The sequence below is a fragment of the Candidatus Uhrbacteria bacterium genome (genome assembly GCA_016699205.1).
GTDB lineage: Bacteria > Patescibacteriota > Patescibacteriia > 2-12-FULL-60-25 > 2-12-FULL-60-25 > CAIXDN01.
The window spans coordinates 1-55,924 of sequence record CP064964.1; the positions used below are offsets into that span (position 1 = coordinate 1).

Below are 55,924 nucleotides of genomic sequence, written 5' to 3' on the forward strand. Positions count from 1 at the left end.
GTAAGGGCTCTTTTTTTATGTATTGAAATTTCAGCTTTTCGTCCTTGGGAAATCCCTGGACTCATCAGTGCCGATTGTATCGACAGAAGCTGGGGATGCGGTAAGGCATTCCCATTGAAGTGATAACCCTGCTTACCCAGGGTGGCGATATCGTCGCCGGTCAGTAGGCGAAGTCGTACCCCGGGTGCTCGTTGCCGAGCACGCGGGTGGCGACACGCCAGAGCGTCGTTGCGGCTCCGCAGTATCCGTCCGAGAAGCGCGAGGTGCGTCCGTAGACGAATGCGCGCTTCAGCGTCTGGAAGTATGCTCCGAAGAACGCCTTCTCGCTGACGCCGTCGTTGTTCACCGTGTCGATGATCGAGCTCGCGGCCTTGTTGAGGTCGAAGAACTCGATCAGACTCGTGCGGCCACCGTCGGTCGCGATTTTCCATCCGAGCGCAGTCCGTAGATCCGGAGCCGACTCGTAGTCGAAGTCGCCGTCGCAGTCGATGACCCCGATGCTGGCGCCGTCCTTCTCGACGATGACCATGAGGGCCATGTCTGTCATGGCGACGCCCAGCCGCTTGGCCAAGCCTCGGTATCGGAGACCGCAGAGGTCGGTCAGGAGCATCTGCTCCTGACCGAGCCTGGTCTTGCGATCGTTGCCGACGAGAACGCCGGTGACCTCGATGTCCTCGAGATTGAGGCGCTCGAGGTTGGCGCGGATCACGTGCGGCGTCAGCGCGTCTGCCTCCCAGTAGAGGGAATGCGCCTCGGTCTCGAGGGCCTTGTAGTCGGGGTGCTTCTGAGCGTCCCCGAGGTTGATGCCGTGCTCACGCGCGATCTGGTCGCGCATGGCGTACGCGCGATCGGATGCGATCTTGGCAGCCGACTGCTTCTCGAAGAACTTTTCGACGGTCATGGCAACTCCTTGTAGTTGGTTGTTATGGAGCTTGTCATCCAGTGCTTTTGAGTACCAAATGCACTGAATTAACATCAGAATATAGCATAAAATATCGGTTTTGTCAAGATTTCGTAGCATTATTTATTTTTCGCTACCAATCCGTGTATTATGCCGGAATGCCATCAACTCATGCTACGTTTGTTCAATACGTTGCAGAAGATGTTTTGTCGGAATTGGAAGTGAAAACCAAGCGTATGTTTGGTGGGCACGGCTTTTATCATGCTGGCAAGATGTTTGGACTTGAAGCAAATGGAAAGATCTATTTTAAAGTCGATGATGATACGAGACCGGATTACGAAGCGATGGAAAGCCAACCGTTTCAGTATTCGGCAAAAGATCGCAAAGCGGTAACGATGTCGTATTGGATGGTTCCGGAGGAAGTGTTGGAGGATCGCGAGAAATCCGTGGCTTGGGCGAGAAAGGCGATTGGTGTCGCCGAGAAGGCAAAAACAAAAAAGCCCCGACGCACCGCAGAGCGGGGCCAGGGCTAGAGTCAGCGTTGCGCGCACCATGCCTTGTACATGGTCCAGGCTCCGAGCGCCTCAAAGGTCGTACGACCCGAGAGGATGATCTCATTCCATTCGGAGATGTCGATCCAGTGATGCGTCAGACCATGCTCGCTCGTTTCGAGATCGGGTTTACCGGTGTCGATCGGATCGTGGCAGGTGAAGACATGGTCGTAGGTGCAGCCGAGAACCCAGGCTTTGCCGACATACTCGACCGTTTCTGCTGCGTGGCCCGTTTCCTCACGCAGCTCGCGAATCGCAGCTTGTGCGTGGGTTTCTCCGGCGTTGAGCGTGCCTGCGGGGAATTCGACCAGACGCACATCGGCTCTGTGGCGATCCTGCTTGACGACGAGGAGCTTGCGGTCGCGTTCGCAGATGACGATAGCGCCATCGGGGCGTTCGCGTGCATAGTAGTCGATCTCGGAACCGTTGGGGAGGCGGACGCGATCGTGCAGGACACGAAAGAACGGATTTTGATGGATGATCTTACTAGAAAGAATTACGGATTTCATTCCAAAACCTCCGCGTCTGAAATTAGCAGGGTTTGGCCTAATCGGCAACGGTACTGATAGACTGTGCGCATGAAGAAGATTTTGATGGTTTCCGGTCTCGCGTTGGCGCTTCTTGGGGCTGGATGTTCTACTGAGTCGCCTGCGTTTTTGGATCAAACCCAGTATGGCGTCAGTTTGACTCCCGAGGCTTTTGACGGAACTTCTTTTGAACGATTCATGGCGATGGTTCCGGAGGCTGGCGGCGTACTTAGCTGGGCAGGCGAGGGGACAGAGTTGGCGGCGGAGAAAAATGCTGGAGCGGTTGTGCTTGGTTTGGCGAGACAGAGAGCATGGTTCCCGGTGATTGTAACGGGTGCGAAAACATCGATCGTGAATGATGCCCAGAAACTCGCTGCGCTTCAGAAGACGCTTGTTGATTTTGCCAAACGTGAACAGCCGCCGTATCTCGCGATTGGAAATGAGATTAATTTTTCTTATCAGGGCGATAAAGAGCGTGATGCGATGGTGAATTTTTTTAAGGATACGTATCGCAAAGTGAAACAGGTGAGTCCGCAGACGCGCGTATTTCCCATATTCCAACTTGAATGGATGAAAGGTTTGAAAGGAGGATTGTTTGGCGGAAAGGATGATGCGGCCTCCGCTGAATGGGATTTGCTCAACCGATTCCCGGATGCGGATCTTGTCGCGTTTACTTCTTATCCGAGTTTAGCGTTCAAGAGTCCGGCTGATGTACCGGCGGATTATTATTCGGAAATCGCTAAACATACCAATAAGCGTGTTGCGTTTACAGAAATCGGTTGGTTTCGAGTGGGACCGCAAGCAGCTGGATGGGAGAGTTCGCCAGAGGAGCAGGCGGAGTTTGTGCGACGTGTGCCGGCATTGATTGAATCGGCCAATCCGATCTTTGTGATTTGGCCATTTCTTTTTGATCAAATGATCGGTCCGCCGTTTGAGCATATGGGTTTATTGCCGCCGACTTCATCGACAACGCCTGGTTGGGAAGCGTGGAAAGAGATCGCTGCGCCGAGCCTCGACAACTTGGACGAGCAACGGTAAAGTTCAGCCAGCCTTCCGGGGCCGATTTTTCTGTCTATGCAAGATAAAATAGTGATTCGCGGAGCACGCGAACATAACCTCAAAAACATTTCGTTGGAGCTGCCTCGCAACAAAATGATCGTGTTTACAGGCTTGTCCGGTTCCGGCAAGTCGTCCTTGGCTTTTGATACGATTTTTGCAGAAGGCCAGCGCCGATATGTGGAGTCGCTTTCATCGTATGCGCGACAATTTTTGGGACAGATGGATAAACCGGATGTGGATGAAATCGAGGGATTGAGCCCGGCGATTTCTATCGATCAAAAGGCGCACTCGGCCAACCCGCGCTCTACGGTCGCCACGATTACGGAGATTTACGACTATCTGCGTGTTTTGTATGCGCGTGTCGGTAAGCCGCATTGTCCTATTTGCCGCAAGCCGATCCGTAAGATGACCATTGATGAAATGGTTGATCGTGTTTTGAAGCGCACGGATGAAATTCATCGCACAACGCCGGTTGGAGGAAAGGCTCCCAAGTTTACCAATGAGGTGACGGTGATGGCGCCAGTTGTTCGCGGACGCAAGGGTGAATATAGCCAGTTGATGCAGGATTTGTTTGAAGCCGGATTTATCGATGTACGCGTGAATGGCAAGATGTATAGCTTGCGCGATCGTATTCCGTTGTCACGTTACAAACAGCACAATATTGAAGTGGTGATCGACCGCGTGCCGATTGCTTGGCCAGTAGAAGGAAATAAACAGTTACAGTCGCGTTTGAATGAAGCGATCGAGATGGCGATTGATCGATCTGAAGATAACGTGATGGTTATTTTGGATGATGGATCGGAATTGCTCATGTCCGCACGTTTTTCTTGTCCGGATGACGGTTTTGCGTTTCCGGAGATCGAGCCGCGTTTGTTTTCGTTCAACTCGCCGTATGGCGCTTGTCCGACGTGTAATGGTTTAGGAACCAAGGATCTTTGGTCGGAGGAAACATGCGAGGCTTGTCACGGAAATCGTTTGCGAACGGAATCGTTGTTTGTTTGGTTGGGAGATAACAAGAATATCGTCGATGTTTCCGCGATGCCGATTACGGATGCGGCGGATTTCTTTTTGGGACTGCCGATTAACAAAACGGAAGAAAAGATCGCCTAGCCGATTATGCGCGAGATTGTAGCGCGACTTTCTTTTTTGCTTGATGTTGGACTTGAATATCTGACATTGAATAGAACGGCAGGAACATTGTCCGGTGGTGAAGCACAGCGCATTCGATTGGCTTCGCAAATCGGTTCGCGTCTTGTCGGTGCTTTGTATGTGCTCGATGAACCGACGATTGGATTGCATCAGCGCGATAACCAGCGATTGGTTGATACGCTGACGAAGCTTCGTGATATCGGAAATACGATTATCGTTGTCGAACATGATGAAGATACGATTCGCGCTTCCGATTATTTGGTCGACATTGGTCCGGGGGCCGGAAAGCATGGTGGTCATATTGTTGCGGAGGGACCGATGCCAAAGGTTTTGCAGAATAAGGATAGCGTCACTTGTGCCTATTTGCGCGGCGACAAAGTGATCCCGATGCCAAATAAGCGTCGTGAGCCAGCCAAGGAACACATCACGATTCACGGAGCAACGGAAAATAATTTGAAAGACGTAACAGTGAAGATTCCGCTGCGTCGTTTTGTGTGTGTGACGGGAGTTTCAGGCTCGGGTAAGTCGACACTGACTATCGATGTTTTGTATCGCGAGTTAGCGCGCAAGCTGAATGGATCGACGGTGAAAGCGGGAAAGCATGGCGGTGTTGATGGTATTGATTGGCTGGATAAGGTTGTTGACGTTGACCAGAGCGCGATCGGTCGTACGCCGCGTTCTAACCCGGCAACATATACAGGAATCTGGAATCATGTTCGTGAGATTTTTACATTGACACCGGAAGCTCGTGTGCGCGGCTACAAGGTCGGACGATTCTCGTTTAACGTTCCTGGCGGTCGATGCGAACATTGTGAAGGAAATGGCCAACTCGCCATTGAGATGCACTTTTTGCCGACGGTGTATGTGCCTTGTGATATTTGTAAGGGACGACGTTTCAATCGTGAAACGCTTGAGGTGAAATACAAGGATAAGAATATTCACCAGATTCTCTCGATGACGGTTGAGGAAGGCGCGAAATTCTTCCGCGATGTTCCGCCGATTTATGATCGTTTGAAGATTATGGAGGAGGTTGGTTTGGCGTATATCACGCTTGGACAATCAGCGACGACATTGTCCGGTGGTGAGGCGCAGCGTATTAAATTATCGACGGAACTCGCCAAGCGCGATACGGGAAAGACATTCTATTTGTTGGATGAGCCGACCACGGGTCTTCACTTTGAGGATATTCGAAAATTACTGGAGGTGTTACATCGTCTTGTGGCGCGTGGAAATACGGTGATGGTGATCGAGCACAACCTCGACGTGATCAAGAATGCGGATTGGATTATTGATATGGGACCGGAAGGCGGTGATAAGGGAGGTAAAGTCATTGCGCAGGGAACGCCGGAGGATGTGGCCAAGTCGCCGAAGAGTTTTACGGGGAAGTATTTGAAGGAGGTTTTGAAAAAGAGATGATCCCAACCCAAATCAAAATCAAGAATGGCGAGTTGCCATCAAATCCGGGCGTTTACATCATGAAGAACGCCAAGGGAACGGTTTTGTATGTGGGAAAGGCGGTTTCACTTAAGCGTCGGGTGCAGCAGCATTTTGATCGACCGCATGGTCCGCAGATTCCGGAGATGACCAAGCAGGTTACGGAGATTGATTATATCGAAAAACCGACGGCGCTTGAGGCGCTTGTGCTTGAGGCGAACCTGATCAAGCATTTTTGGCCTAAGTACAACGTGATGCAGAAAGATAATAAGTCTTTCATGTATTTGGGAATTACGGATGAGGATTTTCCGCGGCCGCTTCTTGTGCGCGGAACAGATCTCGATGATGAGACGGCAAAGAAATATAAAGTGGTGTTTGGACCGTATACGTCGTCACGCTCGTTGAAGGCGGCGATGGATTTGGTACGCAAGGCTTTTCCGTGGTCGACTTGTATTCCAGGACAGAAGCGAGCGTGTTTTTATCATCATTTGAAATTGTGTCCGGGAGTTTGTGTTGATGCGGTTGATAAAAAAGTTTATCAGAAGACGATTCGGGATTTGATCCGCTTCTTTGAAGGTAAGAAGGAAGATATTTTGAAAGATTATAAGAAACAGATGACGAAGCTTGCGAAAGAAAAGAGATTCGAGGAGGCTGCGGAAATTCGTAATAAAGTCTATTTCCTCGAACACATTCAAGATGTGGCGGTATTGCGGCGAGATGATGAGCAAGTCGATCGCATCAAGCCGGGTGAGGGGATGGCGGTGAATTTGTTTGGACGTATCGAGGGATATGATATTTCAAATATTTCTGGTACATCGCAAGTTGCCTCGATGGTCGTGTTTGAAAATGGCGCGCCTGCAAAAGCGGAATATCGAAAGTTTAAGATTAAATCAGTGGAAGGGCCGAATGATGTCGCATCGATGAGGGAGACGTTGATGCGTCGATTCAAGCATGACGAGTGGCGCATGCCGGATTTGATTTTGATCGACGGGGGTTTGCCTCAGGTGCACGCCGCCGAAGAAGTGATGCATCATTTGAATATCCAGATACCGGTCGTCGGTATCGCCAAAGGAGCGCAACGAAAGAGGAACGATATTATTTGTTCGCAAGTCTCAATCGAGCTATGCGAGTTGTGTCGTAAGTATGTCGATTTGTTGGCGCAGGTGAGGGATGAGGCGCATCGATTTGCGATTACGTTCCATAAATCTGTCCGTAGCAGAGCCTTTTTAGGTAAAACAGGGAAACGAACTGGTAAATAGGTTGGCTGGCGCTGGAGGGGTTGACAAGAATCATTGAATTTGAGCCAAAAGAGCCTAAACTGTCAGGGCCCCATTTTTTGGGTTCTGAAAGGTTTTTACTCATGCAGACACAGGCTCATCCCTCCAACGGTCACTCCTCTCCTATGTCCGATTCCCCGTCCCTCAACCCCCAGATGCTGATGCTGAAGCACCTCGCGGCGCTCGATCAGCGAACCCGCCACGAGCTTCTCCAGAAGCGCACCTCGTCCAACTTCACGCTGGGCATGGCGGTCATCAGCGGCACGCTGAACCTCGACTCCGGAGTCGGCGCCTACGCCGGCGACGCCGAGGCGTACGACATGTTCGAGCCGTTCTTCGGCCCGCTCATCGCCGAGTATCACGGGTTCTCGGGGAACCACGTGACGGATTTCGACGTGACCAAGATCCCGACCGATCCGGTCGATCCGACGGGGGAGGCCATCGTCTCGACGCGCATCCGCGTGGGCCGCAACCTCAAGAACTACCCGCTCGCGCCGATGATCTCCAAGGAGCAGCGCCTCGAGATCATGGAGCGCGCCGCGGCGACGTTCAAGGAGAAGTTCACGGGCGACCTCGCCGGCGACTTCTACCCGCTCGAGGGCATGGACGAGAACGTCCGTCAGCAGCTCGTGAACGATCACTTCCTGTTCAAGCAGGGTGACCGCTTCCTCGAGGTCGTCGGTGCGAACCACGACTGGCCGTCCGGTCGCGGCATCTTCCACAACGCCGACAAGACGGCGCTCGTGTGGACCAACGAGGAGGACCAGTTCCGCATCATCTCGATGCAGAAGGGCGGAGACATCCGCCAGGTCTTCGATCGTCTCGCCCGCATGGTGGCGATCCTGAACGATGCCCTGCCCTTTGCGTACCACGAGAAGTACGGCGCGATCACCTCGTGTCCGACCAACCTCGGCACCGCGATGCGCGCGTCGGTCCACGTGAAGCTCCCGTTCGTGAGCGCACGTCCCGACTTCAAGCAGCTCGCCCAGGACCTCAAGCTCTCGATCCGTGGCATCCACGGCGAGCACTCCGAGTCCGAGGGCGGTGTCTACGACATCTCCAACAAGCGCCGCTTGGGCGTCTCGGAGGTCGAGGCCGTGCTCACGATGTACGAGGGTATCAAGCGCCTGCTCGAGATCGAGCGCGAGATGTCGGCCAAGGCGGCTGCCTAGATCGCATGAGAGAGACCTTCCGGTCTCTGCCGAGCCCTTCCTGCGAAAGCGGGGAGGGCTCTTTCGTTTTTTAGAGACGTTCGTACAGAGCTTTGAAGATGTGTTTGATGAACTTTGCAAAAGCCGGGTTTTGAATTTCTAGAACTGATTCAGAATTGTAATCCAAAAAAAGCGTTGTATCGCCGTAGATGTAAGCGTTCACGTTGTGATCAAAGGGATCTTTTCCACCCAGAATTTTTACAGCTCGCTCAAGTTTAGGTGTGTATGTCGGTGCTAAAGCTGCATTCGTGATAACAAAATGCTCCGGCTTAATTTGTGCATCGGCTTTTAAGTATTTCTCGGTTAAATACTTTTTCCAATCAGATTTTGGGTTGCGTGAAGAGAAGCGGTAATAGATGTCGCCCTTCTTGAGGCTCGTGATAAATCGGTCTAAGGCATCTCTTACCGCAGGACGACCATGGTTGATTCGGATATCAGGACGGGTTGATTGGGTGGCTGACATGGATTCAAGTTCTGGCAGGATTTCTTGAAGCGTGCGAGTGCGTTGCTCGGTGATATTGCTCAATACACTTGGATCGCTAGCGACAAAGAGTTTGCGTTTACCTTTACGGGATTCTTGAAGAAGTCCCGCTGATACCAAAGAGGGGATGGCTTTATAGATATTTACGCGATGCAAGCCTGTGCGTCGGGAAATTTCCGCGATTGCGGCTGGGCCATCAGCTAACAAAGCGAGATAGATCTCGGCCTGTTCTTTGGGCAAACCGATCTCGATGAGTTTATTTAACATAATTGTCAATATATATGACACTTTTTATTATGTCAATTTTGCCAATGTTTATAGTATTAATAGGCGTATATTTATCTATAAACATGACACAAATGATCATTATTTATACATAAAATTAAGTATTTGCGTTAGGTTGTTGGTGCGAGCACATAACGTTCGCAAGGAGTATGAACATGATCCAGAATCTCATTGCTTTGCCTGTAGCGCGCGACTGGCGCGAACTGCTTTCTGTTTGCAAGTTTGCAGAGGTCGATCCGTACTTGGAGGCTCTCTGTTTGCGCGTAGCTACGGCGGCGGCTGCGAGTCAGGTCGGCTCGTATCGTTCGCGGGGAGTCATGACGCTCGCGGAAGTCGTCATCGAGATTCGCGCGAGTGGTTGGAACGCGGGAGGTATCCTGGAGCTGTTGGCCGTATGTTCTGTCGATGAGAATCTCTCGGAAGTCATCGCGCCTGATTCTGTGTTCGAACACGCCGAGTATGGTCCGCTGATTCCGTATGTGACCAAGCGTCGTGGCCAGCGCGTGCTGGTTCTCGAGCCGCTTACGGCGCAGATCTCGGATTCGATCCAGGTCTTGGTCATTCAGTAGGTTCTGCGAGCCCTTCCTGTGAAAGCGGGGAGGGCTTCTTTGTTTTTTTAATTAACAAAAACACCCCCGATGTCGGGGGTGTTTTTGTTTGGTGGCTTGGCGCTTAGGAATTGACACTCCGTAAATTCAAGATAATATTCCCTGCTTTGTTCGTCAAGCCTTCTCATGCGCGCCGGCGAGGGGGATTCGAACCCCTTCGTCATGGAGTGTCAATTCCTGACGAGCACCTCGCCACCGGCACGCTTTATACTCCGTTCACTTTTTTGAAGGATTTGTCAAGGGTGGATATCGCGAAAAGACAAGTTTCGGGGGGGGGGTGATATAATGCGGCGTATATGAATGAAACGTTTACGCAAAAGGTTATTGTAGCGCTGCTTATTATTTTAGTGGCGTTATCGGGTGTGAGCATGTATGTCATGAATGCGCAGCTTAGATCCATAACGCAATTACTCCAGACATCCTCTAGTTCAAGTTTGCAGCAAGCCTGTGTTACATCTGGCGGAGAATTACAAAATGGTACTTGTGTTTGTGAGAGAGATTACGTTCTTGAGAACGGCATGTGTATGGGTCAGGATGGAATGACGCAAAAGGAGTTGAATGAAGTGAAGATTGGGCAGGAGAAGTTGATGAAACAAACGGCTTGTTTGGACTCGGGTGGAAGTTTTACAAACGGAAGTTGTGATTGTGGAGATGAGTATACTCTTGAGAATGGGGAGTGTGTTGGAGCTATTGGTGGGACGAAAAAAGAAATCGAAGAAAGTAAGGTTAATCAGGAACGTTTGTTAAATAGTCGTTAAGTGGGAAACAGAGTTACCCACATAGGAACGTAAAACGAACAAAAAATGCGCTGTAACAAGCGCATTTTTTAGTTGTTCACTAACTTTGACCAATGTTGCTTTGTGGCATAGAATGGATTGCAGTGGGATGAAGTGGAAAATTCTCTTCACCCGCAATCCGTTCCTATGTTCATCGGTGAGTATCATCACACGCTTGATGAAAAAGGCCGGATGAGTGTTCCGGTCAAGTTTCGTGCATCCCTGGCGGAAGGTGCCGTGGTTACACGCGGACTTGATCGATCGTTGTTCCTTTATCCCAAGAGCGAGTGGCAAACACTTGCCGAAAAGCTGGCGTCCTTGCCGTTTGGCCAGGCTGACACCCGCGCTTTTGCCCGCTTAATGCTGGCTGGCGCGATGGAAGTCGAGGTCGACAAATCCGGACGCGTGCTTCTTCCGGAATACCTGCGTGAATACGCCGCCCTCGACAAGTCTGTCGTGGTCGCGGGTCTGTATAACCGTTTGGAAATTTGGGATGAGGCTACGTGGAAGGAGTACTCGGCTAAAACCGAGTCCGAGGGCAATGCTATCGCCGAACGTCTTCAAAACCTCGGCGTATGAACCAGACTGTCCACATTCCCGTGATGCTCGAGGAAACCATGCTTGGTCTCGAGGTACGGCCGGGCGGTATCTGGGTCGATGGTACGCTCGGCGGCGGTTCGCATACGCGGGCCCTGCTCGAACGCTCTGCTCCAGATGGCATCGTGTATTCATTCGACGTCGATCCCAAGGCGCTGGAACGCGCCAAGGAATCGCTCAAGTCGTTTGGAGATCGATTCCAGCCGGTGGAAGCCAACTTTCGTCATCTCGACGATCGATTGGCGGAGCGCGGCGTCATGAGTGTTGATGGAATCCTGCTTGATCTCGGCGTCTCCTCCGACGAGATCGCAGATCCTTCCAAAGGACTTTCGTTCATGACAGAAGGTCCGCTCGATATGCGACTCGGTCCCAAGGCGAATGAAGACGGTCTCACGGCCGCCGACATCGTCAACACATGGAAGCCTAACGAGATCGAACAGCTGATCAGAGAATTTGGAGAGGAGAAGTTTGCCAAGCGTATCGTCGACGCGATTGTGTCAGCGCGAAAATCGCATCGCATCACGCGCACGACGGAGCTGGCGGGAATCATCAAGCAGGCGGTACCGGCAGGGTATGAGCGCGGTCGGATTCATCCGGCTACGCGAACATTCCAAGCCTTACGCATCGCCGTGAATGATGAGATCGAGGCGCTTAAAGAAGCGATCGATGGAAGTCATCGGATACTCGCGGCAGGCGGAAGTCTCGCGATCATCTCCTTTCACTCGTTGGAAGACCGCATCGTTAAAACGGCTTTCAAGGACAAGGAACGCTGGGAACCGCTCACGAAGAGACCGCAGGAAGCAACAGAGGCAGAGATTAGTAAGAATCCAAGATCGCGCAGTGCAAAAGTTCGTGTCGCAAAAAAGAAATAAAAAACATGGCCCGCTCAAACATCACCACGCTTAGACAACCGCATCTTGCGCTGGGTTTGTCATTGGCTCCTGGACGCAAACTTGAAAAAGCTGCTCGTAATGCTTGGGTTGGCGTTTTCCTCGTTTTGTCTTTTTTGACCATGGCTGTGCACGTGTATCAGATGAACAAGTCCGCAACGAAGGGTTATACGTTGCGTGAGCAGGAACAGCGTCTGGAGAAATTGAAAGCGACGGTTGCCCAGCTGGAAGATAATGCCGCAAAGAATCAGGCTTTGCGTACGATTGAGGAACGTGTGAAAGGATTGGGCTATGTCCCGGTCGATCGCATGGAATTTCTTGACGTGTCGCGAGGTTCTTACGCCGTGCGTTAGCGCCTCGAGCCGCGATTCCAAAAATCATTTGGAAGCGCAGCCCGGTGCGGTTCGCTTGTCCCCGTTGCCGGCTAAAAGTGATCCTCCCCACTCGCGTGCAGGGAGGATCTCTTGTTTGCTATACTTTTCCCATGTCGATGCCCGTGGTTGGCTTGATCCGCTTGTTCCTGTCCGAAACGCTCGGAAGCCTGATTCGTTTTCCATTTTGGTGGTATACGGAGGGTTTGATGGAAGCAGCGCGCTGGTGTGCTCGAGGCCTTCACTATCGATGGGAAAGCGCGGGGCTGGTTGTCTGGATGCGTAACTTTTTTGTTCCGATGTATGGCCAGCATGATTTGGCTGGGCGATTGGTGAGCGTGGTGATGCGTTTTGTGGTGCTGATCGGCAGGTTAATTGGCTTGCTGGTCGAGGCGATCGGATATGGTCTTCTTTTATTTGTTTGGGTTTTGCTGCCGGCCGTGTCCTTGATCCTGCTTATTGATGCTTTGTTCCGTAATGTGATTGGTAGCTGATATGGAACAATATACTCCGAGTCTTTGTCCGGTTTGCGGCGGCGATGCGCGTGCATCGGTTGGCTGCAAAGCTTGTCGTGGAGCTGGCGTGAGTTTATCGACGGAACGCGGGCAGTTGGTTTGGCTTGAAAAAGTCGATAGCGGAACTTTTGCCGTGCGAACGGCGCGACGGACTGCGCATGGAATTTTGCATGCGATTATCGGCATCGCGATTTTGGCTTGTTTTGTTTGGTTTGGAATCGGTATTTGGCAGGCTGGTGATGTGATGGCGCTGACTACGGTTGAATTTTGGTTTGGAGGCAGCTTGGCGCCGATCGGATTGTGGCTTGGATTGTTTTTGCTTTCATTTTTGGTTTTTCGTCTGCGCGTTTATAACGATACGGCCCGCATTCTTCCGAATTGGGGAAAGCCAACTCACGCGACACGCGACACGCGACATGCTTCATTGGGCGACGCGAGAAGCGTGTCGCATGAGGCGAGAGAAGTTTCTCCGTATTTCACGGAAGCGGCATGGGAGCTTTTGCAGAGAGCGTATGATTTGTCGCAGAAGATTGGAAAGTCGGAGATTCGTGCCGTGCATCTTTTCGCGGCAGCTCTCGGAACAACGGCCGGCGGTATTTTTCTTACAAGACTTGGACTTGATTTTGATAAAATTCGCGATGGACTGGCGCAGCTTGTAAATGAAGGGCCGACTGGTGCGCCGCCTGCGTTGACCTTGGAAGCCAAGAGTGTGTTGTTAGAAGCGGCGGCTGATGCAGAGGCTTCTGGTAGAAAACATGTTGGTACGATCGAGATTTTTTTGCGAGCCTTTGAAATCGACGCAAGAATTCAGAATGTGCTGGATGCAGCCGGTTATCCGCCGCGCCATGTACGTCATGTCGCGGAGTGGATTGGTACGCAGGAGTCGCTTAAGGAAGAACATGATCGATTTGTAATGTTGGCCTCACTGAAGCCGGCTGGCGTGATGAATCGTGCAATGACAGCTCAGCAGACGCCTTATTTGGATCGATTTAGCGAGGATCTGACGCAACTGGCACGCCAAGGTTATGTTGCGCCTTTGGTTGGGCGTGAGCGCGAGATGCAGGAGTTGCTGCGTGGAATCGAGAGCGGTCGACGTTCGGTGGCTTTGGTTGGAGAAGCGGGGAGCGGTAAAGGTGCTTTGATCGATGGTTTGGCAAGAAGAATGGTGGAGGAGGATGTGCCGCCGGAATTATTTGATCGACGTCTGGTATCGATCCATGTGTCGCAGGTTTTGGCGGCAGGTGATCCATCTTTGGCTCCGCAGCGATTGCTATCGATGTTGAATGAGGTCGCGATTTCCGGAAATATTATTTTGGTCATGCATGGCATCGAGGCTTTGGTTGGAGCGGGGAGCGGAAATATGGATTTAGCGGAAACGCTCGCATCGGAAATTGATAAGGGCTATTGCTTGGTGATCGCGACAACGACTCCGCAAGCTTGGACATCGTATTTGGAGCGTCGATCGTTGGGGCAGAAGCTGATCAAGGTAGAGGTGCCGGAGCTGGATCAGGATAATGCGATACGCGTGTTGATGGCGAAAGGCGGTTATGTGGAATATCAGAATAAGGTTTTCTTTACGTATGCGGCATTGGAGAAAGCCGTTTCTCTTGCCGGAAGATATTTGCGCGAGGTGAAGCTGCCTGAGTCAGCGTTGAATGTTTTGACCGAGTCGGCAGTGCTTGCAAGACGTGAGCGTGGTGAAGGAGCGATGGTTTCTGCGGAAGATGTGGCGCGGGTTATTCAGGATAAGGCGCATGTGCCGGTTGAGGCGGTGACGCGTGATGAAGGGGATAAGCTGCTTCAGCTTGAGGAACATTTACATACGCGCGTTGTCGGCCAAGAAGAGGCGGTGAAAGCTGTTTCACAGGCGATGCGTCGTGCGCGTGCGGATATGCGCTCCGGAAATCGTCCGATCGCGAACTTTTTGTTTCTTGGACCGACGGGTGTTGGAAAGACGGAACTCGCCAAAGCTTTGGCTGGTGAATATTTTGGTAGCGAGTCGATGATGATTCGACTGGACATGTCCGAGTATCAGACGCCTTCATCGATTGCGAGAATTATTGGCGAGCCGGGGGATAATCGGGGAGGATTGTTGACGGAAGCAGTGAGAAAGCAGCCGTTTTCTATTGTGTTGCTGGATGAATTGGAAAAAGCGCATCCGGATATCCTGACATTGTTTTTGCAGGTAATGGATGATGGGCGTTTGACGGATGGTGTTGGTCGTACGGTTGATTTTACGAATGTCGTCTTGATCGCTACTTCAAATGCTGGAACGGAATTCATTCAGACGGAGGTGCAGAACAAGACGCCAATCGAACGTATTAAGACGGCGCTTCTTGAGCGCGAGTTGAAAGGTATTTTTCGTCCAGAGTTTCTTAACCGTTTTGATGACGTGATTGTCTTTAAGCCGTTGACACTGGATGATGTAACGCAGATCGCTTGGCTGTTGTTGAATGGCGTGGGCAAGCGTTTGCAAGAAAAGGGTATTAACTTCCGTGCGGAAGATGGGGCTGTTGAAGAGCTTGCAAGAACAGGATTTGATCCGATTTTTGGAGCCAGACCATTGCGTCGTGTGATTCAAGAACGTGTAGAAAATCAATTGGCAGATTTACTTCTTCGCAATGCCGTGAAGCGCACGCAGACCGTTGTATTGAAAGCGGATGGGAGTTTGGGGGTTGAATAAAACAAACACCCCGACCGCGTAAGCAATCAGGGGGTTAGTCAGAGTCGATGTTGATGCAGCCAGGTTTGAGTTGTTTGCGTGCCGCCTCATCGAGCAGGTGATCGGCTTCGCTGAAATTGTACCCGGTAAATGCACCGACAGCTCCGTATTCAACAAAGATGGAGAGATCCATTTCCGTCGGCGCCGTTACATGGATAATGATCGGCGTCCCTTTTGCAAAGTAACGCTCGATTTCCTGGAAAAGGGCATCAAGATCGCAGAATTCGTCGACGCCGACGATGAGCGTATTTACGATGACTCCGCGAATGTGCTCGTTGAGCTTTTCGTAGACGGTCGTATCGAGGCTGAGACCAGCGTAGGCTCGGTCTTTGCGGCCGGCATCAGATCGGCGCAGCGTGTCTTCAACGCGTTTGTGTAGATGCGTTGCGACGGCGCGAGCGATAGCGAGACTGTTGGGGTAATAGAGCTGCACCACGAATCGCGGGTCGATTGGCGGGTGCACTCCCGAGCTTTTAGGGCCGCTCGGTGGCCGGACGGTCGAGCGATCGTCGTTGGCCATAGTGACCTCCAGAAAAATTGCACCACCCACGCATTTATTTGTCAATCGAGTTCTAACATGAAATCATGCAGTTAATGAGCTTGGTTGAGCTGATTTTTATTGGATTTGGCTTTGGGGCGATTAGCCTCATTGCAACGTTTGTTGTTCGTTATTTTGCGCTGAAAATTGGTATCGTTGATCATCCAAAAGGAGGTAGAAAAATTCATGAGAGACCAATTGCTTTGTGGGGCGGGCTTGGGATCGCGGTTTCGATCATAGCTGGAGCGCTTTTCTTTCTGCCGCAGACCATGCCGATCTTTGGTTTTGTGGGCGGGATAGTAATTCTGTTAATCGGAGGAATGCTCGATGATAAATATGACTTGCACCCGCGATTACAAATTTTGTTTCCCATTGCTGCATCCATTCTTGTTGTCGTAACGGGAACCCGGATTACACATGTCACAAATTGGGCGGATGGAAGTGCCTTTTATCTACCATGGACAGCTTTGCCGACCATCGCTTGGATGTTGATCGTGACATATGCAACAAAATTGATGGATGGCGTTGATGGATTGGTTACGGGTCAGGTCGTGATTGGGAGTTTTTTGATCGCGAGTTTGGCGACCGGAAAGTTTTTCCAACCGGAAGTGGCGTTGCTCGCGGTTATTGTCGGAGGTGCATATCTTGGTTTTTTGCCTTTCAATTTTCATCCGGCGAAACAATTTCTAGGTGAGTCGGGAAGTACGATTGCGGGATTTTGTCTTGGATTTTTGTCGATTGTCGGAAGTGCTAAGTTGGCGACAGGTTTGATGGCGCTTGGTTTGCCATTGGTGGATGCGTCGCTGGTGATTACGGGACGCATGTTGCGCGGCGTATCGCCGTTTAGGGGAGATAAGACGCATTTGCATTTCAAACTGCTGGATGCGGGATTATCGCAGCGGCAAGTGGTGATGGTGATGTGGGGGCTTTCACTATTGTGCGGTTTGCTGGCATTATCGTTACAGACGCGTGGAAAAGTGGCAGTTTTTTTCTTTCTTGTCGTAGCAACGGGAGGGCTTTCATTCATTGCGGGGAAATACGCGCGTAAATCATCGAACTAACCTATATGGGTTCATGGAGTTTTAATCTCTGGAAAGTGATCATCATCTTGTTTTGTATCGGGGCTTTTGTTGTATCGGTAATCGGTTTTTCTTTTAAAGATTTTTTTATCAATGCTCTGCAAGAGGGCCGTCATTTTGTAGAGAATGATTATACGGTTTCGTATCGTTACAATGAGGAGGAGGGAAGCCGCTGGACGTTTTTGAAGAAGATCGAGCTTAACGGGATGGAATTGCGATATGAGACGGTTGATGATGAAACCGGGATTCAGCAGGGTTTGTCTGGGCGTTTATCGATGGCGGATGATGAAGGTTTGTTGTTCAAGATGCCCACGGAAGATATTCACGTGTTTTGGATGTATCGGATGAATTTTCCAATCGACATGATTTGGCTCCGGGATGGGGTTGTTGTTGAAATCGCGGCAGACATGCCACCGCCTTCGGAAACAGGAGGAATTCCCAAAGTTCATACGCCTGCAGAGTCGGCGGATATGGTTTTGGAGCTTACGGCTGGGGGAGCTAGGAGATATGGGTTGAGGGTGGGGGATAAGGTCGATTTTTAGCCAAAAAATGGTAAGTCCGATGGGTTGACAGGTTATCGAGACTCCGCTAAGCTACGCCCATTCTCAAATACTATGAATGCTGTAATCAAAGCCGGTGGCAAGCAGTATATCGTCAAAGAAGGCGATATCTTGAGCATCGAGAAGTTGGAAGCCCAGCCGGGTGAGACCGTTTCTTTTGAAGCGTTGCTTACTTTTGAGGGCGATAAAGTGAATGTCGGCACCCCGACGATTGCCGGCAAGGTTTCTGGCGAAGTTGTCGCTCATGGCCGCTCGCAGAAGATCAGTGTCGTGAAGTACAAGGCTAAGAGCCGCTACACGCGCCGCACCGGACACCGTCAGCATTTCACCAAGGTAAAGATCACAAAAATCGCCTAACGGCGATTTTTTAGTGCATCGGAGAGGGTGTGGGCATCGGCGTATTCTAGGGCGGCGCCGGTTGGGAGGCCTCGGGCGAGGCGGGTTACTTTGATTTGAAGCGGTTCAAGCTGTTTTCCTATGTAGAGACATGTGACATCGCCTGGGACGTCGGCATCGAGGGCGAGAATGACTTCTGTGATCGTAGGTGTCGATTTGAGACGCGAGACAAGCTGGGTGATGGTGAGGGTATCTGGCGTGCGGCCTTCAATTGGATCGAGCGTGCCACCGAGGACATGATATCGACCTTTGAAGACGCCGGTCTCTTCTACGGATTGGACATCCGGTGAAGTAGCGACGACGCAGATAATGGATTGATCACGAGACGGATCGGAGCAAACGGAGCATGGGGAGCGATCTGACCATTGGCCGCAAGTCTCGCATGTGCGGATGCGGTCCGCGAGACTTTGGAGGGAGCGCGCAAAGCGTTCCACGACTTCTCGCGGCTGCGTTACGAGAAAGTAGGCATAACGCAAAGCCGCCCGGGGTCCGACACCGGGAAGGCTGTCGAACGCCGCGGCGGCGTTCTGGATTGGGTCAGGAAGCTGCGCCATCGGTTTTATTTCATGAGGTCGCCCATCTCGTTGGCCAAGTCGAGGCCGCCGGTTTCTTTGAGCTTCTTGGCCATGACGGTCTGAATCTTTTTGACGGCGTCGTTGGTGGCATCGCGGAGCAGCTCTTGGAGTTTCTCGCGATTATCCATGAGGGATGGGTCGATCGTGACATTCAGAACTTGCTGATTGCCGTTCATTTTTACCTTTACCTTGCCCCAACCGGCTTCACCTTCTGCCGACTCTTTGCCGAGCATGTCCTGAATAACCTTGGCTTTATCTTTGAGATCCTTGAATTGTTTGAGTTTGGAGAACATAGGAGTTTGGATAGTTTAGAACGGAACGCCGGAGCCGACCATGGGGGAGCCTGGCGGGAGCTGTCCTCCGCTTGGGGCGGCGGCGAGCGGAGCGCCAGTTGGCGGCGGGGGGAGCGGAGCGCCGCCCATGTTGGCGCGTGAGAGGTTGCGGAAGCTGGCACGCGGACCGTCAAAGAAGAGTTTGACCAAGCCGGTCGGGCCATTACGATGTTTGGCGATGTGAATTTCTGCGAGGTTCTGTTCTTCTGGAGAGATTTCTTCCGGGCGGTAGTTTTTGTCGGCGGCTTTACGGTAAATAAACATGACGACGTCGGCGTCCTGCTCAATGGAGCCTGATTCACGCAAGTGGGCGAGACGCGGGATAGCTGGTTTCTGTAATTCTACGGAACGGGCGAGCTGAGACAGGGCGAGGACGGGAATATTTAATTCACGAGCAATGGTTTTGAGACCACGTGTGATTTCTGCAACTTCCTGCACGCGGTTGGAGTCGGCGGACTTGGAGCGGCTTTCCATGAGCTGCAAGTAGTCGATCACGAGCATACCAAGGCCGTGTTCCATCTGGAGTCGGCGGGCCTTGGTGCGGATTTCCATGATGTTGGCCGAGGCGGAGTCGTCGATAAAAATTGGCGCTTCGGAAAGAACGCCCAGAGCGTGGCCAATGCGTTCAAAGTCGCTGTGCTCGCCGCCTTCATTGAGTTTTCCGGTACGCATACGGCCCAAATCGACGTTGGCCTCGGAACAGATCATACGATCGACAAGCTGTTCCTTGGACATTTCCAAAGAGAAGATGCCGACAGGAATGCGCGCTTTTGTGGCGGCTAAGCGGGCGATATCGAGAGCGAAAGCGGTTTTTCCACAAGAAGGACGCGCGGCCAAGATGACCAAGTCGCTTCTTTGCAGGCCGCCGAGGATGGCGTCCAGGTCGGTATAGCCGGTGGCGATGCCGCGGAGTTTGCCTTTCTCGCGGTGTAATTCATCGATGCGTTCAAAGGCGTCGGAGAGAACGTCGCGGATCGGGGTAAAGGAACGTTTTAAGAATTTCTGCGAAACATTGAAAAGTTTGCTTTCGGCTTGGTCGAGCAAAACAGCAACGTCTTCCGCCTGATCGTATCCGAGCGCGGTGATTTCTCCGGCGGCCTGAAGCAGGCGACGCATGGTCGCTTTCTTTTGGATGATTTCTCCGTAGTGAACGACGTGGCTGGCGGTTGGAACGGCGTTGGCGAGGCTGATGAGTTCTGCGCGGCCGCCAATCTGCTCGAGTTCACCCTTTTCCTGAAGACGGTTTCCGAGCGAGAGAAGATCGATCGGATCGGACTTGCGGTACAGGTCGATCATCGCCTCGTAGATGCGGCGATGCTTGTCGTTATAAAAATCGTCCGGCTGCAACATGTCCGCCACCTTGATGATGGCGTCTTTGTCGAGAAGCAGGGAGCCTAAAAATGACTGTTCCGCCTCCAGGTTTTGCGGGGTTAGTCGCTCAAGCTGGGACATATCGGGGTTACCTTACGGCCTGCTCGACGTGTACGCAAGATAAGAAAAAGTGCCGAGTATACTGGTGTTTTACGACGCAAGATAAGGGTTTAAAGGGAATCGGCAAAAATCATGTATAATATCGATTAATGAACAGTCGTGCTCGTTTTATATTGATGGCGGTGCTGACCATGGTCGGAACGATCATTGGCGCTGGAATTTTTGCGCTGCCTGCGGCCTTTGCGGCTGTTGGTTTTTGGCCGGGAACGGCGTTGTTTTGGATTTTGGCATTGGCGAGCGGTATTACGCATGTGTTGTTTGCCGGTTTGCTTCTGCATGAACGTCAACGCATGCGGTTGACGGGTTTGGTTGCGCGGCGTTTGGACCCGTTTTTTCATACAGTGGCCCAGATAACGTATCCGCTGCAGCTCATTGCCTCTATCTTTGCGTATGTCGTTCTAGGCGGAGAGTTTTTTTCTGTTTTAGCGCGTGCGGCAGGATTGAATATCCCGGTTGGTTTTTGGCAGATGGTTTTTTGGGTTGGCGGGGGAGTCACGATTCTTTTTGGATTGAAAGCCGTCGCCCGGATCAATACAATCGCGACAAGTGCAAAAATGGCAGCGTTGCTTTTGGCGGTCGTGATCGCTTGGCCTTTGGTTGATGCTGGTTTTGTTCGAGCGGGAAGCTGGGTAGGATGGTTTTTGCCTTTTGGTATTTTTCTTTACGCCCTTTCGGGATTGTCATCGGTGGGGGAGGCGGTTGAGATTGTTCGACGCAACAAAAAAGATGCATTTTGGGCCGTGGCGATCGGTTCCGGTGTGTCGGCACTGCTTTCTTGGTTGTTTGGCGTATCGATTTTCTTGGCGGCTCGCGGATATCCGCTGAGAACGATTCCCGATATTGTTTCTGTTTTGCCGAGCGGCTGGGCGCTTTTGATTCCGTTCCTTGGGCTACTTTCTGTTATGACTGCCTATTTGAATATGGCAGAGGATTTGAAGGAGACATTGGACTTGGACTTCAAGTTGAATGCGAGGCAGGCAACTGCGATCGCGCTCGGTCTCCCGCTTTTAATGCTTTTGGTGTTCTCGCGGGATTTCTTGGGAACGATCGGGTTTATCGGATCGGTATTTGTCGGTTTGAACGGATTGATGGTGTGTGCGATGGCGTTTAAGGCGTATGAAAAAGAACGGCGCGCATCGACGCGGCTTCTGGGCTTATTTATTATCGTTTTGCTTACGGGGACCTATCTCTTTGGTATGATTCAGCGTATTCTATTTCGTGAAACGCTATGAACAAACATATTTTGATGCGGTCATTGTTCTGGCTCATTCCGCGCCACATGGTTCTGACGGTATTGCTTTATTTTATTCCGTGGATCGAGTGGACGCCGTTACCGGACCTTTCTGTCGGCTTATCGTATGTTTACCATGTTAGTATTACCTATCTTTTTGCGCGATGGACATTTGGGCGTCATGTGCCTCGTTGGATTGATGCGGCTGCCGTAAGCGCGGTGTTTATCGTGTTTGGGACTCTGCTCGAGATCGCGATTGTTGCGTGGAGAACGGGTGCAAATCTTAAAATCGTCGGCCTCAGCTATAACTGGCATAGCTTGGCGATTTTGGGCGTGTATATTTTGGCTGTTTTTGCCGCGGCTTGGCGCGTACGCCACAAGCAGAAAAAAGAGATTAACGAAGTTTTGCCAATCGAAGGACGTTCTTCAGTAACAACGCCACCGTCATCGGACCAACTCCCCCCGGCACAGGCGTAAGCCAGCAATCGGTATTGCGGATGGATTCGATATCAAAGTCGCCGTAGGTTTTTCCATTTTCACGCGTTGTTCCAACATCGATCAAAACGGCGCCGTTCTTTAGGAGTGCGGCAGGAAGAAAAAGCGGACGTCCAATCGCCGAGATAACAAGCTCGGCTTCTTCCAATAGCGTTTTGTTGATGTCGTCCGGGCGCATGATATCGACGGAGACGCCGCCAATCGTCAGGAGTTTTTCTAGCGGTTTGGCAAAGATGTCCGAGTTGGCGATGATCACGCCTTGGCTGCCCGGAAGTTTAAGCGGCGTCTCATTGATCAAGAGCAAAATACCTTCATGTAAAGGTGAGACGAGATTTGGATTGTTGGGATGGAAGCCGTCCGCGTCTTTCTCGATGGCGATATGCTTGATTAAGGCATCGGTATCAAAGCCGGATGGGAGGGGGAGCTGGATGAGGATGCCGTCGACGGCATCGTCGGCGTTCCAGGCGTCGATCAATGCCTCGAGTTCTAATTGGGTGGAGTCGATACCGCGCTGATCGACGATCACGTCTACGCCAGCTTCTTTGCCGGCCGTTTGTTTGAGATCGACGTAGAGGCGTGAAGCAGCGTCATCGCCGACGAGAAGCACATTTAAGCGTGGGTGCCGGCCAAAGGCAGACACTTCTTGCGCGATTTCTTGACGGATTTTGACCGCGAGAGCTTTGCCATCAATGAGATGCATGGGGCGCAGAATAAACGAAATTCCCCGCCTCGTCGAGTGGAGGCGGGGAATGAGGGTCAGGGGGCTAGGGCCTTTGCGACCAAGGGTGCGAATCCGCCCTTTGGGGCGTGGATGATTGTGCCTTGGAGGGCGTGCATGGTGACGATGGAACGGCGTCGTTTGGATCGGCGACAGCCGTAACTGCGAGACAAGACGTGGATGGTGTCGACCTGTGCCGGATCAAAGAGCCGGAACAGGGAGACGAGGCGTTGGTTGGGATCACGGTTCCACGTCGTCCAGCCGAGGAGATTCTCTTCTCGGTCGACGAGGTAGATCACCTCTTTGCGAACCATGATAGGACCGCATTGGCGCTTGATATCCGGCAGGAGGCTGAAGATGCTTGGGATTGTGCGCAGCAGAATCATGTGGTCGGCGTACCAGACTTGGTAGCTTTCTGCGATGGAGATCGCGCGATCGGTCGGGGCGCTCCAGTAGAACTCAAAGGCTTCGCGCTCAAGGAACGAGTAGCGTGCGCGAACCCGATGGTACGGGGGATGCGGCATGTTTCCTCCTTGGCGATTCTAGACTGACAGAATCGAGCTTGCGGGACAAGTTGACGAGTCGTTTTCTTTTGGCTATTCTTGGCCATTATGTCCCAAACAGAACTGGCTGGTCCGAGACATCTTGCGATGATCATGGATGGCAATCGCCGATGGGCCAAGGAAAAGGGCTTGCCGAGCGTCGAGGGGCACCGTGCCGGGTACGAAACAATGAAGAAAGTCGGGGATTGGTGCTTGGAACGAAGCGTCGAGATTTTGACGGTCTATGCATTCTCGACCGAGAACTGGAAGCGTAGTGAAACGGAAGTCGGATTTTTGATGACGCTGCTTGAGCACGCCCTCGACAAAGAGTTGGATTATTTTATTTCGCGTAAAATCAAGCTGCGGATTTTGGGACGCCGCGAGGGATTCAAACCGCGTATTCTTGAGTTGATCGACAAGGCGCAGGAAGCGACCAAAGATTTTGATGCAATGACGTTTGCGATCTGTTTGAACTATGGCGGACGCACGGAATTGGTTGATGCGGTGAAGGAAATCGTGGCGGAAGGCATGCAACCTGAAGCGATCGATGAATTATCGATTTCAAAACGTTTGTACTGGCCCAACATGCCTGATCCGGACATGATTGTGCGTACGAGTGGCGAGGAACGTTTGAGTGGATTCCTTTTGTGGCAGAGCGCGTATAGTGAGTTTTACTGGCTGAAAAAGAATTGGCCCGCGATTGACGAGAAAGATATCGACGTGATCATCGAGGAATACAAGACGAGACAGAGACGGTACGGAAAATAAAAATGCGAAAGCCCCGCGCCAGATCGACGCGAGGCTTTGTTTCAGAGAAAGATGACGAGAACGCTGGCTTTGCCGTCTTTGTCGATGAACTCCAGCTTGCCGTTGTTGCTCTTGTGTTCTTTTGCCAGCGTAAGAGCGAGATTGATCGCTCGACGCACGGTTTCGGCGGTGGAGGCGGAATCGATGAGCGCTCCGAGCTCTTCTATCTGTGCGATGACCTTTGGGGATGCTTCAATCTGCAAACGCTTCCGGGATTTCTCGGTCATCACGAACCATCCTTGAAGATGCGTTCAGTGCGTTCGAAGATCTGGATCCCGAATACTATGATGGGCGTTACGACCTCTAGATATTTCCCAGCTCGCCTCGCATTGAGTAGCCACTCGTAGACACGTAGTGCGTCTTCGATGAGCTGCGCGTTCGTCTCCTGTCCGCCAAGAGCGCGGATTTCGTCGAGACGCCTCTTTGCTTCTTCTGAGAAGTCGAGGCGGACTCGTACATACTTACGCGGCGGGGTTCGGTACGTTTGATCCACGAGGCGGAGATGGTTGCGGCGAACGGGTGTTCGATTTTTGCGACGCATTTTTCCTCCTGCGTTGTATTTGCTATCAAATTTTGTTCGCTTTGTCAACAGTGCTCGGTATCTCCCTTGACCCATCTTTTGGTTTGGATGCATGAGGTGTATTCTGAAATATCGTATGCCAAAGCGACGCACATTTGTTTTCATTGCCGGAGGCGTTATGTCCGGTGTCGGTAAAGGAGTCGCGTCCGCATCGTTGGGCGCGATTTTAAAAGCCAGAGGGTTGAAGGTGATGGCGGTGAAGATCGATCCGTACATTAATGTCGATGCGGGAACAATGAATCCTGTTGAACATGGCGAGGTCTTTGTGACGCGCGATGGCGATGAGACAGATCAGGATATTGGAAATTATGAACGCTTTCTTGATGAAGACATCTTGAAGGTGAATTACATGACAACGGGCCGAGTATATTTGTCGGTTATTCAGCGGGAACGTGCGCTCGGATACGGTGGAAAGACGGTCGAAGTTGTGCCGCATGTGCCGCAGGAAGTTATTGGTCGAATTCAAGCTGCGGCCAAGCATCATGATGCGGATGTCACGATTATCGAGATTGGCGGGACGGTGGGCGAGTACCAGAACGTTTTGTTTCTTGAAGCGGCGCGCATGATGCAGATTGCGACACCGAATGATGTTTTGGTTGGTTTGGTGAGCTATTTTCCAGTTCCAGGCGCATTAGGAGAGATGAAAACCAAGCCGACGCAATACGCGGTGCGTACGCTTAACTCTGCTGGTATTCAGCCGGATTTCATCATCGGACGATCAACGCATCCGATCGATGAACCTCGCAAAAAGAAATTGGCGATTCAATGCTCTGTTGGACCTGATGATATTTTTAGCGCGCCTGATGTTAGGTCGGTTTATGAAGTGCCACAGGTTATGGAGCGAGAGGGGTTGGGCATGCAAGTTGTGAAGAAGCTGAAGCTGCGCGCCAAGAAGCCGGATTTGCGGTATTGGAAAAAATTGGTTGCGAGCATTGAGCAATCCCAGAAGCCGGTGCGTATCGGCATTGTGGGTAAGTATGCGGCGAGCGGGGAGTTTAATTTGAGCGATGCCTATATCTCCGTGCTTGAGTCGGTGAAGCATGCGGCATGGTCGATAGGACGGAAGCCGGAGATTGTTTGGTTGGATGCAGGGGATTTGGAAAATGGGAAGCGGAAAATCGAGGGGATTAAGCAGCTCAAGAAACTCGATGGAATTCTTGTTCCAGGCGGATTTGGGAGTCGTGGAGTCGAAGGAAAGATTTTTGCCGCGCAGTATGCACGTGAACATAAGATTCCGTATTTGGGATTGTGTTACGGGATGCAATTGGCTTGCGTCGAGTTTGCTCGACATGTGCTGCATCATAAGGGTGCGAATACGACGGAGATCGATCCGCAGACGACGCACCCGGTTATCCATCTCATGAATGAGCAGGAGGAGAAGATGAAGAATAAGTCTTATGGCGGATCGATGCGTTTGGGATCTTATCTTTGTCGACTGAAGGCGGGATCGATGGCAAGGAAGCTTTATGGAGAGTCCGCGATCGAGGAGCGACATCGCCATCGATATGAGTTTAATTCGGATTATCGCAAATCATTTGAAGCAAAGGGAATGATGATTAGCGGAGAATCGCCGGACGGAACGCTTGCGGAGATTGTCGAATTGAAGAAGCATCCGTTTTTTATGGGGACGCAGGCGCATCCGGAATTCCTGTCGCGGCCGTTTAAGCCGCATCCGTTGTTTCTCGGGTTTGTGAAAGCGGCAAGTAAGAAATAAAAAAACTCCCCGACGAGCGGGGAGATTTTTTATTTGGCTTCTGCTTTGGCTTCGGCCGGGATCACGTTGGCAAACTTGGCGAGTTTGAAGTGTCCGGTGTAGCGGCGCATGCGCTTGTTGGTAAATTTGACGATACCAGGAGCGGCGGCGAAAAGGGTGTCATCCTTGCCCTTCATAACGTTCAAGCCGGCGCGAATAACGCTGCCACGCTGGCGAACGATAATATTACCGGTTTTTACATATTCACCGGCGTACTTCTTAACACCCAGGCGCTGACCCTGGGAATCGCGGCCGTAACTTGTAGAACCGCCAGCCTTTTTATGTGCCATAAATCAAAATTGGGAGATGGGCGCTAGGTTACGCGAAGTCTGGTGACTTGTCAAGCGGGTGATTATGCGTTAAATTCTGCTTTATATGGGCAAAAATCGCGAGGAAATGAAGTCGGAGATCGAGGAGGTCTTGAATGTGGTGCGCGGCAGCCTTGCGATGCATGGAGGCAATGTGGAGTTGATCGACGCGGATCCGGAGACGGGAAAAGTACAGGTTCGGTTCCAGGGGGCGTGTGTCGGATGCCCTATGTCGGAAATGACGTTTAAAGCCGGTATTGAAGAGACCTTGCTTGAGATGCTTCCGGACGTAAAAGAGGTCGAGCAGGTCGTCTAACCCTTGTCATGACATTCAGCGCATGGCTCTTTTCCGCTAAACTTGCCTGGGGCAAGCCGTGGATGCGTTGGCTTTCCCTCGGAGCTATTGCGTTACCGATCTTGGTCGGAACGGCTTACATCTTGCAGGTGCTGCCATCGGCCCAGAGCCGCGGAAGTCTTGTTTACCATTATAATATTTATCTTGGTATCGATGACGTACGCACTTGGGTCTGGGCGCTTGTTCTGCCGATTGTCTGGCTTCTCTTTACGCTCGCCGATATTCTTGTCGCTTACGGAATGTACCGTACCGACTCGCATGTCTCGGCAGCTCTTGTTTCTTTTGCCCTCGCCTGGAGTCTTCCCTGGGCCGGTGCTCTTTTCTATCTTTCATTGTTTAACGTATGATCGCTGATTTGATACAGGTTGCGCGTCCGCTCGGCATGACGGCATTGGCATTTGCGATTTCCGCGATCGCGATGCCTGGCCTTATTCGCTTGCTCAAACATTTCAAGATGGGCAAGCAAATCCGCGACGCGGCATCGGCTCCTGTCATGGCTGCCAAGCACGCCGCAAAAGCCGGAACGCCGACCATGGGTGGAATCGTGATTTGGGCGACGGTTTTGTTGATCGTTTTTGCTTTTGCTTTTGGATGCAAGCTGTTTCCCGGAACATGGCTATGTGATGCGAACTTTCTTTCACGTGGACAAACTTGGTTGCCGCTTGGCTTGATGGCGTTAGCTGCGATTGTCGGTTTGGTTGATGATTACCTTAATATTCGCCGACTAGGTGGTGGAAAAGGCGGCGGTTTGCGCATGCGCTATCGCATTTTGTCGTATGCGCTTGTGGCAGTGCTTGGAGCCTGGTGGTTTTACACGCGCTTGGGTTGGGATCAACTTCACGTTCCATTTGTCGGAACGTATGACATCGGTTTGTGGTATGTGCCGTTTTTTATCCTTGTTGTTGTATCGACCTCATTTTCTGTTAATGAAATTGATGGACTTGATGGATTGGCCGGGGGAACGTTGTTTGCGTCTTTTGGAGCCTATGCCGTGATCGCTTGGTCTCAGGGTCGTTTTGATCTTGCGACCTTGTGTGCGGCTATTATCGGCGCGTTGATCGGATTCCTTTGGTTCAATATCAATCCGGCTGATGTGTTTATGGGCGATACGGGCGCGATGTCGCTTGGAACCGTGCTCGCTGTTGTTGCATTGATGACCAATCAGCCGCTGCTGCTGCTTGTGATTGGTTTGCCCTTTGTGATCGAGAGCTTGTCTGTGATCATTCAGATTACGAGCAAGAAATTGCGCGGTAAGAAAGTCTTTTTGTCGGCACCGATTCATCATCACTTGGAAGCGATTGGATGGAGCGAGCCGAGAATCGTGATGCGTTTTTGGATGATTTCGTTTGTGCTGGCCGGACTTGGAATCGTGCTTGCGCTTATCGATTCTATCTAAAATCATGAAGTACACGCTCCGACAACGCCTGCTCGCCCTCGACCCGGTTCTTGTCGGACTGGTTTTGGGTTTGACGGTGCTCGGGCTTGCGGTGCTTATGTCAGCGACGGGGCCTGTGGCGTTTCAGCGCTACGATGACTCGTTGTTTTTTGTGAAGCGCCAGATTCTTCAAGGCGTGCTTCCGGGAATGACATTGTTCTTGCTGTTTGCCTTTATCGATTATCGTATTTGGAAGCGTTTGGCATTTCCGGCATTGGTTGCGTCATTTGGCTTACTGCTTTTGCCATATGTTCCCGGAATTGGTGTCGAGGTTGGAGGTTCGCATAGCTGGGCGACGATAGCCGGTTTGCGTTTTCAGCCGTCGGAAATCGTGAAATTTTCATTCCTGATTTATTTGGCAGCGTGGTTTGCAGGGCGTACGCCGGAACGGATGCGCGATTGGCATGAGCTTGTGCCATTTGCCGGAGCGCTTGGCGGCGTTTGTCTGATGTTGGTAGCGCAGCCAGATACGGGAACGACGGCTGTTATCGCGGTGATGTCATTGTTCATGTATGTGTACTCCGGTGCTCCGATGGTTTGGTTTATCGGTATGTCGGCTGCAGGCGCTGCAGTGATTACGATGTTGATCAAGCTTTCTCCTTATCGTGCAGCGCGTTTCATGACGTTTTTGCATCCGGAGCTGGATCCAAAAGGTATTGGCTATCATATCAACCAAGCTATTTTGGCGGTTGGCTCCGGGGGATTTCTTGGTTTGGGTTTTGGAAAGTCGCGTCAAAAATTTTTGTACCTGCCAGAAGTCGAGGCTGACTCGATCTTTGCCGTGATGGCTGAGGAGCTTGGATTCTTTCTTACATTGCTCGTGCTCATGCTATTTGTCGCTTTTGTGTGGCGATGTTTTGTGATCTCTCGTAAATCAAGAGATCGCTTTGGTTCCTTGCTTGCTGCCGGATTTGGATGTTGGATTGGGATACAGGCTTGGATGAATATCGCTTCCATGATCGGGCTTATGCCGATTACGGGTGTTACATTGCCATTTATTTCACATGGAGGTACTTCTTTAACGATTTTGCTTGCCGCTGCCGGGTTGGTTGCTGGGATTCCGCGTGCTGAACGTGAACTATAATTATGAAAACGATTGCTTTTGCCGGAGGAGGAACGCTTGGACCTGTCACGCCGCTTTTGGCCGTGGCGAAGGCGATCAGGATTGCTTCGTCACGGACTCCTCGCAATGACACCTTCGAATTTGTCTGGTTTGGAACGCCGGATGGACCAGAGCGTGCGGTGGTTGAAGCGGAGGGAATGCGTTTTATCCCGATTACGGTTGCCAAGCTGCCGCGACATGTTGATATTCGGTTATTTACGTTCCCATTTGATTCGATGAAGGCACATCGTGAGGCAAAAGAGGCGCTTCAATCGATTAAGCCTTCTGTGGTGGTGACGGCTGGAGGGTTTACCGGCGTTCCGGTGGTGAGAGAAGCAGCGAAGCTCGGTATTCCGTGCGTGATGCATCAATTGGATGTTGTTCCGGGTTTGTCGAATCGTGCCGTGGCTAAATTATGCCAATCGATCACGACTTCATTTGAGTACGATAAATTGCCTTTTGGAGTCGAATCAAAGCGGATTGCGACGCCTTCACGTTTTTTATCGGAAGTGATGCCGACGAAGCAAGAGGCGCGTCAGCATTTTGGTTTTGATGATACAAAGCCCGTGGTTTTGATTGTTGGCGGAGGGACGGGTGCATCGGCATTAAATCACGCGATTGATCATGAACTGGAAGGATGGTTGGGATTTGCTCAGGTTTTGCATGTCACAGGAAAAGGAAAGATGGAGTCCCGGAATAATCGCCAAGGATATGTTGTACGAGAGTTTTTAAATGCTGAAGAGATGAAGTATGCGTATGCCGCGGCTGATTTGGTGGTGACGCGCGCTGGCATTGGGGCTCTGTCAGAAGTTGCTGCTCTCTCTAAGCCTGCCGTTATTGTGCCGATTTCCGGGAATCAGCAGGAGGAGAATGCCAAGGCTTTTCATCGCGCCAAGGCTGGGTTGTATGTGAAACAGGATCAGGAGGATTTTTCCAGCATTCTTGTGAAGTTGGCAAAGCATATTTTGTCTGATGCGCGAGAACTTGAGCGCATGGGAAACGCAGCGCATGAATTTTTTGCTACGGATAATGGAACGGAGTTGGGAGAGTTGGTTCTCAAGATTGCTTCGCTGTCGGACTCCTCGCAATGACATATATAAACGCCTCGCACGGAGTTGTGCGAGGCGTACTAGTTAAGGAAGAGGATGGTGCGGCTACTCCGCCCACACGAGCGCGCTCTCGAGGTCCTGGAGCATGAGCTCGATTTTGTGCCATCCGCTGAGGGTGATGGTGGCCGTCTGGTAGCCGCTCCGGGGCCCCTTGCGCATCGGACCGCTCGCACCTTCGCGCTCGACGTGATCGGCGCAGGTGATGGGGACCTCGATCGTGAACAGCTGTGCTTTGTTGCGCGCGTGCTCTTTCTGCAGCTCGTTGATGAGCTTCAGGAGCTCGGGCTTGGAGCAATAGCCGAGCTCGCCGGTCCACAGGTGGTCGCCCTGCTGTCCGAGGTTGGCAGTCAGCGAGGCGATGTAGAGGCCGTTGTCGGAGCGATGGAACGACATCTCGCGGATGCGGCCGTCGGGCAGATTTTGGGAGAAGGCGCGAATCAGTGTCAGCATCGAGAAGTCTCCGGTTGAATGAGCTGATGTAGCGAATCAGGGATTGGTCATTTTGTCAACCGTGGGTTAGTATACTCGTTAATTGAATTATGGAGATACAGGCTTTTAAGAAGCGGTTTGATCCGGTTTTGGAGCAGTTGCTCAAGAAAATCTTAGGTTCTTATCAAGGTCTGACAAAGGATGTCTTTATCAGAGAGACGATCGATTATAGCCGCGAGCTTTTAATGGCTGGCGGCAAACGCGTTCGACCTTATATGGCATGGCTTACCTATAAGGCTTCTGGTGGACGCGATGATAAGCGTGTGCTTGAAGTTTTTGCCGGGCTAGAATTGTTTCACGCTTTTGCGCTTGTCCATGATGACATCATGGACCATGGAACCGAACGACATGGCATCAAAACGGCGCATCAGCACATTGCTTCACGTTTGAAGCAACTGAAACGCCATGGCGACCATAAGCATTTCGGGGAGGCTCAAGCGATTTTAATTGGCGATTTGCTTTTTGCCTGGTCGGTTGGTCAGGTGGCAGGTACAAAGGGTTGGCCGGCATTCCAGATGATGATCGATGAGGTGATGGTTGGGCAGATGATCGATGTTGATGTGATGACGAGACGCTCTGTTGATGATGCATTGCTGGCGGATAAGATGCGTTTGAAAACGGCGAGCTATACGTTTGTCAGACCCATGCAGGTTGGTGCTGCGATTGCCGGAGCGAATGGAAAGACAGCGCGCTTTTGTGAAGCATACGGGCTGCCTCTCGGTACGGCATTTCAGATCCAGGATGATTTGCTCGATTTAACAACGCCATCGAGTAAGACTGGAAAGACCGCATTCTCTGATTTACGAGAGGGGAATCATACGGTATTTACGCAATTTATCCGTATGCGCGGTACAGCAAAGCAGAAACGTGAGTTGGAGCTGATGGTTGGAGCGGAGCTGACGGAGAAGGACCGCCCTCGCGTGATGGCATTGTTTCTTGAATCGGGTGCGTTTGAGCATGGCATGGCGCTGATCGATGGATATTTTGAAGAGGCGCTTGATGCCGTTGATGCAGCGAAACTTAAGCCGGTTCATGCCAAGCCATTCCGCCAGCTTGTCGAGTATATTCGAGCTCGAGCCACTTGATCATGACGACAGAACTTGAGAGCGCTTATGACGTTTGCCGAACGATCCAGGCTCAGCATGGAAAGAGTTATTATTTTGCCACGCGTTTTTTCCCCAAGGATTTACGTTTAGCAACGTTTGCGCTTTATGCGTTTTTTCGTCTACCGGATGAGATCGTCGATAATCCGAAGACGAATGATGTTAAGGGTGAGCTGGAGCGCTATCGCGAAGAGTGGAGGTCGGGAGAAAGCCGCCAACCGGTCTTGATGGCGGCTCGTGATACATTTCAACGTTTTCAAATCCCGTTTGAATACTCGGAGTCGTTTTTGGATGCGATGATACAGGATACCTGGAAAAATCGTTACGCAACCTATGAGGAGTTGGAGCAGTATATGTATGGATCTGCCGCTGTGGTAGGACTCATGATGTCGCATGTCATCGGCTTTCAAGGCGAGGCTCTCGTTTATGCCAAGAAGCTTGGATATGCGATGCAACTCACAAATTTTTTACGCGATATCCGCGAGGATCTGGAGACCCGTGACCGTATCTATCTTCCGCAGGATGAGCTCGCGCGATATGGGATCACGGAAGAAGATTTGCGTTCGCATCAAATGACGGCTGCGTTTGAATCGTTCATGAAATTTCAAATTGCCAGAGCGGACCGACTCTATGAAGAGGCGAATAAGGGCATCCATCTCTTACATCGACGAGGCCGTTTTGCCGTTCGTTCTGCGAGCGATTTATACCGGGCGATCTTACGCAAGATCGAGCAGCAGGCATATCATATTTTTCTGAAGCGCGTTTCTACAAGCGCATTGGAAAAAATCCGTATAACGATTCAATCTCGATTTAACGTATGAAAAAAGCTGTGATTATCGGTTCCGGATTTGGCGGATTGGGTACAGCCTGTTTCCTTGCCAAAGCCGGTTATGAGGTCGTCGTGTTTGAAAAAAATGAACAGCCGGGCGGAAGGGCATCGGTGTTTTCTGAGAAAGGGTACACGTTTGACATGGGACCGTCCTGGTACCTGATGCCGGATATTTTTGAGCATTTTTTTCAATTGATGGGAGAGCGTGTTGAGGACTATCTCGACTTGAAAAAGCTTCAACCTTCTTACCGGATTTTTTTTAAGGATGAGAATCGCGTCGTGGATATTCATTCTGATTTGGAAAAAGATCTTCCGACACTGGAAGCCTTAGAACCCGGCAGCACGCCGCAGGTCCGCGAATATTTGAAGCGCTCGGGGTATCAGTATGAAGTCGCTAAGAATCACTTCTTGTTCAAGAATTACGATTCGATTCTGGATTTTTTCAATTGGAAAACGATGATCGAGGGTAGCCGTCTCTCGGTATTTACCAAGATGGATCGATATGTAAAGCGCTTCTTTAAAAGCGATGCTTTGCAAAAGATCATGCAATATACGCTGGTATTTCTTGGGAGCTCGCCCTATAACACCCCTGCGCTCTACAACATCATGAGCCACATCGATTTTTCGATGGGTGTCTTTTATCCGCAGGGTGGCATCTACAAGATTGTCGAGGCTTTCGTTGCTATGGCAAAGAAAAATGGTGCAACGATCGAGATAGAGAAAGAAGTGAAGCGCATTCTTGTGGATCAAGGGAAAGCACATGGTGTGGAGCTCATGGATGGATCGGTTGTTCAAGCCGATCTCGTGATCTCAAATGCGGATATTGCTTTTACGGACATGGTTTTGACACCGGAAGGATCGCGAATGCATGACGACACGTATTGGAAATCGCGTACGCTCGCACCGTCTGCGTTTATTATGTATTTGGGCGTTGATGGACGTATTCCTGAATTAACGCATCATAATCTTATTTTCTCAAAAAATTGGGAAAAGAATTTTGCAGAGATTTTTGATCGTCCGCAGTGGCCGAGCGATCCATCGCTCTATGTTTGCGCGCCATCTGTTACGGATCCGAGCGTTGCTCCCTCCGGAAAGGAAAACCTTTTTGTTTTGGTTCCGATCGCATCCGGGCTTGAATACACTCAAGGGCAATTGGAGCAGTACGGCGACAAAATTCTCGGCATGATGGAATCAGAGATGAAGATTCCAAATTTACAAAAGCGCATTGAGTACAAAAAATTTTTTAGCGTGAAAGATTTTGGCGAGCGCTATCATAGCTTGGGAGGTTCGGCGCTAGGACTTGCTCACACGATGGGACAGACGGCGATTTTTAGGCCAAATAATATTAATCGCAAGGTTGAGAATCTTTTGTATGTTGGAGCTGGAACCAATCCGGGTATCGGAATGCCGATTTGCTTGGTTTCGGCCGAGCTGGCTTATAAGCGTATCGTTGGTGATTCGAGCGATGGACCATTAGCCGGCGTAATTCAACGCGAAGAGAAATAAGATGAAGCCGGCGAGCGCGTTGATGCGCGGGAACCATGTATAGTATTTAAAGAGAGCTTCATCGGAGCGGGCTTGTAATGAACGTGCCATTAATGCGACGTAGATCGTGCCAAGAACATAGGCTAGCCAGCCAAGGCTTTGGATCGTGAGAAGTGCTGAGGAAGCGTAGAGACAAAGACAGAGCCAGAGGGTTCGGTTTCTTCCCAGAAATGTTGCGATCGTGCGCAGATTAGCGCCGCGGTCCGCATGGATGTCTGGTACCGCAGAGTAGGCGTGCATGGCCATGCACCATAAGCCTGCTGCGATCACGAGGGGAATTTGAACGTTCGTTGGATCGTTATAGATGAGGAAGCCAAAGAGGCCTGGAAGCAGGTACAGAATATTGAAGGCGCTATCAAAAAAGGGAATGGCTTTGGCGCGGATCGGGGGAGCGGAATAGAATATTCCAAAAAACAAAAACCCAGCCAAAGCGAGGAAGGATGCAGGCCATAAGACACCTGCCATGATTGCCGGAATCAAGAAAGGAAGATTTGTGATCGCGATGATTGTCCAGAGCTGTTGTCGATTGGCAGGACGGAGCGTCGTTTCATATCCTTCCTTTTTCTTGTTCAGGATATCGGTTTGATAGTCAAAAATATCGTTCACTCCGTAAATAAGCAGGTTGGCAGGGAGTGTGAAATAGAGGGCAAATATGCCAAGCGGGGCTACGGAAACGATAAGCGTACCAGGACTAATGCTCGTGATAAGCGATGGAATTGACTGCAGAAAACCGTTGGCAGCTAGACCAGTCAAAAACGGACCTAAGAGATAGATCCAGAATCTTGGTCGGCTGATTTTGAGAAAGGTCTTTGCTTCCATAAAGTCGATAACGGTATACTAGCCTAGTCTTGTATGAACGGAAACGTTTTCTTTGGATCCGGAATTGCGGCAGCGGGAGGAATTGGTTTCTTGGCAGCTCAGCAAGGATTCGGATCCGTTCATCCGATGGTTTCCGTTGTAGCGATTCTTTTGATTTCTTTACCAAGTTTTCATGGGTTGATTAGAACTGTTGGTTGGAGAAAGGGTCTTGCTGCCTTATCGGGCTTGGGTGTTTTTGCATTGTTGGTTGAGGCATTGGGAACGTGGAGCGGATTTCCATACGGTGCATTCCAATATACGGGGGATCTTGGTTGGAGGGTTTTTGGGCTTGTGCCTTGGACGGTTCCTTTTGCGTGGATTCCACTTTTGCTTGGAGCGGTTACTATAGCGGGAGCCCGTTTCAGCGGTTCCGTTCAACGCGGGATCTATGCAGCTGTTTTGTTGACGGCGATGGATTTTGTGCTGGACCCGGGTGCCGTCTCTGTCGGTCTATGGCGTTACTCAAATCCGGGACTTTATTACGAGGTACCATGGACAAATTTCGCGGGCTGGATGTTGACCGGGACCTTTGCTGCGATTTGTTTGTCGAAGTTGTTGAACGGAAAGCATCTTCCTTCCGGCATTCTTGTGAGCGCGGCTTGGATGGTGGCATTTTGGACGGGTGTTGCCGGAGCGCGTTTGCTCGTTTTGCCGCTACTGATCGGCGGCGTGCTTTTGGGTTACATCGTTTATCGGAAGAGTCGATCTTGACGCATAATATAATCTTTGTTATTAATAGCCCCCTCTGGAGACAGAGGGTCTTTTTGTCCACTGATGGTCAGAAGATCATGTTCCTGCACAATTGAAGAGAGAGGTCCTTAATGGACATCGTCAGCGCTCGTTCCGGTTCCATCCAGCAGATCAACAAGCACGGTATCCTCCTCGAGATCGGCGTGAAGCCGGAGAAGAAGATGGGCGACCGGCACCTGATGCTCGTCATCGACTGCTCGGGCTCCATGAGCTCGGTCATCGACGACGTGCGCAAGGACACGGAGAAGTTCGTCGCCGAGCTCGGCAAGGACGACTTCGCCTCCGTGATCATCTTCAGCGGCCACGGCCGCGCGAAGGCGATCGCGGGACCGACGCGCTGCGACGAGAAGGGTCGGAAGATGGTCATCAAGGCCATCAAGGAGGAGGTCCGCATCCTCGACACGACGGTCTTCTCCGAGCCGCTCGAGCTCGCGCTCAAGACGATCCAGAAGGTCGCCAACGACGCGGACAACATCGCGATCCTCTTCACGGACGGCTGCGCTGTGCCCACCAAGTGGGACGTGAAGAAGGAGCAGACCAAGGCCGAGACGGCCGCCAAGGCGATCGCCGACGCGGGCGCCGGTCTCTCGGTGATCGGCTACGGCAACTGGTACGACGCGAAGTTCCTCGCGTCGCTCATGAGCGAGTCGGGCCAGAACGGCCTGTATCGCCACGTGAGCGAGATCGAGGACTTCAGCGCGGTGCTGAACGGGATCCGCGACACCTTCGAGAAGACGGTGCGCGGCTCGGTCGACGTGGCCTTCAAGCCCAACGCGGGCGAGATCACGGGCTTCGTGCGCGTGACCCCGCAGGTGAGCCTCATCAAGGGGAGTCACCTCACGTCCAGCGCGTTCTTCGAGGGCAAGGCGACGCTCTTCCTCGAGACGACGAAGAGCGTGAAGTCGATCAAGATCGACGGGCGCGTGAACGGCAAGACGTTCAGCAAGGAGATCACGCTCGACGAGATGAAGGAGGCCGACAAGGCCTCGTTCATCCGCGCGTACGCCGCACAGGCGGTGCTCTCCGGGCAGAACGCGACGGCCGCCGAGTACCTCGAGATCACCGGCGACGCCGGGCTCGCGGAGAAGGTGGGCAACGCCTTCACCGACCGCGAGGCCCGCGAGACGCAGGACACGATGCGGCGCGTCTTCACCGACGGCAAGCGCTTCATCGGCACCGGCCTCAAGGCCGTGGGTCCGAACCACTCGATCCTGAACGTGCTCCGCCTCCTCATCGAGGACAAGGGTTCGGTCCTGTACATCCCCAAAGGCGCCTACAAGCGCGGCGGGGAGCTGCAGACCGATCCGGCGGTGCTCCAGGGCAACGGCGATCGCACGCTCGAGGTGCTCGACCTCATCAGCAACGACGAGCGCTTCAACTTCTCGCTGCGCACGATCAAGGACGTGAAGGTCCTGCCGCGCAACGAGAAGGGTGAGATCATCGAGAGCGCCAAGCCGGAGGACAAGAAGGTCTTCCGGACCTACAACGTCATCCGTGACGGCAACCTCGTGCTCCCCGAGCTCGAGGCGCGTCTCTCGGAGGCGTCGTTCACCCAGCTCGTCGAGGCGGGCGTCATCAAGGCCGGTACCAAGTACGAGGCCGCGAAGACGTACAGCCTCGACCTGCGGAGCCTCAAGATGATCAGCCCGGCGTGGGCCAAGCCCGCGACGCTCGGTCTCGTCGGCCTCATGCGTCACGAGGCGGATCTCGAGGAGCAGCAGAAGGCGCTGAACGCGCGCAAGAAGGCGATCGTCGCGGGCGGCTTCACGCCCCTCGTCGACACCGACTCGCAGTTCTACCGCGAGCAGGCCAAGAAGGACGAGGAGCGCGAGAGCGACACCTACCAGGCGACGACCGTCGAGTACCGGATGATGGGCTACAAGCCCAAGTCCTACGACGCGTCCAAGCTCAACTGGGAGGAGGCGGACCAGCTCGTCAAGGAGACCCGCCGCGAGCTCTCGATCGCGCGCTTCAAGATCCGGGCCACCGTCTTCGCGATGGAGCGGTGCAACCAGACGTCGATCAAGTGGGGCAACCCCAAGACGACGGCCAAGGGCACCGAGGAGCGGCTCGCCGACTTCGACGGCGCCAAGCTCAAGCGCGCCGCGCGGGTGCAGACCTTCGTCTGCAGCTGACCTCTCTCCGACACTCTGTGGGGCCCGGTCGACATCTGTCGATCGGGCCCCTTCGTTATCCTCTTGATTTTTGGCTAGGATTTAGTATTATTCTGTCACTTTAATGGGACTGTAGCTCAGCTGGTAGAGCAGTGGCCTTTTAAGCCAACGGTCGCGGGTTCAATCCCCGCCGGTCCCACCATTGAAAAACACTCGCAAGACGAGTGTTTTTTCGTTATGCTAGCGACATTCATGCGCGTCCACATGATTGGTGCCAAAGGCATTCCGTCCGACTCTGTCCCAGGAGCCGGCGGTGTTGAGCGACATGTGGAACAAATAGCGACGCGTTTGGCGGAGCACGGCCATCGCGTCAGTGTTTATATCCGTAAGTATTCGGATTATAAAAAACATACATGGAATAGCGTACGCCTGATTCGCATCCCTTCCTTTCGATCCAAAAATTTGGATACGATTTCTCACGTTTTTTTATCGACCTTGCATGTGTTGTTTCAGGAGACCGATATCATCCACTATCATGGCGTCGGACCATCGACGATGGCGTGGATTCCTCGCGTCTTCAAGCCAAAGGTAAAAGTTGTTTGTACATTTCACAGTCGTGATTGGTTTGATTCCAAATGGGGTTGGTTCGCAAAGAGTTATTTGAAATTTGGCGAATGGGCAGCGGTGCATTTTCCGCATCGCACGATCGTGATCTCGCACACGCTGCAGGTTTGGTGCAGAAATAAATGGAAGAAGCAGACGGATTATATTCCGAATGGTGCCGATCTTCTTGGACCGCAGGGCGCATCGGAGCTGCAGCGTTTTGGATTGGTGCCAGGCCAATATTTTTTGGGCGTTGGCCGATTGGTTCCTAATAAAGCATATGAAGTGGCGATTGAAGCGTATCGTCACGTGAAGAGCGATTTTCCTTTGGTGATTGTTGGTGAGTCATTCCACTCGACCGAGTATGATCATCGGCTTCGGAATTTAGCCGAGCGCGATTTACGCGTGCGTCTGATCGGTTATCAGAGCGGGACGGTGCTGCGTCAGCTATTTGCTAATTGCTATGCGTTTATTCATCCATCGCGAGCAGAAGGTTTGTCGGTGACGATTATCGAGGCGATGGCGGCAGGCAAGGTTGTTATCATGTCCGATATTAAGGAGAACCTCGAGCTGATCGATCACAGCGGTATTTCCTTCAAGACCGATGATCGGGATGAGCTAAAGACGGCAATCGAGCTTGTTTTGGAAGATCCGGTAATGGTTGAGGAGCGTGGTAAGCGCGGCCGAGAAATGGTGAAGAAAGAGTATTCTTGGGCAAGGGTCGTCGACAAATTGGAGAAATTGTATAAGGATGTGCGACAATGAATGTTTTGATTCTCGGATTGGGACAATATCCTAAGGGAAGCGGCGTGGCCGCTGCCTTGCATTTCGCGAAGGCGGGAGATCAGGTGATTGCGACAGATCTCAAGACCAAGTCGCAGCTCGCAGATAATGTGAAGCAGCTTTCACGTTTCAAGAATGTTCGATTCAAGCTGGGAAAGCATGATCCTAAGGATATTGAATGGGCGCATTTGATCGTGCGCGGACCGAGTGTGCGGGATTCATCGAAAGAGATGAAGTTGGCGCGTAAGCTGGGTAAATCGGTAACGAGCGATTTGGCTTTGTTTTTGGAGGCTTGTCCTTGTCCGGTGATCGGTATTACGGGAACGCGCGGTAAGAGCACGACGACCGCGATGATTCACGAAGTATTGTGGTCGTCCAAGAAATGGCGAGAGGTTTGGTTAGGAGGAAATATTTTAGTATCGCCACTGACGTTTTTGTCTCAGGTAAAGCCTAATGATTTGGTTGTGTTGGAGATGAGCAGCTTCCAGTTGGAAGGAACGGGCGATGCTGGCATTTCTCCGCATATTGCTGTTTGGACCAATTTGATGCGGGACCATTTGAATATGTACCCTTCGATGGTCGAGTATGCGGAGGCCAAGGCGCAGATTTTCCGGCATCAAGACGCGGATGATCTTGTCTTTTTTCCGACAGATACATCTTTTGATGAATATGCAAAAGAAGCTGCCGGAAATGTTGTACGCGTAAAGAAGGAGAAATTCGCGTTATCGATTCCGGGAGAGCATAACCAGATGAATGCGAGTTTTGCGGCTGCGGTTGCCAAGAAATTGGGTGTTTCGTCGAGCGTTATCAAGACTTCATTGAAGAAGTTTAAAGGTTTGCCTAATCGCATCGAAACGATTGGTATCAAGGGAGGCGTGACTTTTGTGAATGACACGACGGCGACGACGCCGGATGGAACGATGGCGGCTTTGAATGCGTATCCTGCAACAAAAGATCGATTGGTGCATTTGATTTTTGGCGGTGCTGATAAGGAACTAGATTTTGAAGAAGTCACCAAGCTTTTGAAGAAGCGCTACGACGTTGGTGTATATCTTTTGGCAGGCACGGCGCATAAAAAGATCGAGAAACTCTTTAAGAAGCATGATATTTGTTCTATCGATTGTGCTGATATGGATGCCGTGTTTGTCGAATTAAAAAAATATACCGAGAAAGGGGATTTGGTTTTACTTTCTCCTGGCTGTGCGAGTTTCGGATTGTTTAAGAATGAGTATGATCGCGGAGAAGAGTTTGTGAAACGCGTGAAAAAATGGAAATGATTTGTCATTGCGAGGAACGAAGCAATCTTGATCCGGGCCTGAGGGCTCAGGATTGCTTCGTCGTCGGACTCCTCGCAATGACAATAAATGTATGAGATCTATTTTTGGCGTGCCGATTGAAGGCTGGACCATGCCGACGGCCGTTGAGTATATCGAACAAGCTGGAAAATCGGTTTGGGTGGTGACGGCGAATCCGGAGATTTTACTAGAAGCGCGACGTGATCGATCTTATGGGGATGTACTGCGTAAAGCGGATGTCCGATTGGTTGATGGATTTGGATTGTGGCTTGCGACGTTTTGCCGGACGAAGCGTGTGACAGGCGTCGAGTTCGCTGAACGACTGTTACAGCTTGCGCATGACAAGAAGTGGCGCGTTGGTTTGTTTGGCGGAATGGATGGAGAGGCGGAAGCATCTTTACCCGATATCAAGCGCGCCTATCCGGATCTATCGATTATGGCTGAGCAAGGCGGCAGCGTATCGACGACAGGTGAAGAGGACGATGCGACGGAAGAGGCGCGCGGACGGATGATCCAGTTTAGTCCGCAGGTTTTATTGGTTGCGATGGGGCATCCGCGTCAAGAGACTTGGATCGCTCAGCATCAAAACGATTTTCCTGAGTTGAAAGCTGTTGTCGGTGTTGGCGGGACATTGATGTTTTGGAGCGGGAAATCCAAGCGCGCCCCCCATGTGATGCGCTCTTTTGGGCTGGAGTGGCTCTGGAGATTGATTGTTGAGCCATATCGCTGGAAGCGCATCTTCCGTGCTGTGATCGTTTTTCCGATATTGGCTGCCGTCGACAAACTGCGGAAGCTGGGCTAGGCTTAGCAAAACTATGGCTTCTCCTGTACGCGTCCGTTTTGCCCCAAGTCCGACCGGGTATTTGCATATCGGCGGCTTGCGATCGGCACTCTATAACTGGTTGTTTGCGCGCCGACATGGCGGGACATTTATTTTGCGCGTCGAGGATACGGATCGCTCTCGTTATGTTGAGGGTGCGATCGAGAATTTGTACCGATCGCTTGCGGCTTGCGGATTGACTCCGGACGAAGGCGTCGCTGTTGAGGGTGCGAATATTGTCGACAAGGGAATGTATGGACCGTATTTGCAATCAGCGCGTCGTGAGAAGCATTTGGCTTACGCATATGAGCTGATAGAGAAAGATGCTGCCTATTATTGTTTTTGTACGGCGGAGCGTCTTGATGAGGTGCGTAAGCAGCAGCAATTGTTGAAACAACCGATCATGTATGACCGTCATTGCCGATCGCTGTCCAAGGTTGAGGCGGAGAATCGTGCGGCTGTTGGTGATGAGCATGTTATCCGATTGAAAGTTCCGACGGAGGGCGCGATCAAGATGCATGACTTGATTCGTGGTGATGTTGAGATTCCTTGGGCTCAGGTCGATGATCAGGTCATCATCAAGTCTGATGGATTTCCGACGTATCATTTAGCGGCAACTTGTGATGATCATGATATGGAAATCACCCATGTCATTCGTGGCGAGGAGTGGCTTTCCAGTTTGCCAAAGCATTTGTTTATTTTTGAGACCATGGGTTGGAAGTCTCCGGAATATTCGCATTTGCCTTTGCTTTTGAATGCCGATCGATCCAAGTTGTCCAAACGACAAGGTGATGTGGCGGTTGAAGATTATCTTTCCAAGGGTTATTTGCCGGAAGCGCTGATCAACTTTGTGGCTTTACTTGGTTGGAATCCGACATCGGATCGTGAAGTGTATGAAAAGGAAGAGTTGGCTACGCTTTTTGAGATTTCCAAGGTGAATAAGAGCGGTGCTGTGTTCAATACGGAGAAACTTGATTGGTTGAACGCCCACTATATTAAAGCATTGCCTGTCGAGGATTATCTTGAGCGATTGCGTAAGGGCGGGTTTTTGCCGGAAGGAATTTTGGCGGAACGCGCTGCACATATCGTACGCGATCGTTTGGCGAAATTATCGGATGCTCCAGAGGCGATTCGCGAGACGATCGAATTAGGACCGTATACATCGCCAATGCTGGTTTGGAAGAAATCCAACCCGGAAGAAGCAAAAGAGCGATTGGTAGCGATGCGCGAGTATCTTTTGTCCAAAGATGAGGCTTGGTTTGGTGATGTGGCCAAGATGGAAGAGGAGACGCGTGCTTGGATCGCAGAAAAAGGCTGGGGGAATGGCGATACGTTGTGGCCGCTGCGTGTCGCTTTGTCTGGACGCGAGAAATCGCCGAGCCCGTTTGAATTGCTGTTTGTTACCGGAAAAGACATGGGTTTGGTACGTCTCGACGCGGGTTTGCAAAAAATGGCATAATAGCTGGCGTGAAGTTTCGTCATCTTGTCGCCGGATTGAATATCGTGGCACTGCTTGTGCCGGGACTTGCTATTGCGCAGGAGGATGGAACGATTAAAACGGAGATTGATGCGCTGAATTCCCAGGTTAAACAGAAGGAGAGACGTATTAAGGAAATTGACGGCGTGATCGGAAAATATCGATCCCGTATCGAGGAGCAGAATGCGGCACAGTCGTCTTTGCAAAATCAACTCGCGCTTTTGGAAAATCGTATTCTTGAGAAGGAGCTGGCTATTGAACGTACGCGTAGTCAGATCGATTTGGCCACGCTTGAATTGCAGCGTTTGAAAGTCCAGATTACATCCGAGGAACAGCGTTTGCAGCGACGACGCGATGCTCTCGCCGGAGTTATCGCGGAAATGCAGGATGCGCAGAGCGTTGGATTGCTTGAGTCGTTTGTGGCGCGGCAATCGCTCTCGGAATTTTTTACGCGCATGGATGAGCTTTCGCGCGTGGAAGGTGATCTGACAAACGCGACAGAGGCGGTGCGTGAATTGAAGGCCGGATTGGAAGCAAAACAAAAAGAGACCGAGCAGTATCGCGCTTCTTTGCAGAGCCAGCAGACGGAGCTGCAAAAAGAACAGGAGAATCTTGAGTCCGATCAAGGTGCCAAATCATCGCTGCTGGCAGAGACGCAGGATAAAGAGACGGAGTTCCAGCGTATTTTGTTTGAACTCCGCCAGCAGAAGCAGGAAGAAGCCAATGATGCGGCGCGTTTGGAAGATCAGCTGAAAGATAAACTTGATGATATTGATAAGGCGTTAGCGCGGGGCGATGTTTTGCTGAATTGGCCTTTATCGGCCAAGCGCATCTCAGCGACATTCCATGATCCGAGTTACCCGTTCCGGAAATTGTTTGAGCATCCGGGAATCGATTTGCCGGCGCCAGTGAATACGCCGATCAGGGCGGCGGCAGGCGGCTATATCGCGTTTAATAGAACGGGAACGCAGTATGGAAACTACATCATGGTTATTCATCCGGGCGGAATCTCGACGGTGTATGCGCACTTAAAGAGCTTTGTAGCAAAACCGGATACGTATGTTGAACGCGGAGATATTATCGGTTATTCGGGTGGAAGGCCGGGAGACCAGGGCGCGGGATTATCGACAGGTCCTCACTTGCATTTTGAGGTGCGTCAGAATGGTATTCCGGTAGACCCGCAGCAATTCTTGCCAGACCTATAGAAACAGTAGAACCCCGCCAGAGATGGCGGGGTTCGTCGTTCAGTTGATTGAGCGAGGATCGATATCTTCTCGCAAGTTTTTCTTTTTGAGGCTCTTTTCTGCCGTTGCCCTGACTTGTTCGTCAGGATCGACGAGAAGGCGGATGAGCGTGTCGCGCGAGCTCGTTATCTGGGCGACCGTGAGACGCATGTCTGCAAACGGCGAGCCAGTGAGCTTGTTGCGGTCCGCGGGATCGAGACGGTTGGAGGCAATGCGGCGGATCTCGGCCACCTTCTCGTTCATTGCCAACTTGAGGTAGAAGGCATATTCTTCACCCGTTGTTTTACGAATGTCGTAGGTGTCGAGTTTCTCCATTGCGGCGAGTCGTGCGTCCAGGAAGTCGCATTCCAGCACGAGTCGCATGAGTAGGCCTTTGCGTACGATCTTGGTGATCGCTTCTTTGCGCTTCTCCTCCTTCACGTTCATCTTGGCGACCATGAAGGCTCGGAATTCCTTGTCACGACTCGGCATGGGATTCTCCTGCGAGGAAGAGCCTGACGACGTCGTGAATGGTGTCGCGAGCTTCTTGCGCGCGCCTTCTGTCGTGCAGGGTTTGGATGGCTACGATGCAGACCGCAGGGTCGCGATCGCTGCGCGCGATGAGGATGCGCAGGTCGTCGCCGGTTGAATCGATGTGTCCGAGTGCCGCAACGCGGATATACGGCACCTGGTCCGGATCGAGGGCAATGAGTTGCAATCTCAGTTGATTGCGAATCCTTGCTATCGCTTTGATGACGATGTCCTTGTGCTCCGAGTGCTTCCGGATAAAAGCGATGATGTCGCTATCATCTTTCAGTCCTTCGACGTTGGGCCGGATTCCGGTCTCCGTTTTCTCGGATTCCGGAAAAGGCTCGACGGAGTCACGGATGATGCGACGCAGTCGCGAGAAAAGGGAGTAGATTCCCACGGGTTCCTCCAGGTTATCGCCGGTCTACGCTAACGCTAAATTGGCCCGTCCGTCAACCTGCGGTTCGTTGATCAACGCGAGCGCTTCATCAAGCTCGGCAAGGGTATTGATGCGGACTAATTTGGATTTTAGGTCACCAGTATTCATTCCCTTAAAGTACCATGGGAGATGTTTGCGGAGTTTTACAAGACCGCGCTCGCCGTAATGCTCGACTTGGAGACGCGCGTGTTTGCGGACTGTGCCGATGCGGTCTTGCATTGTGACTTCCGGAAGTTTTATGCCGGTTTTGAGATAGTGCTCGACTTGTTTGAAAAACCACGGATTACCAAGACCGCCGCGTCCGATGAGAACGCCGTCTGCGCCGGCGATGTCCATCGCTTCACGGGCTAGTTCTGGCGTGACGATATCGCCATTCACGAGAAAAGGGAGATGGGCGACGTTTTTGCGAGCTTCACCGATGCGATGCCAGTTAGCTTTTCCAGAATAACCTTGCTCACGCGTGCGGCCGTGCATCGAGATCAGGTCGGCGCCGGCATCGGCTACGACTTTTACGAATTCCAAACAGTCGGTGTCTTGAATCCAGCCGAGGCGCGTTTTTACGGAGACGGGAATCGGAACAGCGGCTTTCATTTTGCGGACGATCTCGGCGGCACGATCCGGTTCTTTGATGAGAGCGGCTCCGTTGAAATTGGAAACAAGATTGTAAACGGGACAACCCATGTTGATGTCGAGGGCGTCGGGTTTGAAACGGTCGTAGATGATGCGGGCGGCTTCTGCCATCGTGTCTGGGTTAGCGCCGAAGATTTGCTGGACGAGGGGACGCTCGCGTTCATCAAAACTCGCCATCTTGAGTGTCTTGGGATTAAGACGTACGATGGCTTCCGAAGAGACCATTTCGCGGAACATCAAAGGCGTGCCTTCATCTTTACAGACGAGACAAAAGGGGAGGTCCGACATGTCGGCCATGGGTGCCAAGGCGACGATGGGACGCGCGAGTTGCTTCCAGTCGAGCATGGGGCGGAGTATACTTAAAATATGAAAGAAATCAAGGGATGGAGATGGTTTAAGTGCGTCACTGTTGGTTTGCTAGGTTCTATTATCTACCATACTCTTGCGGCGGTGTTTATATTACTCACTCCGCTAGTGAGTATATTGATGGTTTTACCTGGTTTGTTATTCGCTAGTGTTCTCACGGCTATCTATTTGGCTATAGTTGATTCTTCGAGATGGTGGTTGTTTCCAGATTTCATTCCGGTGCTCTTGTGTAATTTTCTATTTGTTTGGTTTGTTATCGCAATATTGTTTGATTGGAAACAGAAAAAAGGCTTGACAAGGTTTGGGAAAAAGGGAACGGAGTAGAGGGTGGCATTACATAACCCGCTTTGGCAGAATCACTTGCGAGCTAGCCTGCGAAGAAATCAGACTCAAGCAGAGCACAAGCTCTGGTATTATGTTTCTCGAAGCCAGCTAGGTACTAAGATTCGTCGTCAGCATGGGATCGGGCAGTATATTGCGGACTTTTACTGTCGTAATGCGAAGCTGGTAATAGAAATAGACGGAAGCGTTCATCTTCAGCCGGATGTTCAAAAGCGAGATTATGAGAAAGAGGTGTTTTTTAATTCTCTTGGCTTGACTGTCTTGAGGTTTACGAATCAGGAAATTTTGTGCAATATTGAGATGGTTTTAGCCAAGATCCGCAGCACACTCCCGTAGCGTTCTCCCCTGACAAGGGGAGAAGACAGCCAGAAGGCTGGCAGAGGGGTCCGGCAGCGCAGTGGGCCCAGCCCGTTGGACCCCCTGACCCACGCGTAGCGTGAGTCTGTCCCCCTTGGCAGGGTGACACGAGCGGGGAAGATATATGCTCAACAAATTCATCCTCAAATCAAACTACGAACCCTCGGGTGATCAGCCAGAGGCTATTAAGCAATTGATTGATGGCGTGAAGAAAGGGTATCGATTCCAGACGCTGCTTGGTGCTACGGGTACGGGTAAGACATTTACGATTGCAAACGTTGTCGAGAGTATTCAGAAGCCGACCCTCGTCATCGCACACAATAAAACGTTGGCGGCGCAGTTGTGTAATGAGTTCCGACATTTTTTTCCGGATAATGCCGTAGAGTATTTTGTTTCGTATTACGACTACTATCAGCCGGAGGCGTATATCGCGCGATCTGATACATATATCGAGAAGGAAGCGACGATTAACCAGGAGATTGATCGATTGCGACACAATGCGACGCAAGCGTTGATTACGCGTAAAGATGTTTTGATTGTGGCGACCGTGTCTTGTATTTATGGTCTTGGTGCACCGGAGGCGTATGAGAATACGGTTCTGCGCGTAAAACTTGGCGATGATGTTTCGCGTGAAGGGACGTTGAATCGATTGATTGAGATGCAGTTTACGCGTACGTCGGCGGATTTGTTGCGTGGAACGTTTCGATCGAGAGGTGAAGTATTGGAGGTGATGCCGGCCAACGAGGAAGTTGTTTATCGTATTGAAGCGCCGCGTGGAATTGTGTCGCGTATCGAGAAGATTGATCCGCTTACCAAGAAAGTCTTGCGCGAGCAGGAAGATATTTGGGTGTTTCCGGCGAAACATTTTATTACGGTTGGAGAAGAGCGTACGCGTGCGATCGAGACGATTCGGAAGGAATTGAAAGAGCGTTTGGAATGGTTTGAGAAAAAGGGATTGTTGCTGGAGGCGGAGCGATTGGAGCGTAAAACCAAATACGATTTGGAAATGATGGAGACGCTCGGTTATTGCAATGGTATTGAAAATTATTCGCAACCTTTGAGCGGCCGACCGCCGGGTGAGGCGCCGGATACGCTTTTTTCCTATTTCCCGGAGGATTATTTGCTTGTGATCGATGAGTCGCACGTCACAACGACGCAGCTTGGTGGAATGTATGAGGGTGATAAGTCGCGTAAACAATCGCTGATTGAGCATGGATTCCGATTGCCGAGTGCGGCGGATAATCGACCTTTGCGATTTACGGAATTGGAGAAAAAGATGAAGCAGGTGATTTTTGTTTCAGCGACGCCGGCGAAATACGAGTTGGAGCATAGCGCACAGATTGTCGAGCAGATTATCCGTCCGACGGGTCTTGTTGATCCGGAGATTATCGTGATGCCGATTACGCCGGATAAGAAGGGATATAAAGGTCAGGTTGAGGATTTGCTTACCAATCGCATGCCGGAGGTTATTGCGCGTAAGGAGCGTGTCTTGGTGACGACATTGACCAAGAAGATGGCAGAAGATTTAACCGAGTTCATGAAAGAACGTGGGTTTAAGGTACGCTACATTCATAGCGATATCGAGACGATCGAACGTTTGGAGATTTTGTCGGAGTTTCGAAAGGGAACGTATGACGTCATCATTGGTGTGAACTTGCTGCGTGAAGGTTTGGATCTTCCGGAAGTTTCGCTGGTGGCGATTATGGATGCGGACAAGGAAGGTTTCTTGCGATCGGAGACGTCGTTGATTCAGACGATTGGTCGTGCGGCGCGTAACGTGAAAGGACAAGTGTTGCTTTATGCCGATGAGATTACGGGTTCGATGGAACGTGCGATGAAAGAAACGGAACGTCGTCGTGTGAAACAGCTTGCGTATAACAAGTTGCATGGGATTACGCCAAAGACGATTATCAAGGCGCAAGAAGATTTGCGATTGATGTTGGGATTGGCGGTGACGGAAAAGGATGTGAAGGAGATTTTGAAGCTGGAACTTTCAGGAGAGACTCATGATTTGGGAACGGTTTTGAAGAAGAAGGAGTCGGAGATGAAGGAGGCTGCGAAGAATTTGGAATTTGAGCTTGCGGCGATTTTGCGTGATGAGGTGATGCAGCTTGAAAAAGAAATTAGAAAGCGATCAAAGACTTCGGCTTTGCCGGATAAGGAGAAGAAGAAAGTGGAGAAGAGGGTGAGACATGGGAGGACGAGGTGATATGAAGAAAGCTATTTTTAGTGCGTTTGCCGTATTCCAGGATGCTAAAGACGGTCTTGAGAAGGAGAAAGTATTTAAAAAAGCTTTTATGCTGGAACGTGAACTCACGACAGCGGAGCAAGGAGTAATCAAGAATGAAATCCTGAAAGAACTTCAAGACATTTCTTTAACGAAGGGTTCGTCAATAACAAATACTTATTCTTCGTATTCGTTTGTAGATAAGGTTGAGAAACCATTTTTTGGCGATTGTCTTGTCCAAGTCAGGCTGCCGTATTGTCTGTACCTGCCTCAAAACTTTTCTTACAAGGCGGTTACAAAGAATGGCGTAAAAGCACGACTTGTCCTGAATAAACAATGGACATTGCACGCTAAGGAGTCGAGCGTGGCCGATTTATATACAGAGGGCTCCTCGACTTTTTTTAAGAATTCGCAAGTTATTACGCCGCGGTATCCGTTAGCACTTGAGGCTGGATGGGATCCGCCGTCCAATGTCAAGAATTCTGAGAAACTAGAAGATGAAAGTGGTGTTTATAGATATTCGAGAATTTCGATAATGTTAGAAACAAATGTTCGTAATGAGGAGGAAATCGACAAGGAGTTATCAAATTTTCACAAGAAGCTCCATGGTGATTGCTTGGATATTGTAAATCGGTTTTTAGATATTTACAGATATGTGGCGAATAGATCCTATATTGGACGGCTCAATACTCTTTCGATTGATAATGTCTATTTTTTTTCAATAAACTCAGGTTATTATCCGATGCCACTCAATATCGGTACTGCTGAGATGAATCTCCCTGAGGAACAAATTGAAAAAATTCATGATCTTGCTGAAGCGGGTACAGAGCCGCCGTTACATGCATTACTAGCGCTTCAAGCGCTAGGTTCTATGAAGAGCGGTGCGAATCTTTTAGCTGTCGTCGAGTCTTTCAAAGCGCTTGATGTTTTTATAGAAGAGTTTTTATACGCGAGATTAAGTTCACAAGGTTCTGCTGTCCAAGATTTTGAAGCTAAGCTAGAGAATGCTTACAATACAAAAGATAGACTCAAGGATCTGCTCAAAGAGGTGACCGGCAAGACTGTGCATGAGATTGATAATGAACTTTGGAGTGAGTGGCTGGCAGTTTATAAGGATCGGAATAAGTCGATTCATGCGAGGCTCCAACCAGACTTGAAGATGACGGAGAAAATTTTGGATTTGAATCAAAAAATGATTGATATCATCAGTACTTTTTAGCGATGCGTCTGCTTTGAAACTTGCTAAGCGAGCATTTCTAAATGCTAACAATATGTCCGAACATATCGTTTCTATTTTCTACACCAATTACCGCGGCGAAACAGCCGAGCGTAAAATAATTCCAAAAAAGATTTGGTTTGGAGCGACGGAATGGCATCCGGAGGAGCAATGGTTGCTTGAGGCTTTGGATGTAGCGAAGAATGAGGATCGGCATTTTGCGATGAAAGACATTAAAAGCTGGAGCGTATAACAAATAAGGCCTCCCTAGAAGCGGGAGGCCTTTTTCAGTCTTTCTTTGCGCGATCCTTCAAACGCTCGACCGACCACGTGAGCCAGCACATATGGATGAACTGGGCTTTGGTGTAGGTCGAGGCGAAGAGGATCACGAGAAAGGGCAAAGCATTGATGATTCTGACCCACTCACCCGTTATCAGCATTTGACCTGCGGTCGCGAGGATTGCGACGTCGAGGAACAGGGCAAAAGGGGTGATGAACAGCCAGGCAAGGCAGAAACTGCGCAGGCCTTCTGGCTTGTTGTCTTTGTGCGTCCAAGCCCACTTGGGATCGTCCCACTTGAGGAGTTTCCAGGAGTTGAAGATGATGGCAACTTGCAGGTAGATGTAGAAACCGATCAAACAACAGACAAAGTCCATGCGTTCCTCGGGTCTCGAGGATAGGTATTGTTGAGTGATGTGTCAATCGTAGTTGGATCGGGGCTTTCGCTTTTTGTTCGGATACGCTTAGATAGGGGCTATGGATGCTGTGCAGGACATCAAAGGACGACTCGATATTGTCGATGTTGTTAGTGAATATATCCCGCTAAAACCGGGTGGTTCCGGTGCGTTTAAAGCTAATTGCCCTTTCCATAACGAGAAGAGTCCTTCTTTTTACGTTTCCCGTCCGCGTCAGAGCTGGCATTGTTTTGGATGCGATCAGGGAGGGGATTCGATTTCGTTTGTGATGCGGATGGAAGGAATGGAGTTTCGCGAGGCGCTTGAACATCTCGCGCAGAAGACGGGTGTTGTCCTACCTAAATACGATGGGGAGAAAGCTTCGCAGAGAAAACGCTTGCATGAAGTGAATGATATCGCGATGCGATTTTTTCGTGCTTCGCTACAAAATCTTCCAACAGCCGATCATGCTCGTGCGTATTTGGCCAAGCGCGGCGTCGATGATTTAACGGCTGATCTTTTTCAAATCGGTTATGCGCCTGAATCGTGGGATGCATTAACGGTGGCGCTTGCATCGAAAGAAGTAACAGAAGCTGAAATGTTACTTGCAGGACTTGTCGGGAAGCGTGAGAAGGGGACGGGTGTTTATGATCGGTTCAGGAATCGATTGATGTTTCCTATTGCAGATGTGCATGGGAATATCGTTGGTTTTACAGGAAGAATTCTCACGGACTCAAAAGAAGAGGCGAAGTATGTGAATACGCCCGAGACTTCCGTGTATCGAAAATCTGCGGTGCTTTATGGATTGGATAAGGCGAAGGGGGAGATTCGACGGCAAGACGTTGCGGTGATTGTTGAAGGGAATATGGATGTGGTTGGATCGCATCAATTTGGCGTGACGCAGGTTGTGGCTTCTAGCGGAACGGCGCTGACGACGGAGCAGCTTGCTTTGCTGAAGCGCTTTACCACAAATTTGGCGATTGCTTTTGATCAGGACAATGCCGGTAATGCCGCAACGTTACGCGGACTTGATTTGGCGCGTGCGCAAGATTTTAATATTAAGGTGATTACGCTGCCGCCGGAGGCTGGAAAAGATCCGGATGATGCCGTGCGGAAGAATCCGGAATTGTGGAAGCAGGCGATTAAAGACGCGGTTGGAATCATGGAGTGGATTTATCGAAATGCGTTTAGAAATCGTTCAAGTGCAAATCCGGAAGATAAAAAGCTTATTGCAAAAGATGTGCTGACGGAGGTTAAGCGTATTGCTGATCCTGTTGAACGCGATCATTGGATCAAGAAGCTTTCTAAAGACATCGATACGAGCGAGCAGGCTCTTAGGGATGCGATGGTAAGAGTTCCAGCGGCAACACAGCCAAAGCCTGGAATACAGCCGCAAAAGAAGCAGCAAGTTGATGCCGCGCCGGCTCGATTAGGGAATGATAATAGCCTGGACCATGAAAAAAGGCTGTTTGCTATGGCGATTTATCGGCCGGAGCTGTGGAGGGCGGCGGTATCGTCGGAAATGATAAAACCTGAGGATTTTGAAGACCCGGGACTCGCAACTCTTTACGGAATGCTTCAAAACGCTTATGATCCTGAGGTATCCGTGAAAGCGGATTTGGCCTTGGCCAACCAAACCATCCGCCCTCCGGTCACCCTGACGCCGGACGAGGCGAAGAACTTCGACGCTTTAGCCTTCTTGGCTGAACGCGAATACCAGGGACAAACGCTTGAGGAGCTCAAGCGCGAACTAAAGACGGCGGCAGGAACGCTCCGCTTGCAACGCAAGAAACGAGAGCGACTGCAGGTCGAACATGAAATGAGAGAGGCAGAGCGCGTTGGCGATCAACCTCGAATACTCGAGCTATTGAAACGCTTCAACGCACTCAATTAATCGCTCGGCCGTCGGAGAATATCCGCGGCTCGGCTCTGTATGCCAGCTAAGTCACGTTCAGCCTCAAAAATGAAAAAGAAGTTCCACCCGACCAAGCCTTCTCCAAAAAAGAAGGTGATGGGAAAGAAGTCTCCGAAAATTGTTCAGAAGGGTGGCAAGAAGCCGATGGGAAAGCCTCAGGCTAGCAAAAAGCCTGTCGCCTATCAGAAGAGCGCTCCGCCGTCTCAGGAAGTTATTGATAAGTTGTTTGATAAGGCCCGCTCTCGCGCATTTTTGACCGAGAACGAGGTCTTGTATGCGTTTCCGGAAGTTGAGGATTATGTTGATTTGTACGAAGCCTTCATCGATCGTCTCGATGCGGCTGGTATTGGAATGGTAGAGCAGAAGGAAGGAATTCTTGGTCGTGGAAAAGAGCGACAAGAAATCATGCAGACGCTTCACAGCGCTGGCGATGAACGCCGCGGACGCATTGATCCGTCCGAGCTTTTGACGGCCGACTCGATTCAGATGTATTTGCGTGAGATTGGTAAGATTCCGTTGCTTACGGGTGAGCAGGAAGTTGCGCTTGCGAAACGAAAGGAGAAGCTCGATAAGGAAGCCGAGAAAGCTTTGATCGAGGCGAACTTGCGTCTTGTCGTTTCTATCGCCAAGAAGTTTACGGGTAAATCACTTTCACTTCTCGATTTGATTCAGGAAGGAAATATTGGTTTGTTCCGTGCGGTTAAGAAATTCGAGTATCGTAAAGGTTTCAAGTTCTCGACGTATGCCACGTGGTGGATTCGTCAGGCGATTACGCGTGCTTTGGCTGATCAGTCGCGTACGATTCGTATTCCGGTGCACATGGTGGAAACGATTAACAAGTTCCAGCAGGTTGAACGTGAATTGATTCAGGAGCTTGGCCGTGAACCGTTGCCAGAAGAAATCGCGGCAGAAATGGGACAGGATCTTGAGAAGGTGCGTCATATTATCAAGATCTCTCAAGACACGGTTTCTCTTGAAACATCCGTTGGTGATGACGATGAAGACTCAACGCTTGAGGACTTTATCGAAGACGTGAAGAACGTCACGCCGGATCGTGCTGCGGCGTTGCAGCTTTTGAAGGATTACGTTGGTGAAATCGTGAAAGATCTTAATCCGCGTGAACAGAAGATTCTTGAGATGCGTTTTGGTTTGACCGACGGCGTATCGCATACGCTTGAAGAAGTGGGTAAGGAATTTGATGTGACTCGCGAGCGTATTCGTCAGATTGAAGCAAAGGCGCTTGAAAAGATTCAGCAGCATCCGTTGATCAAGCGTTTGGCGGATTATTAATTATAGTCACGCATCATCGTCATAATCATGAGAGTGGGAATTGTGGGTGGGGGAGCGGCGGGACTTATGGCTGCCGCAACGATATTGGAAACAGCTCCGGAAACGGAGCTGTTTCTGGTTGAGCGGAATGATGGTTTGGGAAAGAAGGTGATTATTTCCGGTGGTGGCCGATGTAATGTCACGACCGGAATTCAGGATGTTCGAACCGTGCTGACCAAGTATCCGCGAGGCGGCAAGTTTTTATCAAAAGCGATGTATCATTTTCCTCCAGCGGAAGTGTATGCGTGGTTTGAGGCGCATGGCGTGCCGTTGAAAAATGAGGAAGATAATCGCGTGTTTCCGCAATCAGACAATGGAAGGGATATTGTCGGGGTTTTTGAAAAGATGTTTCGTTCATCGAATGTCGAGGTTTTGTTGAAGCATTCCGTGGAATCGGTTGAGAAAAATGGCGAAGAATTTCGTTTGAATTTTAAAGAAGGAGGATCGCTGGATGTTGATGCGGTTGTTTTGACGACGGGCGGGCAGGCGTATCGACATACGGGATCGACAGGAGATGGATATGCTTTTGCAATGGGACTCGGACATTCGATCACGAAACTTGCGGCAAGTTTGAATGCGTTTTTTACGTATGAGACATGGACGGCGGAAATCTCAGGGCTTTCCTTTGAGAAAGCCGAATTCCGTACCAAGCGCGATAAAGAGTATTCATTTACAGGCCCGTTTCTTTTTACGCATAAAGGCGTAAGCGGGCCGGCGGTTTTTGCGCTTTCATCGCAGGTGGCTTTTGAGAAATATGACAAGGAGGAACCGCTGAAGATTGAAATAGATTTGTTTCCTGATTCATCTAAAGATGAACTTGTGGCGACGATCGAGGAGAAAGTCACGCATGCCGGGAGAAAGAGTTTTTTGAATGTATTGGCAATGACGGTTCCAAAGTCGCTTGCTGAAATTGTTGTAAAAGAATTGCATATTGTGAGCGGCGTGCATGCGGCTGAAGTGAGTAAAAAGAATGTGACGCGGTGCGTTGAGTGGCTGAAAGCTATTCCGTTAACGGTTATCGGTAGAGGTGCGGGTGATGAATTTGTTACGGCTGGTGGTGTGAAGTTGGAAGAAGTTGATCCGCAGACGATGGAATCAAAGATTTGTCACGGATTGTATTTTGCCGGAGAAATTCTCGATATCGATGGATATACGGGCGGATTTAATTTGCAGGCATCGTGGGCAACTGGACGGTTGGCAGGTTTTTATATAGGCTCGCGCTAGAATTTTGGAGGTGTCTTGAAGCCCAGGA

General features: G+C 50.9%; 59 protein-coding genes, 1 tRNA gene and 1 pseudogene. 43 read left to right on the top strand and 18 right to left on the bottom strand.

Translation table 11 applies throughout. The features are described 5' to 3' along the window. Positions 1 to 160: 160 nt before the first annotated feature. On the bottom strand, positions 161 to 901 hold the full coding sequence (locus tag IPH19_00005; protein ID QQR60846.1) for a hypothetical protein: 741 nt from the start codon (positions 899 to 901) through the stop codon (positions 161 to 163). Positions 902 to 1,059: 158 nt separating this feature from the next. Between IPH19_00005 and IPH19_00010 the strand changes: the two genes are divergently transcribed. Beyond that, the gene (locus IPH19_00010; GenBank protein ID QQR60847.1) at positions 1,060 to 1,434 is read left to right on the top strand and encodes a TfoX/Sxy family protein; all 375 of its coding nucleotides are present in this window, start codon (positions 1,060 to 1,062) and stop codon (positions 1,432 to 1,434) included. A 2-nt stretch (positions 1,435 to 1,436) separates the two neighbouring features. On the opposite strand, the gene IPH19_00015 is transcribed toward IPH19_00010, so the two are convergent. Continuing rightward, positions 1,437 to 1,961, bottom strand: a complete 525-nt coding sequence (locus IPH19_00015; GenBank protein ID QQR60848.1) for an NUDIX hydrolase — start codon at positions 1,959 to 1,961, stop codon at positions 1,437 to 1,439. A gap of 69 nt (positions 1,962 to 2,030) precedes the next feature. Here IPH19_00015 and IPH19_00020 point away from each other — a divergent pair, with 69 nt between their 5' ends. The 4 genes and pseudogenes from IPH19_00020 to IPH19_00035 all read left to right on the top strand — a co-directional run bounded on the left by IPH19_00020 (position 2,031) and on the right by IPH19_00035 (position 8,070). After that, on the top strand, positions 2,031 to 3,017 hold the full coding sequence (locus IPH19_00020; protein ID QQR60849.1) for a hypothetical protein: 987 nt from the start codon (positions 2,031 to 2,033) through the stop codon (positions 3,015 to 3,017). A gap of 36 nt (positions 3,018 to 3,053) precedes the next feature. Beyond that, positions 3,054 to 5,603 (top strand): annotated as a pseudogene (gene uvrA, locus IPH19_00025) (excinuclease ABC subunit UvrA). Beyond that, complete coding sequence (locus IPH19_00030; GenBank protein QQR60850.1) at positions 5,600 to 6,880, top strand: excinuclease ABC subunit UvrC; 1,281 nt, start codon at positions 5,600 to 5,602, stop codon at positions 6,878 to 6,880. Before uvrA ends, IPH19_00030 begins: the two are co-directional and overlap by 4 nt. Before the next feature lie 143 nt (positions 6,881 to 7,023). Next, positions 7,024 to 8,070: an arginine kinase gene (locus IPH19_00035; protein QQR60851.1), complete on the top strand. Its 1,047-nt coding sequence runs from the start codon at positions 7,024 to 7,026 to the stop codon at positions 8,068 to 8,070. 70 nt (positions 8,071 to 8,140) lie between these two features. Here IPH19_00035 and IPH19_00040 read toward each other — a convergent pair whose 3' ends face one another. Further along, entirely contained in the window at positions 8,141 to 8,857 is a 717-nt protein-coding gene (locus tag IPH19_00040) for a hypothetical protein (protein ID QQR60852.1), read from the bottom strand. A 173-nt stretch (positions 8,858 to 9,030) separates the two neighbouring features. On the opposite strand from IPH19_00040, the gene IPH19_00045 reads away from it, so the two are divergent. From IPH19_00045 to IPH19_00075, 7 genes are all read left to right on the top strand, one after another. Continuing rightward, positions 9,031 to 9,444 carry a hypothetical protein gene (locus IPH19_00045; protein ID QQR60853.1) on the top strand — a complete coding sequence of 138 codons (414 nt, stop codon included), beginning with the start codon at positions 9,031 to 9,033 and terminating at the stop codon, positions 9,442 to 9,444. Between the two features lie 335 nt (positions 9,445 to 9,779). Continuing rightward, positions 9,780 to 10,241 (top strand): hypothetical protein, encoded by a 462-nt coding sequence (locus tag IPH19_00050; protein QQR60854.1) that lies wholly within the window; start codon positions 9,780 to 9,782, stop codon positions 10,239 to 10,241. Between the two features lie 165 nt (positions 10,242 to 10,406). After that, positions 10,407 to 10,838, top strand: coding sequence for a division/cell wall cluster transcriptional repressor MraZ (mraZ, locus tag IPH19_00055; protein QQR60855.1), 432 nt, complete (start codon positions 10,407 to 10,409; stop codon positions 10,836 to 10,838). Further along, positions 10,835 to 11,728 (top strand): 16S rRNA (cytosine(1402)-N(4))-methyltransferase RsmH, encoded by an 894-nt coding sequence (gene rsmH, locus IPH19_00060; protein QQR60856.1) that lies wholly within the window; start codon positions 10,835 to 10,837, stop codon positions 11,726 to 11,728. The genes mraZ and rsmH overlap by 4 nt, the downstream gene beginning before the upstream one ends. Positions 11,729 to 11,733: 5 nt before the next feature. Continuing rightward, on the top strand, positions 11,734 to 12,099 hold the full coding sequence (locus IPH19_00065; protein QQR60857.1) for a hypothetical protein: 366 nt from the start codon (positions 11,734 to 11,736) through the stop codon (positions 12,097 to 12,099). Positions 12,100 to 12,230: 131 nt separating this feature from the next. Beyond that, complete coding sequence (locus tag IPH19_00070; GenBank protein QQR60858.1) at positions 12,231 to 12,611, top strand: hypothetical protein; 381 nt, start codon at positions 12,231 to 12,233, stop codon at positions 12,609 to 12,611. 1 nt (position 12,612) lies between these two features. Next, positions 12,613 to 15,315 carry an ATP-dependent Clp protease ATP-binding subunit gene (locus IPH19_00075; protein ID QQR60859.1) on the top strand — a complete coding sequence of 901 codons (2,703 nt, stop codon included), beginning with the start codon at positions 12,613 to 12,615 and terminating at the stop codon, positions 15,313 to 15,315. 34 nt (positions 15,316 to 15,349) lie between these two features. Here the strand turns inward: IPH19_00075 and IPH19_00080 are convergent, their stop codons facing one another. Continuing rightward, the gene (locus IPH19_00080; protein QQR60860.1) at positions 15,350 to 15,874 is read right to left on the bottom strand and encodes a hypothetical protein; all 525 of its coding nucleotides are present in this window, start codon (positions 15,872 to 15,874) and stop codon (positions 15,350 to 15,352) included. A 65-nt stretch (positions 15,875 to 15,939) separates the two neighbouring features. Here IPH19_00080 and IPH19_00085 point away from each other — a divergent pair, with 65 nt between their 5' ends. The 3 genes from IPH19_00085 (at position 15,940) to rplU (ending at position 17,888) form a co-directional block, all read left to right on the top strand. After that, the gene (locus IPH19_00085) at positions 15,940 to 16,953 is read left to right on the top strand and encodes an undecaprenyl/decaprenyl-phosphate alpha-N-acetylglucosaminyl 1-phosphate transferase (protein QQR60861.1); all 1,014 of its coding nucleotides are present in this window, start codon (positions 15,940 to 15,942) and stop codon (positions 16,951 to 16,953) included. 5 nt (positions 16,954 to 16,958) lie between these two features. Continuing rightward, positions 16,959 to 17,513: a DUF192 domain-containing protein gene (locus IPH19_00090; GenBank protein ID QQR60862.1), complete on the top strand. Its 555-nt coding sequence runs from the start codon at positions 16,959 to 16,961 to the stop codon at positions 17,511 to 17,513. 72 nt (positions 17,514 to 17,585) lie between these two features. Further along, entirely contained in the window at positions 17,586 to 17,888 is a 303-nt protein-coding gene (gene rplU, locus IPH19_00095) for a 50S ribosomal protein L21 (protein ID QQR60863.1), read from the top strand. Here rplU and recR read toward each other — a convergent pair. Genes recR through dnaB form a run of 3 tightly spaced genes read right to left on the bottom strand, consistent with a single transcriptional unit; the run spans position 17,885 to position 20,286 of the window. After that, positions 17,885 to 18,481, bottom strand: coding sequence for a recombination protein RecR (gene recR / locus IPH19_00100; GenBank protein ID QQR60864.1), 597 nt, complete (start codon positions 18,479 to 18,481; stop codon positions 17,885 to 17,887). The two genes, rplU and recR, sit on opposite strands and share 4 nt — an antisense overlap. Positions 18,482 to 18,486: 5 nt before the next feature. Next, entirely contained in the window at positions 18,487 to 18,795 is a 309-nt protein-coding gene (locus tag IPH19_00105) for a YbaB/EbfC family nucleoid-associated protein (GenBank protein QQR60865.1), read from the bottom strand. 15 nt (positions 18,796 to 18,810) lie between these two features. Continuing rightward, complete coding sequence (dnaB, locus tag IPH19_00110; GenBank protein QQR60866.1) at positions 18,811 to 20,286, bottom strand: replicative DNA helicase; 1,476 nt, start codon at positions 20,284 to 20,286, stop codon at positions 18,811 to 18,813. A 128-nt stretch (positions 20,287 to 20,414) separates the two neighbouring features. On the opposite strand from dnaB, the gene IPH19_00115 reads away from it, so the two are divergent. After that, positions 20,415 to 21,557 carry a hypothetical protein gene (locus tag IPH19_00115; GenBank protein QQR60867.1) on the top strand — a complete coding sequence of 381 codons (1,143 nt, stop codon included), beginning with the start codon at positions 20,415 to 20,417 and terminating at the stop codon, positions 21,555 to 21,557. After that, entirely contained in the window at positions 21,554 to 22,033 is a 480-nt protein-coding gene (locus tag IPH19_00120) for a hypothetical protein (protein QQR60868.1), read from the top strand. Before IPH19_00115 ends, IPH19_00120 begins: the two co-directional genes overlap by 4 nt. Here IPH19_00120 and IPH19_00125 read toward each other — a convergent pair. Both IPH19_00125 and IPH19_00130 read right to left on the bottom strand, forming a co-directional pair. After that, entirely contained in the window at positions 21,951 to 22,751 is an 801-nt protein-coding gene (locus tag IPH19_00125; GenBank protein QQR60869.1) for a bifunctional 5,10-methylenetetrahydrofolate dehydrogenase/5,10-methenyltetrahydrofolate cyclohydrolase, read from the bottom strand. The two genes, IPH19_00120 and IPH19_00125, sit on opposite strands and share 83 nt — an antisense overlap. 56 nt (positions 22,752 to 22,807) lie before the next feature. Next, positions 22,808 to 23,293 (bottom strand): hypothetical protein, encoded by a 486-nt coding sequence (locus IPH19_00130; GenBank protein QQR60870.1) that lies wholly within the window; start codon positions 23,291 to 23,293, stop codon positions 22,808 to 22,810. Positions 23,294 to 23,380: 87 nt separating this feature from the next. On the opposite strand from IPH19_00130, the gene uppS reads away from it, so the two are divergent. Next, on the top strand, positions 23,381 to 24,079 hold the full coding sequence (uppS, locus tag IPH19_00135; protein ID QQR60871.1) for a di-trans,poly-cis-decaprenylcistransferase: 699 nt from the start codon (positions 23,381 to 23,383) through the stop codon (positions 24,077 to 24,079). A gap of 41 nt (positions 24,080 to 24,120) precedes the next feature. On the opposite strand, the gene IPH19_00140 is transcribed toward uppS, so the two are convergent. Then, positions 24,121 to 24,345, bottom strand: a complete 225-nt coding sequence (locus tag IPH19_00140) for a hypothetical protein (protein QQR60872.1) — start codon at positions 24,343 to 24,345, stop codon at positions 24,121 to 24,123. Further along, on the bottom strand, positions 24,345 to 24,659 hold the full coding sequence (locus IPH19_00145; protein QQR60873.1) for a hypothetical protein: 315 nt from the start codon (positions 24,657 to 24,659) through the stop codon (positions 24,345 to 24,347). Before IPH19_00145 ends, IPH19_00140 begins: the two co-directional genes overlap by 1 nt. A 115-nt stretch (positions 24,660 to 24,774) precedes the next feature. Between IPH19_00145 and IPH19_00150 the strand changes: the two genes are divergently transcribed. Continuing rightward, on the top strand, positions 24,775 to 26,412 hold the full coding sequence (locus IPH19_00150) for a CTP synthase (protein QQR60874.1): 1,638 nt from the start codon (positions 24,775 to 24,777) through the stop codon (positions 26,410 to 26,412). A gap of 29 nt (positions 26,413 to 26,441) precedes the next feature. Here IPH19_00150 and rpmA read toward each other — a convergent pair whose 3' ends face one another. Next, the gene (gene rpmA / locus IPH19_00155; protein ID QQR60875.1) at positions 26,442 to 26,741 is read right to left on the bottom strand and encodes a 50S ribosomal protein L27; all 300 of its coding nucleotides are present in this window, start codon (positions 26,739 to 26,741) and stop codon (positions 26,442 to 26,444) included. A 106-nt stretch (positions 26,742 to 26,847) separates the two neighbouring features. Between rpmA and IPH19_00160 the strand changes: the two genes are divergently transcribed. The 5 genes from IPH19_00160 to IPH19_00180 are packed head-to-tail and all read left to right on the top strand — an operon-like array spanning position 26,848 to position 30,742. Beyond that, positions 26,848 to 27,075: a NifU family protein gene (locus tag IPH19_00160; GenBank protein QQR61347.1), complete on the top strand. Its 228-nt coding sequence runs from the start codon at positions 26,848 to 26,850 to the stop codon at positions 27,073 to 27,075. Between the two features lie 8 nt (positions 27,076 to 27,083). Then, positions 27,084 to 27,461, top strand: a complete 378-nt coding sequence (locus IPH19_00165) for a hypothetical protein (GenBank protein ID QQR60876.1) — start codon at positions 27,084 to 27,086, stop codon at positions 27,459 to 27,461. Beyond that, positions 27,458 to 28,510, top strand: coding sequence for a phospho-N-acetylmuramoyl-pentapeptide-transferase (gene mraY / locus IPH19_00170; GenBank protein ID QQR60877.1), 1,053 nt, complete (start codon positions 27,458 to 27,460; stop codon positions 28,508 to 28,510). Before IPH19_00165 ends, mraY begins: the two co-directional genes overlap by 4 nt. 4 nt (positions 28,511 to 28,514) lie before the next feature. Next, entirely contained in the window at positions 28,515 to 29,633 is a 1,119-nt protein-coding gene (gene ftsW / locus IPH19_00175) for a putative lipid II flippase FtsW (protein ID QQR60878.1), read from the top strand. 2 nt (positions 29,634 to 29,635) lie between these two features. Further along, entirely contained in the window at positions 29,636 to 30,742 is a 1,107-nt protein-coding gene (locus IPH19_00180; protein ID QQR60879.1) for a glycosyltransferase, read from the top strand. A 63-nt stretch (positions 30,743 to 30,805) separates the two neighbouring features. Here the strand turns inward: IPH19_00180 and IPH19_00185 are convergent, their stop codons facing one another. Beyond that, the gene (locus tag IPH19_00185; protein QQR60880.1) at positions 30,806 to 31,210 is read right to left on the bottom strand and encodes a hypothetical protein; all 405 of its coding nucleotides are present in this window, start codon (positions 31,208 to 31,210) and stop codon (positions 30,806 to 30,808) included. 89 nt (positions 31,211 to 31,299) lie between these two features. Between IPH19_00185 and IPH19_00190 the strand changes: the two genes are divergently transcribed. The 3 genes from IPH19_00190 to crtI are packed head-to-tail and all read left to right on the top strand — an operon-like array spanning position 31,300 to position 34,687. Continuing rightward, positions 31,300 to 32,334 (top strand): polyprenyl synthetase family protein, encoded by a 1,035-nt coding sequence (locus IPH19_00190; GenBank protein ID QQR60881.1) that lies wholly within the window; start codon positions 31,300 to 31,302, stop codon positions 32,332 to 32,334. 2 nt (positions 32,335 to 32,336) lie between these two features. Then, positions 32,337 to 33,173 (top strand): phytoene/squalene synthase family protein, encoded by an 837-nt coding sequence (locus IPH19_00195; protein QQR60882.1) that lies wholly within the window; start codon positions 32,337 to 32,339, stop codon positions 33,171 to 33,173. Then, on the top strand, positions 33,170 to 34,687 hold the full coding sequence (crtI, locus tag IPH19_00200) for a phytoene desaturase (GenBank protein ID QQR60883.1): 1,518 nt from the start codon (positions 33,170 to 33,172) through the stop codon (positions 34,685 to 34,687). Before IPH19_00195 ends, crtI begins: the two co-directional genes overlap by 4 nt. Here the strand turns inward: crtI and IPH19_00205 are convergent. Next, on the bottom strand, positions 34,655 to 35,545 hold the full coding sequence (locus IPH19_00205) for a prenyltransferase (GenBank protein QQR60884.1): 891 nt from the start codon (positions 35,543 to 35,545) through the stop codon (positions 34,655 to 34,657). The two genes, crtI and IPH19_00205, sit on opposite strands and share 33 nt — an antisense overlap. A 33-nt stretch (positions 35,546 to 35,578) precedes the next feature. Here IPH19_00205 and IPH19_00210 point away from each other — a divergent pair, with 33 nt between their 5' ends. The 8 genes from IPH19_00210 (at position 35,579) to IPH19_00245 (ending at position 44,631) form a co-directional block, all read left to right on the top strand. Then, positions 35,579 to 36,295 carry a carotenoid biosynthesis protein gene (locus IPH19_00210; protein QQR60885.1) on the top strand — a complete coding sequence of 239 codons (717 nt, stop codon included), beginning with the start codon at positions 35,579 to 35,581 and terminating at the stop codon, positions 36,293 to 36,295. 110 nt (positions 36,296 to 36,405) lie between these two features. Continuing rightward, entirely contained in the window at positions 36,406 to 38,469 is a 2,064-nt protein-coding gene (locus IPH19_00215; GenBank protein ID QQR60886.1) for a VWA domain-containing protein, read from the top strand. Positions 38,470 to 38,574: 105 nt separating this feature from the next. Beyond that, positions 38,575 to 38,650: transfer RNA gene (locus IPH19_00220), tRNA-Lys, on the top strand. A 50-nt stretch (positions 38,651 to 38,700) separates the two neighbouring features. Then, a complete protein-coding gene (locus tag IPH19_00225; protein QQR60887.1) occupies positions 38,701 to 39,816 on the top strand; it encodes a glycosyltransferase family 4 protein in 1,116 nt (371 codons plus the stop codon). Further along, complete coding sequence (murD, locus tag IPH19_00230; protein ID QQR60888.1) at positions 39,813 to 41,111, top strand: UDP-N-acetylmuramoyl-L-alanine--D-glutamate ligase; 1,299 nt, start codon at positions 39,813 to 39,815, stop codon at positions 41,109 to 41,111. Before IPH19_00225 ends, murD begins: the two co-directional genes overlap by 4 nt. A 91-nt stretch (positions 41,112 to 41,202) precedes the next feature. Continuing rightward, complete coding sequence (locus tag IPH19_00235; protein QQR60889.1) at positions 41,203 to 41,931, top strand: WecB/TagA/CpsF family glycosyltransferase; 729 nt, start codon at positions 41,203 to 41,205, stop codon at positions 41,929 to 41,931. Positions 41,932 to 41,944: 13 nt separating this feature from the next. Further along, a complete protein-coding gene (locus IPH19_00240; protein ID QQR60890.1) occupies positions 41,945 to 43,408 on the top strand; it encodes a glutamate--tRNA ligase in 1,464 nt (487 codons plus the stop codon). 8 nt (positions 43,409 to 43,416) lie between these two features. Continuing rightward, the gene (locus tag IPH19_00245) at positions 43,417 to 44,631 is read left to right on the top strand and encodes a peptidoglycan DD-metalloendopeptidase family protein (protein QQR60891.1); all 1,215 of its coding nucleotides are present in this window, start codon (positions 43,417 to 43,419) and stop codon (positions 44,629 to 44,631) included. 39 nt (positions 44,632 to 44,670) lie between these two features. Here IPH19_00245 and IPH19_00250 read toward each other — a convergent pair whose 3' ends face one another. From IPH19_00250 to dusB, 3 genes are read right to left on the bottom strand one after another with little or no spacing between them, the layout of a single operon-like run. Beyond that, complete coding sequence (locus IPH19_00250; protein QQR60892.1) at positions 44,671 to 45,141, bottom strand: hypothetical protein; 471 nt, start codon at positions 45,139 to 45,141, stop codon at positions 44,671 to 44,673. Then, positions 45,128 to 45,577 carry a hypothetical protein gene (locus IPH19_00255; GenBank protein QQR60893.1) on the bottom strand — a complete coding sequence of 150 codons (450 nt, stop codon included), beginning with the start codon at positions 45,575 to 45,577 and terminating at the stop codon, positions 45,128 to 45,130. Before IPH19_00255 ends, IPH19_00250 begins: the two co-directional genes overlap by 14 nt. 24 nt (positions 45,578 to 45,601) lie before the next feature. Beyond that, positions 45,602 to 46,591 (bottom strand): tRNA dihydrouridine synthase DusB, encoded by a 990-nt coding sequence (gene dusB / locus IPH19_00260; protein ID QQR60894.1) that lies wholly within the window; start codon positions 46,589 to 46,591, stop codon positions 45,602 to 45,604. A 21-nt stretch (positions 46,592 to 46,612) separates the two neighbouring features. On the opposite strand from dusB, the gene IPH19_00265 reads away from it, so the two are divergent. From IPH19_00265 to IPH19_00285, 5 genes are all read left to right on the top strand, one after another. Continuing rightward, entirely contained in the window at positions 46,613 to 46,936 is a 324-nt protein-coding gene (locus IPH19_00265; GenBank protein ID QQR60895.1) for a hypothetical protein, read from the top strand. 3 nt (positions 46,937 to 46,939) lie between these two features. Then, positions 46,940 to 47,290, top strand: coding sequence for a DUF559 domain-containing protein (locus IPH19_00270; protein QQR60896.1), 351 nt, complete (start codon positions 46,940 to 46,942; stop codon positions 47,288 to 47,290). A 145-nt stretch (positions 47,291 to 47,435) separates the two neighbouring features. Then, positions 47,436 to 49,520 (top strand): excinuclease ABC subunit UvrB, encoded by a 2,085-nt coding sequence (gene uvrB, locus IPH19_00275; protein ID QQR60897.1) that lies wholly within the window; start codon positions 47,436 to 47,438, stop codon positions 49,518 to 49,520. A gap of 1 nt (position 49,521) precedes the next feature. Next, complete coding sequence (locus IPH19_00280) at positions 49,522 to 50,757, top strand: hypothetical protein (GenBank protein QQR60898.1); 1,236 nt, start codon at positions 49,522 to 49,524, stop codon at positions 50,755 to 50,757. Between the two features lie 52 nt (positions 50,758 to 50,809). Beyond that, complete coding sequence (locus IPH19_00285) at positions 50,810 to 51,007, top strand: hypothetical protein (GenBank protein QQR60899.1); 198 nt, start codon at positions 50,810 to 50,812, stop codon at positions 51,005 to 51,007. A gap of 34 nt (positions 51,008 to 51,041) precedes the next feature. On the opposite strand, the gene IPH19_00290 is transcribed toward IPH19_00285, so the two are convergent. Continuing rightward, on the bottom strand, positions 51,042 to 51,410 hold the full coding sequence (locus IPH19_00290) for a hypothetical protein (GenBank protein ID QQR60900.1): 369 nt from the start codon (positions 51,408 to 51,410) through the stop codon (positions 51,042 to 51,044). A gap of 100 nt (positions 51,411 to 51,510) precedes the next feature. Between IPH19_00290 and IPH19_00295 the strand changes: the two genes are divergently transcribed. From IPH19_00295 to IPH19_00305, 3 genes are read left to right on the top strand one after another with little or no spacing between them, the layout of a single operon-like run. Beyond that, entirely contained in the window at positions 51,511 to 53,322 is a 1,812-nt protein-coding gene (locus IPH19_00295; protein ID QQR60901.1) for a DNA primase, read from the top strand. A 39-nt stretch (positions 53,323 to 53,361) separates the two neighbouring features. Beyond that, the gene (locus IPH19_00300) at positions 53,362 to 54,633 is read left to right on the top strand and encodes a sigma-70 family RNA polymerase sigma factor (GenBank protein QQR60902.1); all 1,272 of its coding nucleotides are present in this window, start codon (positions 53,362 to 53,364) and stop codon (positions 54,631 to 54,633) included. A gap of 33 nt (positions 54,634 to 54,666) precedes the next feature. Then, positions 54,667 to 55,896: an aminoacetone oxidase family FAD-binding enzyme gene (locus IPH19_00305; protein ID QQR60903.1), complete on the top strand. Its 1,230-nt coding sequence runs from the start codon at positions 54,667 to 54,669 to the stop codon at positions 55,894 to 55,896. The last annotated feature ends 28 nt before the right edge of the window (positions 55,897 to 55,924 follow it).

Coding starts and splice junctions, on each gene's coding strand:
- IPH19_00005 (QQR60846.1), bottom strand. CDS start 901: ATGACCGTCGAAAAGTTCTTCGAGAAGCAGTCGGCTGCCAAGATCGCA.
- IPH19_00010 (QQR60847.1), top strand. CDS start 1,060: ATGCCATCAACTCATGCTACGTTTGTTCAATACGTTGCAGAAGATGTT.
- IPH19_00015 (QQR60848.1), bottom strand. CDS start 1,961: ATGAAATCCGTAATTCTTTCTAGTAAGATCATCCATCAAAATCCGTTC.
- IPH19_00020 (QQR60849.1), top strand. CDS start 2,031: ATGAAGAAGATTTTGATGGTTTCCGGTCTCGCGTTGGCGCTTCTTGGG.
- IPH19_00030 (QQR60850.1), top strand. CDS start 5,600: ATGATCCCAACCCAAATCAAAATCAAGAATGGCGAGTTGCCATCAAAT.
- IPH19_00035 (QQR60851.1), top strand. CDS start 7,024: ATGTCCGATTCCCCGTCCCTCAACCCCCAGATGCTGATGCTGAAGCAC.
- IPH19_00040 (QQR60852.1), bottom strand. CDS start 8,857: ATGTTAAATAAACTCATCGAGATCGGTTTGCCCAAAGAACAGGCCGAG.
- IPH19_00045 (QQR60853.1), top strand. CDS start 9,031: ATGATCCAGAATCTCATTGCTTTGCCTGTAGCGCGCGACTGGCGCGAA.
- IPH19_00050 (QQR60854.1), top strand. CDS start 9,780: ATGAATGAAACGTTTACGCAAAAGGTTATTGTAGCGCTGCTTATTATT.
- mraZ (QQR60855.1), top strand. CDS start 10,407: ATGTTCATCGGTGAGTATCATCACACGCTTGATGAAAAAGGCCGGATG.
- rsmH (QQR60856.1), top strand. CDS start 10,835: ATGAACCAGACTGTCCACATTCCCGTGATGCTCGAGGAAACCATGCTT.
- IPH19_00065 (QQR60857.1), top strand. CDS start 11,734: ATGGCCCGCTCAAACATCACCACGCTTAGACAACCGCATCTTGCGCTG.
- IPH19_00070 (QQR60858.1), top strand. CDS start 12,231: ATGTCGATGCCCGTGGTTGGCTTGATCCGCTTGTTCCTGTCCGAAACG.
- IPH19_00075 (QQR60859.1), top strand. CDS start 12,613: ATGGAACAATATACTCCGAGTCTTTGTCCGGTTTGCGGCGGCGATGCG.
- IPH19_00080 (QQR60860.1), bottom strand. CDS start 15,874: ATGGCCAACGACGATCGCTCGACCGTCCGGCCACCGAGCGGCCCTAAA.
- IPH19_00085 (QQR60861.1), top strand. CDS start 15,940: ATGCAGTTAATGAGCTTGGTTGAGCTGATTTTTATTGGATTTGGCTTT.
- IPH19_00090 (QQR60862.1), top strand. CDS start 16,959: ATGGGTTCATGGAGTTTTAATCTCTGGAAAGTGATCATCATCTTGTTT.
- rplU (QQR60863.1), top strand. CDS start 17,586: ATGAATGCTGTAATCAAAGCCGGTGGCAAGCAGTATATCGTCAAAGAA.
- recR (QQR60864.1), bottom strand. CDS start 18,481: ATGGCGCAGCTTCCTGACCCAATCCAGAACGCCGCCGCGGCGTTCGAC.
- IPH19_00105 (QQR60865.1), bottom strand. CDS start 18,795: ATGTTCTCCAAACTCAAACAATTCAAGGATCTCAAAGATAAAGCCAAG.
- dnaB (QQR60866.1), bottom strand. CDS start 20,286: ATGTCCCAGCTTGAGCGACTAACCCCGCAAAACCTGGAGGCGGAACAG.
- IPH19_00115 (QQR60867.1), top strand. CDS start 20,415: ATGAACAGTCGTGCTCGTTTTATATTGATGGCGGTGCTGACCATGGTC.
- IPH19_00120 (QQR60868.1), top strand. CDS start 21,554: ATGAACAAACATATTTTGATGCGGTCATTGTTCTGGCTCATTCCGCGC.
- IPH19_00125 (QQR60869.1), bottom strand. CDS start 22,751: ATGCATCTCATTGATGGCAAAGCTCTCGCGGTCAAAATCCGTCAAGAA.
- IPH19_00130 (QQR60870.1), bottom strand. CDS start 23,293: ATGCCGCATCCCCCGTACCATCGGGTTCGCGCACGCTACTCGTTCCTT.
- uppS (QQR60871.1), top strand. CDS start 23,381: ATGTCCCAAACAGAACTGGCTGGTCCGAGACATCTTGCGATGATCATG.
- IPH19_00140 (QQR60872.1), bottom strand. CDS start 24,345: ATGACCGAGAAATCCCGGAAGCGTTTGCAGATTGAAGCATCCCCAAAG.
- IPH19_00145 (QQR60873.1), bottom strand. CDS start 24,659: ATGCGTCGCAAAAATCGAACACCCGTTCGCCGCAACCATCTCCGCCTC.
- IPH19_00150 (QQR60874.1), top strand. CDS start 24,775: ATGCCAAAGCGACGCACATTTGTTTTCATTGCCGGAGGCGTTATGTCC.
- rpmA (QQR60875.1), bottom strand. CDS start 26,741: ATGGCACATAAAAAGGCTGGCGGTTCTACAAGTTACGGCCGCGATTCC.
- IPH19_00160 (QQR61347.1), top strand. CDS start 26,848: ATGAAGTCGGAGATCGAGGAGGTCTTGAATGTGGTGCGCGGCAGCCTT.
- IPH19_00165 (QQR60876.1), top strand. CDS start 27,084: ATGACATTCAGCGCATGGCTCTTTTCCGCTAAACTTGCCTGGGGCAAG.
- mraY (QQR60877.1), top strand. CDS start 27,458: ATGATCGCTGATTTGATACAGGTTGCGCGTCCGCTCGGCATGACGGCA.
- ftsW (QQR60878.1), top strand. CDS start 28,515: ATGAAGTACACGCTCCGACAACGCCTGCTCGCCCTCGACCCGGTTCTT.
- IPH19_00180 (QQR60879.1), top strand. CDS start 29,636: ATGAAAACGATTGCTTTTGCCGGAGGAGGAACGCTTGGACCTGTCACG.
- IPH19_00185 (QQR60880.1), bottom strand. CDS start 31,210: ATGCTGACACTGATTCGCGCCTTCTCCCAAAATCTGCCCGACGGCCGC.
- IPH19_00190 (QQR60881.1), top strand. CDS start 31,300: ATGGAGATACAGGCTTTTAAGAAGCGGTTTGATCCGGTTTTGGAGCAG.
- IPH19_00195 (QQR60882.1), top strand. CDS start 32,337: ATGACGACAGAACTTGAGAGCGCTTATGACGTTTGCCGAACGATCCAG.
- crtI (QQR60883.1), top strand. CDS start 33,170: ATGAAAAAAGCTGTGATTATCGGTTCCGGATTTGGCGGATTGGGTACA.
- IPH19_00205 (QQR60884.1), bottom strand. CDS start 35,545: ATGGAAGCAAAGACCTTTCTCAAAATCAGCCGACCAAGATTCTGGATC.
- IPH19_00210 (QQR60885.1), top strand. CDS start 35,579: ATGAACGGAAACGTTTTCTTTGGATCCGGAATTGCGGCAGCGGGAGGA.
- IPH19_00215 (QQR60886.1), top strand. CDS start 36,406: ATGGACATCGTCAGCGCTCGTTCCGGTTCCATCCAGCAGATCAACAAG.
- IPH19_00225 (QQR60887.1), top strand. CDS start 38,701: ATGCGCGTCCACATGATTGGTGCCAAAGGCATTCCGTCCGACTCTGTC.
- murD (QQR60888.1), top strand. CDS start 39,813: ATGAATGTTTTGATTCTCGGATTGGGACAATATCCTAAGGGAAGCGGC.
- IPH19_00235 (QQR60889.1), top strand. CDS start 41,203: ATGAGATCTATTTTTGGCGTGCCGATTGAAGGCTGGACCATGCCGACG.
- IPH19_00240 (QQR60890.1), top strand. CDS start 41,945: ATGGCTTCTCCTGTACGCGTCCGTTTTGCCCCAAGTCCGACCGGGTAT.
- IPH19_00250 (QQR60892.1), bottom strand. CDS start 45,141: ATGCCGAGTCGTGACAAGGAATTCCGAGCCTTCATGGTCGCCAAGATG.
- dusB (QQR60894.1), bottom strand. CDS start 46,591: ATGCTCGACTGGAAGCAACTCGCGCGTCCCATCGTCGCCTTGGCACCC.
- IPH19_00265 (QQR60895.1), top strand. CDS start 46,613: ATGAAAGAAATCAAGGGATGGAGATGGTTTAAGTGCGTCACTGTTGGT.
- uvrB (QQR60897.1), top strand. CDS start 47,436: ATGCTCAACAAATTCATCCTCAAATCAAACTACGAACCCTCGGGTGAT.
- IPH19_00280 (QQR60898.1), top strand. CDS start 49,522: ATGAAGAAAGCTATTTTTAGTGCGTTTGCCGTATTCCAGGATGCTAAA.
- IPH19_00285 (QQR60899.1), top strand. CDS start 50,810: ATGTCCGAACATATCGTTTCTATTTTCTACACCAATTACCGCGGCGAA.
- IPH19_00290 (QQR60900.1), bottom strand. CDS start 51,410: ATGGACTTTGTCTGTTGTTTGATCGGTTTCTACATCTACCTGCAAGTT.
- IPH19_00295 (QQR60901.1), top strand. CDS start 51,511: ATGGATGCTGTGCAGGACATCAAAGGACGACTCGATATTGTCGATGTT.
- IPH19_00300 (QQR60902.1), top strand. CDS start 53,362: ATGCCAGCTAAGTCACGTTCAGCCTCAAAAATGAAAAAGAAGTTCCAC.